We start from the raw sequence: 56,957 nt of genomic DNA, 5'->3' as shown, positions 1-56,957 counted from the left end.
TCTTTTTCTTGTCGGCTTACAAGAATTACCCCGTCATCCCGTGGCTTGACCACGGGAACCATGTATTCCGTTGTGGATCCCGTGGTCAAGCCACGGGATGACGGGGGGTGGCCTTGTGTGATGCGGGGTTCAGGGACAGAGCCTGGGCAATCCTGGATTGCTTCGTTGCTACACTCCTCGCAACGACGTCGTGGCGTGCAGGGCGCAGCCCGACAAAGCAAACCAGGCCCTAGGATACCAAGAACAACGAAGCTTTTTGGGGATTCTTGCATTGACCTTAGGTTAAAGTATTAAAATCAAGTTAAACTGCATAATAATACCCTTTTTAACACAGCGTGCAAGTTATTTGCGCAAAAAATAAATTGCAAAATTAACCTAGAATTAACCCCCCCCCGCATACTAAAACATATAGGACGCAATAAAGCGACTTATAAAGTCGACAAATCCTGTCAGGCAATGTTGATTTAAGGAACAACTTAGTTATATCATAAGGAAAAGGAATAGAAAATGAATTACATAAAAGCAATCTCGGCCGCAATAGTGCTCACCACGGCGACCAGCTGGGCGACGCCAGGGACAGTCAATCTGCAGATCATTCTGTCACCACAGGAGGTCTTGACAAGAGCTATAGGTGCCCAGCCGTTTGATATGATCCTGGGTCCAGTAAATACAACAATGAAGGCCATAGCAGATCCGGCAAACCACCTAATACCAGATAACACCGCAATAATAAGAACTGATCAGTACATAGACCTCGTGATTCGCACAATGATAAAGAAAGGGTTATTAACATGGACAGGACCTAGGGCACCGGACGGAGTTGGACAAGGACTAGGTTATTAACCCTAGCTCGGCCCCATGAGGGCGACATCAAAGTAGCCTTCACTACAGTTTTCCTCCGGTCCTGGATCGAGTCCTAGGACAGACTTTGACCGGGGGATCCATAACACCCGAACACACTGATACTGTTTTCACAACCCCCCCTCAGCCACAGATCCCAAGATCCCGCCACAGCCAATGCACGGCTTCCACAAATTCCTCAATCTGATCAACAGTATGGGCCGGGGTCACCGTAATCCGTAACCGTTCCTGCCCCCTTGGGACTGTTGGGTAATTAATGGGCTGAACGTAAATACCAAATTCAGACAACAATCGTTCCGCCAGGATTTGACACAAAAACGGGTCGCCCACAACAATGGGCACGATATGGCTGTCGGAATCCTTAAAAACCAATGACGTCCCACGCAGCCTGTCCTTTAGCCGTCTGACATTCTGATGCAGTTTATCCCGATACGTTTGGTCAGTTTTAAGGATTTCGATGGATTTTTGGGCCGCCGCCGCAACAGCAGGGGGCAATGATGTTGTGAAAATGAATCCCGATGCATAGCTTCGGACGAAATCAACGATTTCTTTTGATGCCGCAATATATCCCCCAACGACGCCATAAGCCTTTGCAAAGTTTCCCTGGATAATATCAATCGAATCCGCCAACCCCATTTCGGCTGCCACACCATTTCCCATTGGGCCATAGATTCCAACGGCATGAACCTCGTCCAAAAATGTTAGCGCGTTATATTCTTTTGCCAGGTTACAAATTTCCTTGATTGGGGCCCGATCGCCATCCATGGAATATACTGAAACAAACACAATAACCTTGGGTCTTTTTATATCCACACTTGCCAATTTATGACGCAAATCAGCCAAGTCATTGTGATGAAAAACGTATCGTTCTGCCTGGCTATGGCGGATACCCTGAATCATGGATGCGTGATTTTTTTCATCGGAGAAAAAAACGCAGTCGGGCAATCCCTCGCCAAGGGCACATAACGCCCCCTCGTTCGCGGTATATCCCGAACTAAAAATCAGACTGGATTCTTTATGGTGAAGGGATGCCACCGTTTGTTCCAACAGAACATGGGCATGCGACGTTCCGGAAATATTGCGCGTACCACCCGCCCCTGCCCCGTATTTTTGGGCACCCTCGATAAAGGCGTTGGTAACATCGGGATGGTGGCTCATCCCCAGATAGTCATTACTGCACCACACGATAACCTTTTTCGTTTGGTCACCATGATGCAGCAACGCATAGGGGGCCTGCCCCGCTAACCGTTCAAGATCAGCGAAAATTCTGTACCGCCCCTCGTCTTTGAGGGACTGCAGTTTCTTTGAAAAAAATGTTTTATACTCAATCATTGCAAAAATATTTTGCACCAAACCAGTTGCATGGCGCAAGGGTTTTAACAAGCGATTTCAGTACATCTACTGCATGAAATGGGCTCGATTATACTTCCAATCGATAAAGCCTTGTCAGTATTTAAAATTTATGTAACAGTAAGTCATTAAATTCCATCGAAAGATTAAAAATGGTACGTTTGATTTCTCGACTTTCTTTTATTTTGATTTGCTGCTCGTTTCTTGGTTATGCAGCCGACGAACAACAACTTGTTCCCACAATATTTGGGCCTCAGAAAACTGATCACCCTATTGTCTATGCTTTGTTGGATTCAAAACCCATGCAACGAATCAAAAATGTCGATCAATCTGGCGCCCTTTATTATTTTGGGCATGTCCCCGCCTATAGCCGATATGACCATTCCGTTGGGGTTTGGGCCCTATTGAAAATGTTCGAGAGTTCTGTCGGGGAACAGGTTACAGGGGTTTTACACGATGCCTCCCATACTGCTTTCTCTCATACGGGGGATTATTTATTTGGTCACATGAGCAAGACAAATTCATACGCAGAAAATCAACATTCGTATCAGGATAAAATTCATCTAAAATTCCTGGCAGAAGCAGATCTTCTTGAGATTTTAGCATGCGGTGGATTATCCCTTAGGGATGTAGACCCAGACAACGGATCGAATCTTGCTCTGGAACAACCACTGCCCGACATGTGCGCCGACAGGATTGAGTATAATTTGCATACAGGCCTCCTTTTTAATAAAATTACCGCAGAAGAAATTCAAGACGTCATAAAGGATTTACGATTCGATGGAAAGAAATGGTTTTTTATTGACACAAAGTCAGCTTTAAAACTGGCCAATTTATCATTAGACTTTACAAAAGATTTTTGGGGTTCCGATTGGAATATGGTCTTTAACTATTATTTTTCACAGATCCTGGAGAAAGCCATCTCCCTTGGGCTTATCAAAGACAAGTCGGTAAGGTTCGGCACCGATATGAAAATCTTTAACGTGTTGGTTTCATCCAAAGATCCCTATATACAGGCCCGCATGGAGGCATGTCGTGCTATTCGCACCCCTCATACCGCCTTTGAACGTATATCAGGTGACGGGTCGTACGATATGTATTTCAAGCCCAAGTTTCGAGGGATTGACCCGTTGGTAAAAGTTGGCACTCAACTTGTGCGGTTATCGGAACTGGATCCAACCTTTGCGCAATCCTATAGCGACATTAAAGACTATTGCGAAAAAGGATTCAAGGTAACCCTTTCCGTTAAATAGAGAGCTGTAGTCTCGCAGCATGCAAGTTAAACCAATCGCGGATAGGCCCAAGCGCCGGGCACGTGTCAAAGGATCGATCCAAATATCCCCACAATCGGGAAATGTGACATAAATAATTCGAATTACCACCCCGCATAGCAGCACGCGTAAAAATCCCCAGAACCTTTGTATGGCGCCCCGCACCCAGAATGGTGGCCGCCTCCCGATAATTGGCATGGTCATTTTCCGGAACCGTATCCAAAAACAACTGCCACAACCCATTGATTAGCGAGGGTGTCGTATCACACCTGGCATCCTCTATCAGCGATATGAAATCATAAACAACAGATCCCCACAGCGCATCTTGGAAATCCAGCAACCCACATTTTTGGACATCCTCTCCTGATTCAAGCACCATCAAATTATCCACATGATAATCCCGCAGAACCAAACTGGACGGCACAGGAGGCATCGATTCAAAAACCAATTGCCAACGTTCCATAAAATCCTGTTTGATGGCCAGGGGGGCGTCTGATCCAGTCACAAACGGCCAATACCAATCGATAAAAACACCAACCTCGGCCACCAGTTTCTGGACAGAATAAAGCGGTACATCGGGCGGCTGAACGATAGCATTTTGATGAAGATACTTAAGCACATTCACGGCCATTGTCAAAAGCCCCTCCTCGACCTCCGGGGTTTGTTTTAAAACTTTGGTAAACGTTTGATCACCGAAATCCTCCAGCAAGACAAAGCCCACATCCAAATCCTGTCCAATGATTTCCGGGGCCCGAAGACCGACGCCTTTTAGGTAGTGGGCAATCCGAATAAATTGTTCTGGGTTTTCAGGCTTTGGCGCATCCATCAGGATATGACCCGGGGTGCCTGCTTTATTCAGGCGATAATACTGCCGCAATGACATATCACTTGCTAGGAAATTTAGATCCTCAGGACAAAAGGCAAAGCGTCGAATAAATTCATTTCTTATGGGTATTCTTTGCATTTTGGTTTTTCCAATCGATAGGATCGTGTAGTTTCATCAATAAAATCCAGATAAATATCCAGGCGTTTTTTTGGCAAAAATGACCCGGCATTTTCCGGCCACTCGACCAAACAAATGTGCCTTTGAAATGCCTCCAACAAGCCCAATTCGGCTATTTCCTCGGGATCGTTCAGGCGATATAAATCACAATGCCAAAGCTCTCCTTTGTTGGTTTGATAGGTTTGAACCAAGGTAAACGTGGGGCTTGGAACATCTGCATTTTGATCCCCCAAAAGCGCCTGAATGAAAAACTTGGCAAACGTTGTTTTGCCCGCGCCCATCTCCCCCCACAAGGCAATGCAGCACGGCGAATCGATTTCCAAAGCCAGGGTGATGGCTTCTTTTTTCAGGTCATCGATGGTAAAAATGCTATGGGACAATTTGTACAGTGTTTCTCTGGGTGATCAATAGACAAGTGGATGGCTTTACAAAAAAATACACGCCACCCCTTTGAAAAGGGAAATGGCGTGTATGAAAATAACCTATTCCTTTAACAGGAATTTATAGGGAGACTGCTGCTGCCTTAGCCGTTTGTGGGGCAACTGCCGGACGCCTTTTTTCGGCGATACGGGCGCGCTTACCGGTACGGCCACGCAAGTAATACAATTTTGCACGACGAACAGCACCCTGACGGATGACTTCGATTTTAATGTTGGGGGAATAAAGGGAAAATACGCGTTCTACGCCTTCTCCGGATGAAATTTTGCGCATACGAAAGGATGAATTCAGCCCGCGATTTTTGCGTCCAATAACGACGCCTTCAAACAGCTGTGTTCTTTCTCTCTCGCCTTCGACGACTCTGACATGAACTCTGATGGAATCACCTGCACGAAAATCAGGAATTGATTTTCCGGCCAGCAATTTTTGGACTTGTTCTTGTTCAATTTCTTGTAATAAATTCACTTTAGGTTTCCTTTTTTTTATCAAGATACGCATCCCATAAATCTGGGCGACGTTCCTGTGTTATTATTTCTGCTTGTGATAAGCGCCATGCGGCTATTTTCTTGTGGTCACCTGACAGCAGTATTTCAGGCACGACCTTTCCTTGCCAATTTTGAGGTTTAGTATACTGTGGATATTCCAATAAATCCAGCTCAAAACTTTCTGATTCCAAGGATTCTTGCTTGTTGACGATTCCTGGCAATAATCTGACGCAGGCATCCATCAACACCAGGGCCGCCATTTCGCCCCCGGACAAAATATAATCGCCAATGCTGATTTCAATAAGGCTATATTCCTGTTGCCAATGGCGAATCACGCGATCATCAACCCCCTCATACCGACCGCACAATAATACGCACCCGGCTGGATGATCCTTGATTAATCGACGGGTGTCTGCTTGCTGTAATGGCTTTCCCCGGGGGGTTAGGTAAATGATTGCTGGGCGATTATCCTTTGGATAGGCTTCCAATCCGGCTTGCAGCGCCCTGTCCACAACATCTGCCTTTAATACCATCCCAGCACCCCCACCCGCACAGGTATCATCAACGGTACGGTGTTTGTCTGTGGCAAAGTCACGGATGTTGATGGTGTCCAGCTGCCATAGCCCATCCTGCAAGCCCCGTCCCGCCAATGAATGCGCCAAGGGCCCAGGGAACATCTCAGGAAACAACGTTATAACGGTCGAACGCCAAACAGGAAACAATGAATTATACTTTCAAAATTCAGACAAGGATGAATCAGTTTGCAACAATAACTGTTGCTCTGGTTCAATGTTGATACCGGGAATCGTCTGCCATTCTAATGTCCCCATGTGATTGCAGGCCGGACATAAAACCTTCCAATCGTCGGCCTTTGTATGACATGCCTTGCAATACCACCCCTCGGTATGGGGGGCCTTGGATGCCCGTTTCAACCACAAACGACTCGCCTCTGGGGCATCGGGAAATTGTTTTTCTTCGATCTCCGCCATAAGATTACAGATTAATTGACTGTCACCGTATTCCAAAAGGGGGGTTAGGTGACTTTTTGCCTGCCCCCAGAGATGCGCCCGAACTGCGGCCACAGCCATAATCCAAGAACTTTCCGGATGACTAGGGTTCAGCTGGGACAGACTTTCAAGCGATCTGTATTGTTCCACCGGCTTGACATCCAAAAGCATCCCAGACCAGGCATCCCCCAAAAGACGATGCGGGCTAATTTTATATGTGACCCCTATGATCTTTTGCGCTTTTTTTGTATCCCCCCGCCTGTGATAGGATTCGGACAACTTAACAGCAAAAATCACATTTCCAGGAACCAAATCGTACGCTTGCTGGCATAAATCATGGAACAAAGCAGGATCGTATTTCTGACGCTCTGCCTTGAGCCACAAAAGCATAGCCTGATGGGCGTTTGCCTTTTCCTTTGGTAAAAACCGATACAGATTCTTTGTTTGAATTTGCGATTCCTGGCCACTTAGAATCAGATTCAGCTGATTTTTGAGGACTTTTTGCTGAACCCACGGCGAATCAGGGCGCAACGCAACGGCTTTTTGCAAAAGGGTTTCGGCATAAATCCAATCTTTTTGATTCAAAGCCAACAAGATAAGCCCGTGAAGTCCAAAAAATTTTGTCTTGTCGTTCTGCTCCAGTTGCTTGAAATAGATTTCTGCATTCTCGAAATCTTTGGCCATGAAAGCCGCCTGCCCTGCCACGAAAGAAAACAAATTATGATCAGGGATAAGGCTTTCCGCCGATTTGATGGCGCCTTGGGCTTCTTCTGGTTGTTGGGCCACAATAGCTGTCAGGCTTTCCAAAAGGAGATCCTCGCCCCGTAGGTATTTTTTCCGCTGGACGTATTCGTTACGTCTTTTTGGGATATCCAACAACTTCCGCCAGAAATGATGAAGCAGGATCAGGCAGGCCATCGTCGCAAAAAAAACGGCCAGCATAACGGCGATTGGCATTTCCAAAGAAAACCCCAACCATCGGAGAGAGGCATCCCCCGGAAACAAAACAAAGAGGATGCCAATACAACAAACAAGGGATAGTTGTAGAAAAAATCGAGTTCCATACAGCCATCCAGCGGTCATGATGCAACCCTTTTGCTGGCTTCGCTACCCAAAATAGCCTCTAGGCGATCCTTAAGCAAAACAAATGATGATTCGAGAGCTTGACGATCCTTTGCATCCTTTTCCCATTTCTTGATAAGAGAAGAGTATGTTTTGATTTGCGTCTTGATGATCCCGATACAATCCACCAAGCGCCCGGCTTTCAAAGTAGTCACAGCTTTCTCGAGCGCCTGTATTTCATCTTTCTCCAAGGAATTCTCTACAACGCTTCGGACGCGTATAAGGCTCAGGAATTTATTTTTGATAGCCCCCAACCAAGAAACTGGCGCATCACTGGCGGCGTTCTTGTGAGATAAAGATTCACTCGCCAGGGTTTTATGAAGCTCGGTCAGCTCCTCCAAAAGAACAGGCTGAGTTTTTGTGGCATGCTGAGCGTGCGGCAAAATATGCTGAATCAAGCTGGCAGCCGATGAATCAATCTGCAAAACAGTTGGGCTGATTTTCTCAAGGATCTTTGAAAAAGATTCCCCATCCTGGAAATGTGATTTGATTGTATTCCACTTTTCAGTAAGGTCAATCATGTTTGGCCCGGGAGCCACTTGTGCCACCGATTGCGCCGATTGATCCTTTAATTTGTTCTTTACCTGATCGGACAGCTCATTAATATTTTTTGAAAAACCATCCATTTTTTCCTGGATATCGGTTGTTTGGCTACGCAGCTGTTGAATTTCAGCTAACTGTTCCTGTTGCCGCTGAATCTGCTTTTGCAATTCATCGGTTTTAACCATCAAACTATCACTATCATGCATCAGCTTTGCAATGTTCTGGGAGGATGGAAATAGCCACTTTTCTAATGTAGACCCAAAAGCGTATATAAACGACAGGATGACCCCCACCAGAACGAGGCTAGAGAGCAAGTTTACTAAGAAGTTCTGGAAAAGGTACGATGGCAATGCGCTCCACCTTAATACGCTCCATTTCATAAATTCCTCAGCCTTTGCTTTTATTTCATCGGCTTTCTCTTTCACAAAGGCATCGGCTTTTACTTTTGCTTTTGTGGCTTCAGGTGCTTTCTCTTCAGGGATGACATCGTCAGTCGGTAGACTATTTTCTGTTTTCATGATTGTTCGCTATGCCTCAAACTGTTCTTTCAAATTAACAATTAATAACTCGGTCGTTGGTGCTATTATCCCATTTTTCCACCAAGTTTTGTCAAGCTTTTCTTCTATTTTTGGACTTAAAGAAAGCGTCGAAAAACACGAGAGAGAACCGGCCAGATTATAACACAGACAAAGTTTTAAAAATACATCGACGGTGCGCGGAGAATAAAAAGTGACCCATCCACCTTGGTTCGTTCTTAGAAAATCAAGAGCCTTGGGTGACAGTTCCGTTTTTTCGATGCCCTTATAAACAATGGCCGTGCCCACAATGAATCCCTGATTTTTAAGCAGCATCGATATATCCGCCTGAACAAAATCACCACAACAGTAAAGCAGGGGGCCATTCTTTGGCGACAAAACCCCCTCGATATACCGAACAAACGTAGCCGCATTTTCCACAGCGCTAGGGGGCGATACAACATACAAAAACCCAAGATCACGAGCCAGTTGCCGCGATTTCCGCCCGACACACATCAGTAAAAACGCACGCTCAGTCGTCTGCGCAGCCAATGCACGAATCGCCATTCCTGACGTCACAAGAACAGCTTGATAAGACCGTATGTTTTCGCCTAGTATGATTTCACATGTTTGATATTTTATTTGGATAAGCGGCTCTGCTATTGTTTGAAAACCTGCAGCCTCAAAGGCTAGCACCGTTAAACTGTTGGCGGGCTCTGGGCGGGTAATCAAAACCGTTGGCAGCATGAATTATTCAATAAAATGATGACCCTTTGCAAAAAACAATACAACAAGGCTATATCATGTTTCAATCTCTATCGGGACGATTAACAGGCATTCTGGACAAACTCAAGGGGCGTGGGATCCTAACGCCAGAGGATGTAACCGCCGTCCTACGCGAGGTACGCATTGCGCTGCTAGAGGCTGACGTGGCATTGCCCGTGGTCAAGCAATTCATCGACCAGGTGCGTGATCGCGCCATCGGCCAAGAAGTCATCCGAAGTATTGCCCCGGGCAAAATGGTCGTTAAAATCGTCCACGATCATCTGGTTGAAATGCTGGGCACCAAGGAAGAGGGCTTAAACCTGGCAGCCCCTGCCCCGCTTTCCATTTTGATGGTGGGGTTACAAGGGTCGGGCAAGACAACCACGACGGCAAAGCTGGGTAAGTTCCTCAAAGAAAAATTTCATAAAAAAGTTCTGATGGTATCGCTGGATATTTATCGCCCAGCTGCGCAAGAACAATTATCCATCTTGGGACAGCAATTAACCATTTCAACCTTGCCCATTATCGCCCAACAAAAGCCGCTGGATATTGCCAAGCGCGCGTTAGAGGAGGCCAAGAAGCAAGGCATCGATGTTATTTTATTTGATACCGCCGGGCGCCTTCATATTGACCAGGATTTAATGGAGGAGGTGACCGCCCTCAAGCAATTCATCAATCCAATAGAAACGCTGTTGGTGGCCGATGCGATGACGGGCCAGGATGCCGTCACCATTGCTACGGGGTTTCATGATGCCGTTGGGCTTACGGGCCTTGTGCTGACGCGCGTTGATGGCGACAGCCGGGGGGGTGCGGCACTTTCGATGCGCGCAGTTACGGGATGCCCCATTAAATTCATGGGGACAGGAGAAAAAACAGACCAATTGGAACCCTTCCAACCGGAACGTATTGCCAGCCGAATTTTGGATATGGGCGACATTGTCAGCCTTGTGGAGCGTGCCACAGAAGTTATTAGCCAAGAAGATGCTGAAAAACTTGCAAAAAAAATGCAAAAAGGGCATTTTGATTTAGATGATATGGCCAAGCATCTGGAACAGATGTTGAAAATGGGTGGACTGACAAGTTTATTGGGATTATTGCCGGGTGCCAGCAAGATGAAAGATAAGCTCAAGGAATCCGGAGTTGACGACAAAATGATTCGCCAGCAAGTTGGTATTGTTCGATCCATGACGCGTTTGGAAAAGAAAGATTTTCGAATCCTTAACGCATCACGGAAACGAAGAGTGGCAGCGGGATGCGGGCAAACAGTGGCGGACGTGAATCGTCTCCTCAAGCAGTTTCAGCAGATGCAAACCATGATGAAACAAATGGGGAAACTTGGTCAAAAAGGAATGATGCGCCAAGGGCTAAAAGGGCTTTTTGGGCGTTAGGTTGGTTTTCGTTAAGTTAGTTTTAATGAGTTATTATTTTTTAACAGGAGAGTATTTGTTATGTCTTTAAAAATTCGTCTAGCACGTGGTGGCGCAAAAAAGCGTCCATTTTATCGGATCATTGTCGCAGAAGCAGCCAGCCCACGGGACGGAAAATTTGTGGAACGCGTTGGTTCCTACAACCCATTATTGCCACAAGGCCATGCCGATAGGTTGGTTCTGAATGCAGAGCGCGTTAAATACTGGCTGTCCGTTGGCGCACAACCAACAGAACGCGTACAAAAATTTATGGGCTACACGGGGATCACACCACCGGTTGCTTATGTAGAAAACCCAAAGCAGTCTGCGCCAAAGAAAAAGGCCCAAGAAAGACTTAAAGCTGCCGCACAAGCCAGCGCGTAGTTGATTTTGGAAAATGATATAATGATTTGCCTGGGGGAAATTGTTGCCCCCCATGGAATCAAGGGGTGGGTAAAGATTAAAACCCACACCGAATCCCCAGATGGAATTGTGGCCTATGGCCCCCTGGTTAATGATCAGGGGGTTGTGGTCAAGATTGATATAAAGCAGATTAAATCCTGGAACAGCATTCTAGTGTCTGTGCCAGGGTGTACGACGCGCACCCAATCCGAAGCCTTGGTCAAGACAAAGCTATTTGTCAATAAAGACCAGCTCCCCCAATTAGAAGATGACCCATCAGGTGGCGGTGAATATTATTATGACGATCTGGTTGGGATGAGCGTTCTTGATTTAGCGGGAAATCTGGTTGGAACAATCGCATCTGTTCACAATTATGGTGCGGGTGATTTTCTGGAAATCAAGGCTGCCGAGGAATCAAAATTCTTCACGCTTTCCTTTCAAAAAGATAGCGTCCTTGATGTTGATCGTGTCCAGCGCACAATCAAAATCGACGAGAGTTTTTTACTGTCTTAAGCGCCAAAAACCAGACAGGTCATTAGGAGGGATCGGGAATGGGCATATGTCGCAAAATATTTATATTTCCGCGCCTTGTCATTTGGATATTTTTTTGCCACACTTAACCTACAAGCAAATCTTACTAAAGTTTCCCCTCATGAGACGTTTTCGCCAAGCCAAAATCGTAGCAACCCTAGGGCCAGCCAGCACCACCCCCGAAGCCATCGAATCTTTGTTCATGGCGGGTGCGGACGTTTTTAGGTTGAATTTTTCACATGGCACCCACCCCGAACATCGTCAAAGCGTTGATCATATTCGAAATTTAGAAAAAAAACTGGGGCGGCCCATTGCCATTGTTGCAGACTTACAGGGGCCAAAGCTTCGCGTTAGCACATTCGAGACGGGAAAAATCACCCTAAAACCTCATCAACACTTTACATTGGATCTTGACCCAACTCCGGGCAACAATGATCGGGTTTGTCTGCCCCATCCTGAGCTTTTTCCTGCCCTGACAAAGGGTGCCGACTTATTGCTTGATGACGGAAAATTGGCATTAAGGGTGATTGAAAATGGAAAAACATCAGTCATGACAGAGGTCATCACCGGCGGGGAATTGTCGAACCGAAAGGGGTTGAATGTCCCTGGGGTTATGCTTCCTATTTCTGCGTTAACAACAAAAGATCGTGCGGATTTGGAATTTAGCTTGTCCTTGGGCGTGGATTGGATTGCATTGTCTTTTGTGCAAAAACCAGAGGACGTGATCGAGGCCAAAGGGTTAATCAAGGATCGTGCCAAGCTTATCTCTAAGCTAGAAAAGCCCATGGCGATTGTCCATCTGACCGAGATTGTTCAGCTTTCAGATGCCATTATGGTAGCCCGCGGGGACTTGGGCGTGGAAATGCTGCCGGAGGAAGTTCCCTGTATTCAAAAAGAAATTATCAAAGCCTGTCGAAGTGCCGGAAAACCCGTTATTGTCGCAACGCAAATGTTAGATTCCATGGTGAGCTGCCCATCGCCCACACGCGCAGAAGCATCAGATGTTGCCACAGCAATTTACGATGGTGTTGATGCGGTGATGTTGTCGGCGGAATCGGCTTCGGGGCAATATCCGGTCGAAGCTGTCGCTATGATGAACCGAATCATCACAAAAGTTGAACACGATCCAATCTACCGTCAAATGTTGGAAGATAGCCGTCCAAAAGCGATGGACACCGTTGCGGGCGCCATTACAGCAGCCGCGCGACAGGCCGCCCATATCATACGGGTGTCTGTAACCGTGACGTTCTCAGAAACTGGATCCACCACCCTAAGGGCTGCACGCGAACGACCAGAATCACCCATCTTGGCATTAACACCCAATGTTGGCACTGCCAGATTTTTGGCGCTTGTTTGGGGCGTTCATGCAATCCCAACCGAAGAAGTTTACAGTTTCGCCCATATGGTTGAAACCGCTTGCAAATCGGCGCATAATGCCGGCTTTGCAGAGGTTAACGACAAGATCATCGTGATTGCCGGCGTTCCCTTTGGGACGTCTGGGGGGACGAATATTCTGCGAATTGCAACCATAGAAGCGCCGTAATATAGTATTTTCCTGCAAAGTCAATAGACAACAGGATGGCTTTCTGGATGGCCACGTCGGGCTTCGCCCTCCTCGCCATGACGTCATGGCGAACGAACGAAGAGAGTGTGGCCATCCAAAAAGCTATTTCTCTATTGATCACGTAGAAAAACACTATAGATTCTTACCCGGGGCTCTGGAGCTCCGGGATCTTTCATGTGTGGACATGAACCAGCCTGTGCTTGTGATAAATTTAGTTAATTTTGTGGCGAAGTTTTCCTTGTCATGGTAGTCTTTCATAGACTTTGTGTTGAGACAAGAAAAGAAAAAAGCCGCAGAAAACTGAAAAACCACGAAATCCCTCAGTCAAAAAGAATATTGTTCTGGGGATGCAAATCCAATCTATTTTGCGACGAACGCTGTTTTCTCTGGGTATATAGTCCGTGGCTAAAATTTTAAAAACCGCGTTATAAAAATAAGGGAATTGACGTATGCCAGAAATTATCTTTAGTGGGCCAGCCGGTAGAATAGAAGGGCGTTATCACCCTAGCAAAGAAAAAGATGCGCCCATTGCCCTGATTTTGCACCCTCATCCCAAGCATGGCGGGACGATGAACAATAAAATCGTCTATGCTTTATATCGGTGTTTTGCCGAACACGGATTTAGTGCATTACGATTCAATTTTAGGGGCGTCGGCCGATCAGAGGGCAGCTATGATAATGGAGAAGGGGAGCTTAGCGATGCCGCGGCGGCCCTGGATTGGCTTCAGGCAACACATCCAAATGCACGATCTTTTTGGGTTGCGGGATTTTCTTTCGGAGCCTGGATCGCGATGCAGCTTTTGATGCGACGTCCCGAATTAGAGGGATTTATTTCCGTCAGCCCACCGGTAAATCTGTATGATTTCAGTTTTTTGGCACCATGCCCTGTTTCGGGTCAAATCATCCAGGGGGGAAATGATCCCATCGTTTCCCATGCCGCGGTCGAGGGATTGGTTACAAAACTTAGAAATCAAAAAGGCATTGATATTGATTATGCTTTTGTTAAGGATGCGGACCATTTCTTTGTGGATCATATGCACGATCTATGTGCTGCTACCGAGGGGTATTTAACAAAACGTCTGGAAAAATTTAACAGATCAATTGCTGTGTAATATCAAAATAGTCACATGAAAAAACAAAGCACCCATTATAAAAAACTTCCCAGAGTCTTGCCTTTGTTGCCTTTGCATGGGGCAGTATTGTTGCCCCGGGCGCAATTGCCGATTCCCATATTTGAATTTGATTACCTGTCTATGGTGGCAGAAACTGTCAAAGAAAATAACATCATTGGTATTGTCCAGCCGATCCTAAAAGATGATTCTGCTCATGATGGTTCTTACGATGGGACCCTTCCGCTTTTTAAGTCGGGATGCGCTGGAAAAATAATCGATATAACGGAAATTGATGATAATCATTTGATGGTTACATTAAAGGGGCTGTGTCGTTTTGAAATCATCCAGGAATTGGATGCTGAGCATGGATATAGACGCGCTGTTGTAAATTATGATCGGTATAATTTGGACATGGTAGAGGAAGCTGATTTTTCCTTTGATCGTCCACGGTTGTTAAAGGCCCTGGGGCGGTATTTTAAGATTTTGGATATAACCCCCAACTGGCTAGAGATTGACAAGACATCCAATGAGAAACTGATCACGGCCCTTGCCATGGTTTGCCCATTCGAGGCCAGGGAAAAACAAGCCTTGTTGGAAACGCCCACGTTAACAGAACAATCCAGAATGATTACGACGATGATTGAGATAGCGGCCCTTGAAAATCCCCATCAATCACCGACTTGTCATTAATCAAGAATCGTATAAAAGGAAGTCACATGACAGCAATTGACCCCCGTCTTCTTGAGATTCTTGTTTGCCCCATCACGAAAACCCGGCTAATTTATGATGAAGAGGCCCAGGAGCTTATCAGTGATGTGGCGGGGCTGGCCTTTCCCATTCGTAATGGTATCCCCATTATGTTGATTGACGAGGCGCGCCCCCTTGAGGATAGTGAACAGAGGTGATATGCTCCACCATTTCTCAAACCTAATCTCTCCTTTAATCAAGCTTTTGATACAAAGGCGGCTTTCCAAGGGCCTAGAAGAAGCAGATCGCCTTTCGGAACGCTATGGCCAATCATCGTTTCAGCGACCGCCCGGAAAAGTCGTTTGGATCCATGCCGCAAGCGTGGGGGAGGTCATGTCAATCGTTCCCTTTGTCGAACGCTATACCCAGGAATTTCCGGATCACTCCATTTTATTAACCACAACAACGGTGACCGGGCGGATGATCGCCCAGCAACGGTTGGCGGGCGCCTGTATCCATCAATATGCTCCCTTTGATGTGGGGGCATGGGTTACGTGTTTCTTGAATCATTGGACGCCCTGTTTGTGCGTTTTGGTGGAATCCGAACTGTGGCCGAACATCATTCAACAGGTCCATCATCGTCAAATCCCCTTGGTTTTGCTGAATGCACGCCTTTCTGATCGAAGCTATCGGCGATGGAAAAAAGTTAAATTTGCGGTGCGCTTTATGCTTTCCCGGTTTTCTGTTTGTCTAGCACAATCCCCGTCGGTTGCCGAACGGTTGATTGTTTTGGGGGCAAAAAATGTCCAAACGATACCGAATCTAAAATTTTCGACCCAACAATTGCCGGTGGTGGAAAAAGAACACCAAGAATGGGTTGCGAAATTAGGGGGGCGCCCCTTATGGGTTGCGGCTAGTACTCATGAGGGCGAGGATGCCATGGTCCTGTTGGCTCATGCTCGGCTGAAACAGGAATTTCCAAATCTTTTGACAATTATCATCCCGCGACATCCTGCACGGGCGGAGGGGGTCAAAAAGCTTTGCTTGAACAATGGATATGGCGCTATGTGCAAAAGCGAGAATTCTATTGGGCTCCCTTGTGAGATTTTGATTGTTGATAGCATTGGCGAGCTCGGTCTTTTCTTTTCCCTGGCAAAAATTGTCCTGATGGGGGGAAGTTTTGTACCTGTTGGGGGTCATAATCCGATTGAGCCCGCCCTGTTAGGGTGTGCGGTTATTTGGGGGCCACATATGCATAATTTCAAGGATGTTTGCTGTGTTCTGGGCGAATCCTGTATCGCGGTAACTGACCAAGACGCCATTGTGCCGATTGTCACGGATCTGCTGCAGAATCCAGAAAAGGTTCATTTGCTGGGGGATTCAGCCCAAAATGCTGTCCTTGCGCAAGCTAAGGGATTGGGGGATATTGTCAGAACAGTTGGCGGATACGCCGATGGGATCTAAAGACATTTCACGTGCGATGCGCGTTGGGACTGACTTGGTATCGGGAATAATGGTTGGGACGCTGTTGGGGCGCTTGTCTGATGACTATGCCGGGACCCATCCATGGGGGTTGGTTATCTTTATTATTTTTGGTACACTAGCAGGGTGCCTGAATGTTTACCGGCTTGTCTGTAAAAAGGAACCTATGGGTGATTGATCCGCTTCATCAATTTGAAATTCACAAGCTGATCCCCTTTGAAATCGGGGGGATTGATTTGTCGTTCACAAATGCATCCTTGTTTATGGTTTTGACAACGTGCGTTATTTGCCTTGTCGCGCATTTTGCCACACAATCGGCCATTGCGACAAATACCCTTGTTCCTGCAAGGACCGCATCTGGTCGGACCCAAATCGGTCTGGAGATGCTTTTTTGTTTCGTTGGATCCATGGTTAAATCGCATGTCGGCAAGGAGGGGCGAGCCTATTTCCCCTATATCTTTTCCTTGTTTCTTTTTGTTCTGGGTGGGAATTTGATTGGTCTTTTGCCTTATTCCTTTACGTTCACCAGTCACATTATTGTTACATTTACGTTGGCCATGATTGTGTTTGTTGGGGCAACAATCGCGGGCATTGTAAAGCATGGATGGGGCTTTTTTAAAATCTTTCTGCCGGATGGGATCCCCCTTTATGTGGCCCCATTGCTTGTTCCGGTTGAAATTATTTCTTATTTATCAAGACCCGTTAGCCTATCCGTTCGATTGTTTGCTAACATGGTGGCAGGGCACGTCATGTTAAAGATATTTGCCGGGTTCGCCATTTTGCTGGCCAGTGGTTTGTTTTTACCGGTAGCCATTTTGCCCATTGTTGTTAACACAGCAGTGACAGCGTTTGAATTGTTGATCGCTGTTCTGCAAGCGTACGTTTTTACGATATTAGCGTGCATTTATTTAAACGATGCATTAAATTTACATTAACTGTTAAAAAAAGAAGGAGTGTTTTATGGATATCGGAGCTGCAAAAATGATTGGTGCGGGCCTGGCAACGTTTGCTTTGTTAGGCGTGGGCTTGGCCCTGGGGAATATATTTTCAACGTTAATTTCATCCATCGCGCGTAATCCATCGGCTAAAAGCGACCTGTTGCCCGTGGGATTGTTGGGTTTTGCTTTAACGGAATCAATTGCCCTTTTGGCCTTTATCGTGGCCATGTTAATTTTGTTTTCAAAATAATCAAGTAACAAAAGAATAGAGTAAGAATTATGCCACAATTTGATCCGACGACATTTGCATCGCAAGTGTTTTGGTTGCTTTTATGTTTTGGGGTCCTTGTGACTGCCTTTGTATTTGTTTTTATTCCGCGTATTGGGGTTATTTTCGAGGCGCGAGCACAAAAACTCCGTCAAGATTTGGATTCTGTTCAAGAATCACTCAGGAAATTTGAAATTCTTGATGCCCAAAGGGAGGCCCGCATAGGGGAAGCCGAAGAAAAAGCATCACAGATCGTGAATGCTGTCCTTGTGGAATTAGAGGAAAAAAGAAAAAAGCAATTACAATTTGCAACAGAAGAAATGCATCAAACTGTTTCCCAAATGGAAGAATCGTTGGAACGTCAAAAAGAATCGATACAGGCAACTGTCAGACAGATTGTGGAGGAGTCGCTTAAAGACCTGATCCCAAAGATCCTGGGTGCCCCAAAGGTAAAAAAGACTCCCGCGCCCAAAAGTGCCCCCAAGAAAAGCCCGGTTAAAAAGGACTAGTATATGTGGCAGGATCCCAATGTTTATGTTTTCATAAGTTTCGGGGGGTTTTTGATCCTGTTTTATATTTATGGAAAACAGCCGTTCATTGGTATTTTGGATGGGCAAATAAAGAAAATTGAAGATGAATTAACAAAGGCAGCCCAGGAAAAAGAAAAAGCAACTCAACGGCTGAAGGGTCAAAAGAAAGAATTGGCCGCATTGGATGCGAAAATCGATTCTTTGTTGATGAAAGCCAAGACCCAAGCCGACACGCTTTCCGCAACAGGACGCGAAGAAATCGCACAGTTGATCGCGCAAAAACACAAAGAAGCCGATCAACAGATCAGAAAAATCAAGGTACAGTTCGACGCCCAAATTCGCGATCTTATATCACAACGGGTTGGAAATGCCCTGATAGAATGGATACGCACGCATGGGAATGCAGAAATGCATCAACGAATGCATGCCCAAGGAATGCTTTTACTTGAACAATCAGTCACGACCAATGTCTAACGAAACAAGCATTCGCGAACAAATCGAATCCCGCTTGCAGGCAGGGTTATCCCTTATCGCCCTTGATGTTATTGATGAATCACACAAGCATGCTGGTCATTTGGGCGCGGATCAACCCCCGGAAACGCATTTTCATGTTCGGATTGTGTCGGCAGATTTTCGGTCGTTATCCCGTCTTGATCGGCAACGACTCGTTTATTCACTATTGGATGACTTGCTGAAAACGAAAATACATGCGCTTTCCTTGTCGCTTTCCGACACATAAGATGGCGCCGATCGACAAACCCTTACCCAATGGACATATTCTCTGGTGGCTTTTGGGAACCTTGTTCCTGGTCTGGTGCATGGTGATGCTGGGCGGGGCAACGCGGTTGACTCATGCGGGGCTGTCGATTGTTGAATGGCGCCCTATTACAGGGATCATTCCGCCATTGACTGATGGGGCCTGGGGCAAGGCCTTTGCCGATTATCAAAATTACCCCGAATACAAACTGGTTCATTATAATATGAGCCTGTCCGAATTTAAGTTTATTTTTTTTATGGAATATTTTCATCGGTTGCTGGGGCGATTGATGGGGATTTTCTTTATCATCCCCCTGGTAATTTTTTGGCGTCGCGGATGGCTGACCCCTGTGTTGAAGCGGCGATCCTTTTGGATCCTGGGATTGGGTCTGGCACAGGGCGCGATGGGGTGGTACATGGTCAAAAGTGGATTGGTAAAAGACCCTGCGGTTAGTCATTATCGCTTGACGGCCCACCTGGGCATCGCCTTTTTGATCGCGGGAGTTTTATTGTGGACGCTTTTTGATTGCCTTTCGGTGCCCAAAGCAAAACAATTGAATGCCCGACTTTATATCGGATTCACCCTTATCCTCCAGCTTATCACCATGCTTTACGGTGGGTTTGTGGCGGGGCTAAAGGCCGGCCTTATTTACAATACCTTTCCGTTGATGGAGGGGGATTGGCTACCCGGGGAATGGAATTTTCTGCACCCCCTTTGGGTGAATTTTTTTGAAAACGCTGCCATGGTTCAGTGGATTCATCGTGTGCTGGGAACTTTATCGTTTCTGTTCGTTTGGTTGGTTGTTATCAAATCCACCCCCCTGGAAAAACAAATCAAAAGATGCTGTCTGTGGTGGGCGGCAGCAACGACCATTCAGCTTGGCCTTGGGATTCTGACGCTTTTGTACCATGTTCCAGCGACCCTTGGAACCATTCATCAAGGCTGGGCAATGGTGATCCTTGCCCTTGGATTATTATGCTTATATACACAAAGGAAAGAATTTATAAAATGACGAACGAAATTCACACAAAGGTTTTAATCATTGGTGGTGGCCCAGCTGGCTATACAGCCGCAATCTACACAGCGCGGGCGAATTTGAATCCCATTCAGGTTTTAGGATTGCAACCTGGTGGGCAGCTGATGATCACAACAGACGTTGAAAATTATCCTGGTTTTGCTCAGGCGGTTGATGGCCCCTGGTTGATGGAACAAATGCGCCAGCAGGCCATTCATGTGGGGACGGAAATGGTGAATGATGTTGTGACATCTGTTGATTTCAGTCAGCGTCCGTTTCGATGCCAAACAGATAACGGGACGCAATTCATCGCCGAATCCGTCATTATTGCGACCGGTGCCCAGGCCCGGTGGCTTGGTTTGCCAAGCGAGGAAGACTATCGTGGGTACGGCGTTTCTGCCTGCGCGACCTGTGATGGATTCTTTTTCAAGGGCAAAAATGTCGCTGTTATTGGCGGTGGTAATTCGGCGGTCGAGGAAGCGTTATACTTAACCAATCATGCCAATCACGTTACGTTAATTCATCGTCGGGATCAGTTGAGGGCAGAGAAAATCGCACAGGAACGTCTTTTCAAAAACCCAAAAATCTCAATCATTTGGAATTCAAGCGTGGCAGAGATTACTGGCCTTCCCCAACCAAAAACGGTCACGGGGTTGAGGTTATTGAACCACAAAACAAATGAAACCAGTGTGATTGATATTGATGGTGTTTTTGTGGCGATTGGCCACACCCCCATGAGTACGGTTTTTAAAGGGCAGCTTGCATTGGATGCCGAGGGGTACATCATCGTCAAGGCTGGCGGAACCCAAACATCTGTACCCGGAGTCTTTGCTGCCGGTGATGTCCAGGACAACGTCTATCGCCAAGCCGTCACCGCAGCAGGACAGGGGTGTATGGCCGCAATAGAGGCTGAGAAATTCCTCAATCATTAGGCCTGGGTTTTGTTTTTATGATTAAATAAAAATTATTGAACGGGTTCTGATATTAATGTAATCTTTGCATTCTCAATGATTTTCTGCGGAACAACCCTCCCGTTACCCTGTGGCTTGACCAGGAAACCTATAGGTTTCCCCATGTGGAATCCCGTGGTCAAGTCGTGGGACGACGTGTGGGGAGATGATCGAGAATGGGTATAGTATTACCCTGGGAAAAGACAAAATTCTTTGAAGATTCTTACATCAGACCAAGCCACATTATATCCATTCATTAAAAGGTTCAATGACATGATTTTAAAAACACAAAACCACCCACGTTCCCCATCCAAAAATTTGGCCAGGGCGTTAAAATTAACGACATCCTTGGTGCTTTTAAGCGCCACTTTTCCTGATTGTGCATATTCGTCGACGGACGAGATTCAGGACAAACAAGAACTTAACGGTTCATTGCCGCAGGCGCCCCTTAGCACAACGGAGGAAGTTATTGCAAGATTGACGCAGGGGATGAGTAAAAGTCAAGAAAGCTGGGCCGGCAATGCCCTTAGACAAGTGCCGTTAAGCTGGTTGGAAATGATTGAGACCGCAGTCAATCACCTGACAGCGGAGATGAATCTTGATGATAAATCATGGACTATTTATGCCCTTAGTCAGGCTCCATCTCAGGAGCTCCTGAAACTTGGAGGAGCCAACCCCCCGGCGATCAATCCCCCGGCGATCAATGAACATGAGAAATCAGAAGTTATCGCGAAGATCTCTCAGCTTTCGCAAACCAAATTGATGCAAATCAAAAATTCAATTAATAGCCTTACGATGGGAATGAGCGAGGATGATCAATTATCCGCCATTGATTGGCTTGGTAGCGTTCCTCGAGAGTGTCTGGAGAAATTCGAGGAGGTGGTCAATCACCTGACACAGGAGATGAATAGTCATGATAAATCAGAGGCTATTTGCGCTCTTTGTAATGGCAAAGTTCCACAAAGTCAGATTCCGGAAGCTGAAAATAATGCCAAGTCTTTTGTGGAGATGGTGACGAAAAAACGGATTACTGATGCCTTGAACAGCGTTCCAGCAGAGTGGTTGGTAGAATTTGAAGCTGCAGCCAATCGCCTGACAGATGGGAGTGGTGAATATGAAAAATCATGGGCTATTCATTTCCTTAGTAAGGTGCCAGCAGAGCAGTTTCCCGAACTTGAAGCAATAGTCAATCGCCTGACAGCGGGGATAAATGGAGAGAACAAAATGTTGGTTATTTATGCCCTTAGCAGGGTTTCAGCAGAGCGGTTCCCCGAACTTGAAGCAATAGTCAATCGCCTGACAGTGGGGATGGATGAAGAGCCTAAAGCATATGCCATTAAGGACATTAGTAAAGTTCCAACAGGGCGGTTGACAGAATTTGAATCCGCAATCAATCGCCTAACAGTGGGGATGGATGGAGGTGTAAAACAATCGGCTATTGGTATCTTTAGTAGAGTTCCATCGGGACAGTTGGCAGATTTTGAAGCTGCAGCCAATCGCCTGACGGCGGGGATAGACGGAGATAGTAAATCAATAGTTTTTTCTGCCCTTGCTAGAGTTCCATCGGGACAGTTGGCAGCTTTTGAAGCTGCAGCCAATCGCCTGACAATGGGTATGACTCCGCATAATCGTTTGTCCATTCTTAGTCGCAGCCTCTCAGATCAAGCCCTGGGAATAATAACGGTCAACAACAACATCACTGATCAGAATTTGCAGCATCTTAGGCAATATGTTCCCCAGGACCAAATCCGGTCTCTCATGGAGAGTTTATTCCAAACTGATCCCGCCAATTATCAACGCTTGATTAAGCAAGCGATTGAGAAATCTCCCACCAGGGGTAAGGATGATGCCAGAGGTATCTATATAAACCTGCCCTAAAAACCTCATCTTTTCCTGGACAATCCTGGATTGCTTCGTCGCTATGCTCCTCGCAATGACGTCTTTGCGCGGAGGGCGCAGCCCGATAAAGCAATTCAGGCCTTCAAACACCAGTCCCGATAAGGCTTTTTGGGGTTTTTACGTCGAACTCAGGTTACACAAGTATAAGATGCACTAAGGGAAATTACATGCCGACAGTAATCTCATGCTTGTGTAGATACCTATGTGATGCGCAGGGCCTGGGGAATTAAAGCCCGCCAACCCGCCTAACACACCCTGTGCAGGGGGGGGCCGCGGACGGGGATTGGGCTAGAAGACCCGCCTGCTTTCCTGAAAGACCCCTTGATTTTTAACAAAAACAAGCTCTTTTCAGGGGGTGGCCGTTGATTTACATGATACCGCGCTTGACGAATTGTTATAAGAGAACTAACTTTAAACATGAAGAAACAAAACCTGGCTTAAGGGGAAAATACCATGCCAATTAATATCACAGGAAAAAACATCGAAGTCGGCGAAAGTTTAAAAGTATTCGTTAATGACGAACTTCGCACCCTGATTACCCATTATATGAAAGATATAATGGAGGCACATGTTGTTCTGAGTAAAGATCACCACTTATTTAAAACAGATATTTCTGTTCATATCAGTCATAACTTTGTTGTTAATTGCCATGGCGTGGATGACGATGCTTACAAAAGTGTCCGAAATGCTTTAGAAAAATTAGAGACCCGTATTAAAAAATACAAAACACGTCTGCGGGATCGTAAGCGTCATCACCACGCACTTGATAAAGAAAACATGGCTGGGCAATACTTTGTTATCAAGCCAAGCGACGAAGACACAGCCGAGGAGAATCCGCTGATCATCGCTGAAATGGCCAAGGAAATCAGCAGCCTAAGTGTCGGCGATGCCGTCATGAGAATGGATGTGTCCGATAAGCCTGTGTTAATGTTCCGTAATGCCGTGAATGGTGAATTGAACGTTGTGTACCGTCGTGCTGATGGGCATATCGGCTGGATTGATCCAACACGCAAGCCTGCTTAGAATTTCTAGAGTTTACATGATTTGATTTTGAGGTAATATACCCATTGTTAATGATTTTCACCTCCCTCCCGTGGCTTGACCACGGGACCCATGTATTCCATTGTGGATCCCGTGGTCAAGCCACGGGATGACGGGGGGGTTGTTTTGTGTGTGGTGCAGAGCTTAGGGCAGAGCCCAGGTTCTGTCTTCCTGTCTGCTCGGGGATGACATAATATAGATAGTTTTGCAGAAAAGAACCTGAAACGAATACACGTTTAATCCAAACAAAAACAATGGCTCTAGAATTAAAATTAGGCTTTCACCTCTCATTCGATGACCTATACACTCTTGATGGGCTGATGAAGGTGGATGGTTATTTTCAGGCGTTTTTAAACACAGAATTTCCCATCCTTGGTGAATTTTATCACAATGCCCGCCAAGGATTACTGAACGACCAACAAAAAAGCGCACTTATTCTCGACCTTGCTGCGCCGATAGAGGATTTCGTCGCAAGTCTGTTTAATAATCGCGCCCAAATTCTTTGGCTTCAGGCTCAACATCAAAAGTTAGCCCCCTTGATCACCGTCAAGCGGCAATTTGTCCAGCGGTATGCGGTTAAAAAATATCCAAAGCCAAACCCATGCGATGGCGCAGGCATCCCCCCTGTTGAGGACGAACTGCAATTCGCCCAAACAATCGCGGGGTGGCTTGATAACGAAACGCACTATCAGTCAGAATTGGACGCAGCCGCCCGGTATGCCGCATGGGCCACATTAACATCCGACGGTCAAGATCGTCATGGGGATGGGGTTCTTTTTAAGCTTCCCAAGAAAAACACAGACGTGCAGGAAACAAACCCCCATTATCGTGAAGGGTTTAAATTGACCGACAGAGGCCTCCGCCTGGACCAGGCCATCGATCAGACGAATTATTGTATTTGGTGCCATCACCGGGAAAAGGATTCTTGTTCCAAGGGCCTTGGGCAAAAATCGGGGTGCCCATTGGATCAAAAAATATCCGAAATGAACGAATTGAAGTCGCAGGGATATTCAATCGCCGCACTGGCAACGGCAATCATCGACAACCCCATGATTGCGGCCACGGGGCATCGTATTTGCAATGACTGCACGAAAGCCTGCATCTATCAAAAGCAAGATCCTGTTGACATTCCGGGAGTTGAAACACAAATCTTGCGTGATGTTTTGAATCTTCCCTGGGGGTTTGAAATTTACAGCTTGCTGACGCGCTGGAACCCTTTCAATTTCAAACGTCCGCTTCCGTTGCCTGGTACTGGAAAAAAAATCCTTGTGGCCGGAATGGGGCCAGCTGGGTTTACGTTGGCCCATTATTTGTTGAATGACGGCCATACCGTTGTTGGAATTGATGGTTTGAAAATCGAACCCTTGTCAGTACCATTTGCCCCAATTCACACCATTCAATCCATCCAGGAAGATTTGGACGACCGCATTGTTGGTGGATTCGGTGGCGTAGCCGAATATGGCATTACAGTGCGTTGGGACAAAAATTTCCTCAAGATTATTCGTTTGTTACTAGAACGTCGATCCCGGTTTAGTGTGATTGGTGGGGTTCGCCTGGATGGAACAGTGACCATTGATCAGGCCATTGAATTGGGATTTGATCATGTTGCGTTATGCCTTGGCGCTGGTAGTCCAAAGCTGATTCCGATGGAAAATTCCCTGGCACCCGGTGTGCGGCAGGCCAGCGATTTTTTGATGGCTTTGCAATTGACGGGCGCTGCAAAAATGGATTCGTTTGCCAATCTTCAAATTCGTTTGCCCATTGTTGTTATTGGGGGCGGTCTAACAGCGATTGATACCGCAACCGAAGCGTTGGCGTATTACCCGGTTCAGGTTGAAAAATTTCTGATGCGATACGAATCCCTGGTCAATGAATTTGGTGATGAAACCGTTCGCTTTGGATGGACAGTGGCCGAACAGTCCCTGGCCAATGAAATGATGGCGCATGCGATGTCTTTGCGTCAGGCGCAAACGCCCGCGGACAAGCATCGTTTGTTGACGGAATGGGGTGGTTCTACGATTGTGTATCGAGGGGATTTTAAACAATCTCCTGGGTCGATTCTAAACCCAGAGGAGGTTAAAAAAGCCCTGGAGGAAGGGATTCAAATTGTGGATCATGCCACGCCCATAAAAGTTGTGATCGATGCTGATGGTCATGCAAATGGGTTACTTGTCGATCATGAAGGGATGCAAAAAATTGTTCCAGCCCGAACGATTTTGATTGCAGCAGGGACGGGTCAGAACGCCACTGCACCAGGTGCGGGCAAAGCTGTCAGTTTTTTTGGTGACTGTGATCCATCCTTTGCTGGCAGTGTGGTTAAAGCGATGGCTAGCGCAAAACGGGGATATCCCGCGCTGAGTCGTGCCCTGAAAGACTGCGCTGGCAATGGGGAAAGTTCATCCCAATTTTTGATGCGGATCAACATTTTACTGCGCGCTCACGTTCATGAAATCAAGCGCCTAACCCCCACAATTGTCGAGGTTGTTATAAAGGCCCCCATGGCCGCCAGGAATTTCAAGCCAGGGCAATTTTACAGGCTTCAAAACTTTGAAACGATCGCATTGGGTGGTTTGGTGATGGAGGGGATTGCCTTAACCGGGGCCATGGTTGATGCGGACCGGGGGCTTTTGTCCCTGATCGTGCTAGAGATGGGGGGATCATCGAACCTGTGTGCCCACCTTAAAGTTGGCGAACCCGTCACGTTGATGGGCCCAACCGGGACGCCGACCGAAATACCAACCAATGAAACGGTTTTGTTGATTGGTGGTGGATTGGGCAATGCTGTTTTGTTTTCCATTGGCCAGGCGATGAAGGCAGCAGGGTGCCGCGTTCTGTATTTTGCGGGTTATAAAAAACCACAAGATCTTTTTATGGAAAATCAGATTGAGCAGGCAGCCGATCAAATCGTTTGGTGTTGCGATGCGCTGCCGGGTTTGTTGCCCAATCGCCCGCAGGATCTAAGTTTTATTGGAAATATTGTGGATGCATTAAAATGTTTTGGTAATGGGACGTTGGGTCGAACAGAAATACCGCTGAACGAAGTTGACCGAATCCTGGTCATTGGATCAGATCAAATGATGGCCGCCGTGACCAGGGCCCGTCATACAATTCTGAAACCCTTTCTAAGGCCCAACCATCTAGCCATTGGTAGCATCAATTCCCCCATGCAATGCATGATGAAGGGGATCTGTGGGCAATGTCTGCAGCATCACGTTGACCCCCATACGGGCGAGGAAAAAATTGTTTTTTCCTGCATTAACCAAGATCAGGGTTTGGATTGTGTTAGTTTCGATACATTAAAAGATCGCCTGGGACAAAATTCAGTTCAGGAGAAATTAACAAGGTTGTGGATTGCATCCAGGCTTAATCAGTTAATTCAAACGTAATGGGAACAAAGCGACGAACGATGGCATCATCCCCTGGCGTTCCATCTTTATAAATAAATTTCCATGCACGAACGGCCGCAAGGGCAGCCTTTTGTAAGAGGGGGTCAACTGCAAAGCCTGATTCTAATTTGGCGTCGATAACGTTCCCGTGGTTGTTGATGGATAGGGCGATGATCATCTGCCCGGTGATTCCCTTTTGGCGAACTTCTTCTGGATATTCCGGGGGTAGGTTGTTCGGGGATGGGGTCAGGGTCAGTGGCGACGAGGGAGATGCTGAGGGTTCATGTTTGTCGGAGATGAAGGCGCTGGTTTGCTGTGCTCTCTTTGTCAGCCCTCCATAACGTCTTTGCGAGGAGGGCAAAGCCTGACGAAGCAATCCAGAATCAACAGCTGGCGCCACCAACAAAGCCGGCCTCTCTTGCCAAATAACAGAAACAGTTGGAACATCATTTTCTGCTCTCCCCAGACTCCTTTTTTTCATGGGTCCTTGAAAAACATCCAAAAGATCAGGCAAAGCTATCCCACCCGCAAAAGCAAGACCATGTGCCAAAACCGAAATAACAAGTGTGTGTTTATACCTCACAAATTCACCCTGATTCCACCATAAACAGCAAACCCCGGTTGTTGATACCCCGCTGGTTGCGTGTAACGACGATCCAATAAATTCTCCACCCGCCCGAAAAGCTGACACTGTTGATGGATGGCATAGGATGACATAGCACGCACAACAGTAATGCCCCCCTTGTAAACCCGATCATAGGGAGGAAAACGCGTTATATCTGCCTGTTTGCCCGTGTGGATAAGGCCGGCCCCAATGCTCCAATTTTCTGTCATAGCATAATCCATGGTCAACGACAGTTTATGCAGGGGGCGTTGCTTTAATTGTAAATTGGTTCGCAAATCTTTTGCATGAAGGTATGTGTGTTCTGCCCGAACATGGCAGGCGTCTGATAGGGTAATTTTCATAAACGATTCAAGTCCACGCGTTTCGGCCTTTCCAATGTTGAGATAACTTCTAACCCAATCGATCATATCAGAATACCGATTCCGAAAAAACGTACTACCAACCACAAAATTTTTCCCCTGCAAAGGGTGTTCAAATCCCAGTTCCCAACCGTACCCTTTTTCCGGCTGTAGCTGGGCATTACCAAAACGGCTGTCAAACAACTGAAAAAGGCTGGGTGATTTTATCAACGTACCATAAGATGTCAGGATTTTTGTTTTTGTTTCTGGGTGGATATAAGAAATGGCCCCTCGATATGTTTGGTGATTTTTGTGGATGCTGTGTTTATGGAGCCGACCCCAAATCTCAACCTGCAATCGTGTGTGTGGGCGGAATTTATTGCCAATAAAAATACTATCTTCTTGGGCGCTGGCTTGCTTTGCGTACCCATCTGAATCGTTGGATTTATACTGTTGTTTTTCTGTTTCCATCCCAAGGTTCAGCGTATAAAAGCTGCTGACCTTTATGGTGTTATGCCAGTTCAATTGGGTGGTTTTTCCGTAATTGGCACGCCAAGATTGACTAGGTAGAAATTCGTTGGCATCGCGTCGATCCTGGTCCATGTATCCAATCGAAAGTGTTGGCTTCCACCTGCCATTGAACAGGTGGCCATCGCCCTGAATCTTGTTCAGTGTTTGTTTGGATAACCCTTGAAAAGCAGGGTCGGCATAGAAAATATCGCTGTATCGGGTCCGTGCTTTTTGTATGCGGTTGAACAGGCTGACATGCCACGCATCGCTGATCTGCGCACCCGTTCGGGCATTTAGGGCATAATTCTGATAAGGATCGGGCTGTCCCTGTCGTGGAACCGTTCGATCAATGGCGGGTGTCGACGGAATGCCATTGGCGCCAAAATGACTGGCACCCAGATTAAAATCGATGGAATTTTTTTGACCCTGGATGGCAGCATCCTGACGATTCATCCCGAATGATCCACCTTCGATTGTGGATGATGCTGTCGTTTTTCCGCTTCCCCTGGCCGTTTTGATGTGCACAACCCCAGCAGACGCGCCAGATCCCCAAGGTGCCGTATTAGGCCCCGGAATGATATCGATTTCCGCCATTCCGCCTGTTCCCAAATATCCAAAATCAAACGCGCCGAGCGTTGGGTCATTGGCCCGCATTCCATCAATCAGAACCAGGGTTTGATCAGAATTCCCCCCTCGTAGGAACAGGGATGTTTTTCCCCCATTTCCCGATTGCACGATGTGGGTGCTGGCATGATCTGCGATGGCATCTTTGACAAAAGAATGTTGTTTTTGTTCCGCATCCTTGGCATCGATCTGAACGGTTATGCCAGGGTCGGATTCTGGAGCCTTTTGCGCAACCACAACAACGGGGGCCAGAAAATCAGAGGCTGCCGTTGCCGAAAGAGTGGGGATAATTAGAAAGACCATGAAAAATTTTAACAAACACGAGGCTTTAAACTGGATGGCCACGCTCGCTTCGCTCACTCGCCATGACGTCATGGCGAGGAGGGTGAAACCCGACGTGGCCATCCACCGGGATAATCTAGTAAATCCGAACATTCTTTGTCTTTTTTATATCAAATCTAGGATTAATTTCTTGATTCCACATTACGGTTGGCGGGGTCAATAATAGGTTTGCCCAGCTTATCAAAATTGGTCGGATAGGACAAAGGGCTTCCCTTTTCAAATGGAACGCTTTGGCGTAATTCCCCGGTCGAATAAAATGTGTCCTGATTTTTTGTCAGCAGACCATTTTCAAATTGGGCGACCTCACAAACGCCACCGCCCTGTGCCTTTGGAAAATAGGTTGTTCGGGGGCCATGTAAAACCCCATTTTTGTAAAAGGATCGCTGGCACACATCGCCGTATTCATCGTAAAAAACGAACTCACCCTCAAGCTTGCCTTTGGCGTACATCGATTCGAACCGTTTCGCACCATCCGGATAGTAACTGGTTGCCGGGCCATGCATCATATTATCCACATATTCCGTTACAATTTCGGGTGTGCCATCGGGGTAAAAATGCGTGCCTTGCCCATGAAGCTTATCATCGACGTACATCAGACAGCTGGTTCGTGCGCCAGTCTGATCAAAGAAATGTGCAACCCCATCCTTTAGTTTATTCTTGTACGGAATTTGCATTAAACCATCATTATGACGAATTTCGTAAAGGCCATCATCTGGGGGCAAGTTTTTTGGTGCTTCTGCTTCATCTGGTTTGTTTTTGGGTTCATCCGGGATTTCGCTATCCAATTCTTTTTTTTCAAACTCGACTTTTTCTTGTTGTCGCACCAAACCAGCAATTGAATGCAGATCTTTGATGTTCCAAATATCCAATTGATCCATGTTACACCTTAATTGATTTTTGTCATGGCCCCGTTAATAATACACATGGCCCCACCTTTTACCGTTGTATTGACGCCACCTTCTATTTTAACCTCCAGATCTGATTTGAGCTTGATGCTTAGTTTCGCACTATCCTGAATCATTAATTTGGCCTGTCGGTTGATCATATTGGCCCCTTGCGTGATCTCATTGACGGCTGTTTGTTCAATGGCAAAAAGCGCATCCGTCTTGACATTCATCGCCTTTAACGAAATATCCCCAAGCGATTCAAACGAAATATTTCCCGTTGATTTAAAATTAATTTCCCCATTGACGGTCACATTAATATTACCATTGGTCAGGGTAATTGTTTGGTTGCCCATGACAATCGTTACGGTTTGATCACCCTTGCCGATCAGTGTTGAATCATCCCCTGTGCCAATATCCAAAACATGGTCGCCATAAACGATTTTTGTTTTTTTCTTTCCTTTTAGGATGTTTGTCATATCGGTGCCGCTTGCGATATTCAGCATATTCAACGTAAAAGGCCCGCTCAGGATAGTGGATTTCAGTCCTACCTCAACGATCAAAGAATCATCTTCAGATATTGTTTCTTCGCGGTTTCCATCGACCTTTACGGTCATATCGTTTGACACATCCAGGGTTAGGTCATTTTCTACTTCTGCTGTGAAATCTTTTTGGGCATGGATATAAACCTCTTCGTTATCGGATTCATCATCAAGGCGAATTTCGTTATATCCATCTGATTCTTCGGTGCTGTTTGTTTTGAATGTGCTGGCCGTTGGGCGATCGCTGGCATAATCAGGGGCATCATTGTCGCCATTATAAACGCATCCCATAACCAAGGGGCGATCTGGATCCCCATCAATAAAGGAAACGACAACCTCCATCCCAACGCGCGGTATAACAAGTGATCCCCAGCCGGCGCCGGCCCAACTTTGGGCAACTCGAACCCAACAAGAGCTGCCGCTATCATCGTCATCATCATCGTCATTATCGTCATTATCGGAATCATCATCAGCGTCGTCGCCATTTCTGGTGTCCCATGGAAACTGAATCTTTATTCGCCCCTGGTCATCACAATGAATTTCTTCCCCTTCTGGCCCTGTGACGATGGCCGTTTGATTGCCATAGATACGTTTCTTTGGTGTGATCCGTGGGGGGCGAAATTCTGTATCGGATGGAAAGGCTGAAAATTCATTTTCATAAATTTTTTCTAAAACTTGATCGTCATCCTGGCCCTCATCAAATGGTGGAATATTTTGACGAATAGAATGCTGAACCTTGTAAATAAGGTATTCTTGGTTGATATCATCCCTTGGGTGATTATCCAGATCAAATGTCATCCCAGGCGCGAACCCGGGAACCGTACCCTTGCCCAGAATCAACGTCTTTGGCCATTCTAGTTCTGCAATGCGCCTGTCTGTTATGGATTCCCCTTCGTCAGTATCGCTAAACAGGGCTGGGTAATCATAGATAACGCCACCGGTGCCGGACCCTTCTATTGCTTGATAAAGGCGGGTGGACGGCGTGTCATAATTGTAATCGATGGCGCTGTATCCCATGGGGACAATTTGTTCCTGGAATTTAATCTCGGTCACGATATTAAACGGATCATATGTTGTCATGTTAGCCGCAAAAAGAATGGCATCCCCGCTTGCAGAATCGGCATCATCCGCGGTATCTGCCAGGACAAGGGTATGGCCATCTTCTGCATGTTGAAAGAAATAAAAGATGCCTTCCTCCTCCATCAGGCGACAGACAAAATCAAAGTCGCTTTCATCGTATTGAACGCAATAATCCCGGACGGTTTGACCGGCATCCGAAACCTGGTCATCGTCAAACGTAACGTCATTTTCATCCAGAATCTGACCGATAATTTCGGACGCACTCAGGTTCTGAAAAATGCGATAATTCTTTGTAAACTTTAAAAGCCAAAAGGCAGGATGAATAACAAATTGGTAATAGGCATAGGGGTTCCCATCGCCATCCGTATAAGTTTGGTCTTGGGTAATTTTACCAACAATTCCGGAAAAATAACGAACAGGATCTGGCTTTTCATCATCGTCGTCGTCATCGTCCTCGTCCTCACCTTCACCCTCTTCGCCTTCGTCGTCTTCATCCTCTTGATCGTCGTCCCCCTCGTCATCTTCTGTGATATCTTCTTGTTTGAAATTAAAGGAAACAGTAATTTCATTGCCTATTAATTCAGAAAAATCGATATCGAGGGATTCGCTCGACACACGTACTTGAAATTCGAATGGGATGGATAGACCTTCAAACCCGTCTAGGCTATAAACAACAAACTGCACATCCTCAAGGGGGGTTTCGATGGTGAGTCTGTTTTGACTGTCATTGGGTTGATCGTCTTCTGGCTGATCATCGTTTGACAGATCGTCTTCGTCTTCGTTTTTCACGGTTTACTGTTTTTTAACGATTTATAATTTATACTAAGGATATTCTGGGATTTTCCTGGAACAATGTCGAGCAGAAAGATTAAATATGGCTACAACCTTATGTGTTTATTGCGGCGGATCCGATCAAACGGATGATATTTACCGGCAAGCAGCCGTGAATCTTGGGACCCTTATGGCTCAAAACAAGCTGGGTCTTGTTTTTGGCGGAGGAAAAAAAGGCCTGATGGGTCGTGTTGCAGACGCCGTTGTTAAAAACGGTGGATTAGCCACGGGTATTATCACGCACCTTTTGGTTGACAAAGAAGGGATAAGCCCAGACCTGAACCATGTTGAAATCGTGGATACAATGCACGAACGAAAATTAAAAATGTCAGAACTTGCTGACGTTTTTATTATTTTACCCGGTGGATTTGGAACGTTGGACGAATTGTTCGAAATTGTGACATGGCGCCAACTTAATATTCATACAAAACCAATCATTATTTTAAATATTAACAATTATTGGACGCCTTTGGTTGCCTTGATGCAGCAGGTATTTGACCATAAATTTGCACCAGCGGCGCATTTGGAGCTTGTCACCGTTGTGGATAATCCGCAGCAGGCCATTGATTTGGTGATCAAAAGTATGGGATGTTGAGGAATAATACGCACAATAATGGATATACATGATCTTAAAAACGTATCCCCCTAATCAGGTTGAATGGCAGGGGCAGTTTTTTCCCTGTTGCCGGGGCACCCCCTTTACAATCAACCCATCAAGATTCCTTTTCCTGCATCCCACGAGAAATTATGGCGCGATGATCATCGATATGATTTGCTGATCACAACAAGTCACAATCAAAATCCAACCATCCCTTATAAGGGGAGCGCCATTTTTATTCACGTTGGTGAATCGGTGGGTAGCAAGGGATTCGAGCCAACATCCGGGTGCCTTGCGCTGGGCCTGGCTGATTTACAGACGATTGTTCAGAATGCCAACACGAACACGATTTGGATGGTCGCATGAAAGGCGAATATTCGGTTTCCGGGCATCCCATTATCGTTCAACCCAACAGTCGGGCAAAGAATTTAAGATTGCGTTACGATACGCGAAAGAATTTCTTTTCGTTAACGGTGCCACCCCGTGCCCGGTTAAAGGATATTCAGGCGTTTTTAGAACGGTCACAGCAATGGGTCGAACAAAGGTTTAAAAGACAGCCTGATGTTATTAAATTGGATCATGGCGCCACAGTAAGTATTTTTGGGCAGCCCCATCTGATTCATTTTCAAAAAGATATCCGGGATAAAGTGTTTATTGAGCAGGACAGAATTTTTGTTTGTCACAAACAACGATCCCCGGCAGAGGAATTGGAAAAGTTTATTAAGCAGCAATCCCTGGATGGATTATCTGAAAGGGCACATGGTTATGTTGGGCAACTGACGGCTTATGGGGCCCCAAAGATCAATAAAGTTTCTGTCCGTGAAACGCATTCACGGTGGGGAAGCTGTTCCTTTTCAAAGAATCTATCGTTTTCGTGGCGGCTTGTTTTGGCCCCCGTTGATGTCGCCGACTATGTTTGCGCCCACGAGGTCGCCCACCTGGTCCATATGGATCACAGCAAGGCCTTTTGGGGTGTTGTTAATCATCTTTGCCCGGATCACAAAAATTGTCGGCAATGGTTAAAAGAAAATGGAAAACACCTTTTTCGATATACGTTTTAAGAAAGAAAGGTGCCCTTAATGAAGCTTGCACTTTACCAACCGGAAATCCCCCAAAATGTGGGGACAATGATACGCCTCGGGTCCTGTTTGGGGGTGGGAATTGATATTATCGACCCTTGCGGCTTTGTATGGGATGACACCCGCTTAAAAAGGGCTGGGATGGATTATATAGATCTGGCGACAGTGACGCGCCATTCGTGCTGGGATGAATTTAGGCACCAAGCAAGCTCTCCGCCCAATCCATCACGTATTATTCTTTTGGATACGAAAGCAACGCTTGACTATTGGGATTTTTCTTTTCACTGTAGTGATATTCTGCTGGTTGGGCAGGAAAGCTGTGGTGTTTCGGACGTTGTGTTTGATCAGTGTCAGTATCAAGTTAAGATTCCCATGGTTTCGAACAGACGATCATTGAATGTGGCGGTTGCTGCATCAGTTGTGTTGGGAGAGGCGATTCGGCAAACAAGATTCAATAATAATTGAGGCGTAGAAAGTGATAACAACACCGGAACAAAAGATGATTTTATCCACCTGGTTTACAAACCTCCAGAAAAGGATTTGCCAGGCGTTAGAGGAAATTGAAAATGACTATAAGCATCCGAATTTATTGCCGGGTCGGTTTCAATTTAAGCCTTGGATACGCCCGGAATCTGGCCAGCCCGAAACCGAAGGGGGCGAAGATGGAGGTGGAGGCACGATGGCCATTTTGCAGGGGGCTGTCTTTGAAAAGGCTGGCGTAAACGTATCGACCGTGTTTGGGGAATTTTCCCCTGAGTTTCGAAGGGAAATCCCCGGTGCCGCAGAGGATCCCCGATTTTGGGCCAGCGGGTTGTCGCTGGTCATTCATCCCCTAAATCCGTTTGTGCCGGCCGTTCACATGAATACGCGCCATATAATCACATCAAAATGCTGGTTTGGGGGTGGGGCGGATTTAACGCCTACTTTTGAATTTAAGGAAGACACCGATGATTTTCATAAAGCGATGAAGGCCGCCTGTGACAAGCATCATCCGGATGATTATGATCGGTTTAAAAAATGGTGTGATGACTATTTTTATTTGCCCCACAGAAAAGAACCACGGGGGGTCGGTGGGATCTTTTATGATTATATCAACAGCGGTAGTTTCGATAATGATCTTACATTCACAAAGAACGTCGGGGAGAATTTCCTTCGGTCATATTGTCAGCTGGTGCGACGTCGCATGAACAAAACCTGGTCACCAGAGGATAAATATCATCAATTAATCAAGCGTGGAAAATATACGGAATTTAATCTTTTGTATGATCGGGGAACACGCTTTGGATTGAAAACTAGCGGGAATACAGAAGCCATCCTGATGTCCCTGCCGCCTGTTGCCAGTTGGTCATAGGGAGGCTTCGCGGCTTCTGCATAAAAAGGTGAGAGCCGCGAAGAGAAAAAGTCGAGGTTACGCTAATGATGCAACAGCGTCCTTGAATTCTTTTCCGGCCTTGAATACAGGGCGGCATGACGCTGCAATCTGTAGCTTTTCGCCGGTTCTTGGGTTTCTGCCTTCTCTGGCGGCACTGTGTTGGACAGCAAAACTGCCGAAACCAAGGAACCGCGCCTCATTTCCTTGACGCAAAGTTTCTGTTATGCCCTCGAATACGGCATCGACGGCCTTTTGGGCATCGGGCTTTGACAGGCTTGTTGCTTCTGCAACGTATAAAACTAATTCTGATCTATTCATAAATAATCTCCATTTGGTTTGTAAACCTTACTCTAACTGAAGTCATAACCATAAACCGAGCCCACATGCAAGGAAAAAAGTTTCGGCGGATAAAAAAAATGAGAGATACGATACATTCTCTCATTTTTTTGTCTATGGCACATAATACCATTTTCAGTAAATCGTCATGAGTTCGGCGCTATTTTTGGATTGCTTTGTCGGGCTACGCCCTGAACGCCGCGACGTCGTTGCGATGATGCGTAAGAGACGAAGCAGGATTACCCAGGAAAAAGATAGGTTTCTAGGGATTCTTATATCGAGCTGGGGTTATACCCAATCTAAATGAAAATGTTGACTTTTATGTTTGCTAGTTTCTCCATAAACATCGACAAAAAAATCCTTACATAGAATAGCTATGCTCGGTTTTTTTGTCTTGTTTCTGAAAAAACTATCTGCCATAAAATTTCAACATTTCCATTCATTTTGGGTATAGCTAATTTTTCACAAAGCATTTATGGTTCCATGTTGATTGGCAATGGTTTCGGCGAATCAGACTGCTGACGCAAATAGGCCACAAGGTCAGCCCGTTCCTGATCGTTGCTAATTCCAATAAATGTCATCTTTGTTTTGGGGGCAAATTCCCGTGGCTTTGCCAGAAAATGATTCAGGTTTTCATAACTCCAGTCACCCTTTTTGCTCCTCAGGGCATCCGAATACGCATAATCCGCCGATCGGGTAATCGGGCTTAGGGCAATATCCCACAGATTGGGGCCGGCTTTATGAGGTGCGCCTTTTTTGATTGTGTGACAAGAAATACATTTCTTAAAAACTTTTTCACCATCAGCGGGATTCGCCTTGGCTAACAAGGGTCCGATGGGCCGCAGGATATTTTCTATCTGCAAAGGGCCGGATGCAGAAATACCGTTGGGTATAGCAACACCAAAGCTGTTCGTTTTTAGGGGTTCGGGATGCACAAATGCCTCCCCCACCAGGCTTGAAATCATAGCAAGCAACAGGGCTATTAAAACTGCAGCAACGATCTTGTTTAATTCAAAGCCATCCACACGCTAAAACTCAATAAAATTGGTTACTGTATTCATCATAGCAAATTATCACAAAAAAACCCGCCACAGTTTTGCCGAGGCGGGTTTTTCAAAAGAACGTGTAAAGCTATTAGTTTATAACTGTAACAGCTGTACGATTTTGTGCGTGTTCTTCTTCTGTTTTTGCACTTGGAGCAACCGGTTGGTCTTTACCAAATGAAACTGTCGTCAAACGAGCAGCATCAACGCCTAGGCCAGCCAATGTTGATTTAGCAGCTTCAGCACGACGTGCACCTAAAGCCAAGTTGTAGTCACGTGTTCCGCGTTCGTCGGTGCGACCTTCTACTTTTGCAGATGTAGCTGGGTATGTCTTCAACCAAGCTGCTTGTGCTTCCAATGTTTTCTTTGCATCAGCAGAAACATCGGCTTTGTTGAAATTAAAGAATACGCGATCTTTAATGTTTGCTTTGAAGTCACCTGATGTTCCGGGGGCAGCTACGCTACCAACGCTAACATTTTGGTCTTGATTTGTTGCTGTTTCGCAAGCGGACATTAGCAAGCCTGCTGCCAAAACTGTCAAAAGTTGTGTTTTCATTTCTATATCCTATCGGTTAGTATATGAGTGTTGTTAATATAAACCATATAAAACCTAACAAATAAACCATTTTTAGTAAAACAAAAAATGCCCTGGCTGTGCGAATCTTCTCTGCCAGGTGTAGACAAAATACAACAGGTTCCCCGCCCTAGAATCCAACAATGGAATCGATGATAGCCTTGGCAGCCAGACAAGCGGCCTTTATATCAAGAGTTGATGTGTCAATGACATGGGCATCCGAGGCCGGAATAAGGGGGGCAACAGGCCGACATTGATCGCGCACGTCCCGTTCCTTGATTCCTTTTAGATAGGAAACTTTGCTCGTTTCTGTGGAATAAGACAATTCCTTTTGGCGCCTTTGGGCACGAATATCCGAATCGGCCGTGATAAAAAGCTTCACAGCGGCATCAGGACAAACGACAGTGCCAATATCGCGACCATCAATAACGGCACCGCGAAAACCTGGCTCGATAGAGTGACAAAAAAGCCGGATGATCCGTGTTATGTTCGCCCTGACCTCTGGCACAACAGCGATTTTGGATGCTTGATTAGCGATTTCTTCGGAACGCAAAGCAGATTTGTCAAAATTGTCCAACTCATCAATCGTGAGGGCTGATGCTAGTTCTGAAAGCCCCAAAAGATCATCGGGCGATATATTTTTTTGCAAAGATTTCATGGCAATCGCCCTATACAATAACCCGGTATCCAGATGCCTTAGGGTATATGTGGTGGCAATATAGCGTCCAATTGTGCCTTTTCCGGCGCCCGCAGGCCCATCAACTGCAATAATAATAGTATCAATATTTGACATGTTAAAAAAAACTGCAAGCATGTTGAGGTTGACAAGATTTATACCGTAGTTTCTAATTAAAGTCTAATACTATGACAGCAACCCGCAGGAATAAATTATGATGATTATTTTATCCATTTTAGGTGGTTATCTGGCCGGCTCCATTCCATTTGGTCTTTTGCTAACAAAAAACAGCGGTCTTGGTGATATTCGCCACATCGGATCCGGTAACATTGGCGCCACAAATGTCTTGCGTACGGGAAACAAAAAAATCGCAGCCCTGACGTTGTTTCTGGATACCATCAAGGCTGGAATCCCTGTGTTCATTGTCAATTCATATTTCCATAATTACCCCCTCGCCTGCTTGGTTGGGGCGGCCGCCGTTATTGGACACGTTTTCCCTGTGTGGCTTCATTTTAAGGGCGGAAAAGGGGTCGCGACCTCCCTTGGGGTTTATTTTGCCTTAAGCGGGTTGTTCGGCTTCTCTGTTGCGGCTGTCTGGATCCTTGTGGTAAAGTTATGTCGTACATCCTCCTTGTCAGCCTTGATTGCCTTGGGATCTGCCCCATTTTTAGCGGGCGTATTCGTGTGGAGCGGTTGGGGTGGACGGGACCTTGTTTGTCTTTCAGTCTTTTTAGGGGGGCTGAGTTTTTATACGCATCGACAGAATATACAACGCTTATGGAATGGAGAAGAACATGTCTTTAAAAAATAACACCGAACACGACGAAAAATCGCACCACCACACCGTTTATCAATACGTTCGTAATATGCGACAACTTTACATGAATCTGGTCATTTATGGATCGGTATTCCTGGTGAGCGTTATTGTATGGTTAAGCTTGGGCATGGGAACGTTTTGGCCAATATGGGTATTGTTCGCCTTTGTTATGGCAGCAATCGCGCAAGGGGCAAGCCTGGCCCAACTACCCCCACTAGAGGAATTCCTCCCCTTTTTGAAAAAAGAATGGGAAGCCGAACAAATCAAAAAATTGTCACCCAGCAATGAACCAGCGATCAGTGGTTTTGAATCAGAAACCAAAGAATAAAAATGGGCGCCTTAAAGCTTTTGAGTCTGGGAATAATCCCGTGCATTGTTGTGTTGGATCAGGTGACTAAAACCCTTGTTTTATCAACCGTCTCCCTTTCTCAATCGCTGCCCATAACGTCTTTTTTTAACATCACCCTCCTTTTTAATCGGGGAATTAGCTTCGGCTTTTTTCAGGCGAACGACTATTGGGGGCGGATGATTCTGATCGGTATTGTGGTCGGCTTGACAATCCTATTGTTGTTCCTGTGGGGTCGCAGCTTGTTGATTGGGGAATGGTTTGGGTATTCCCTTGTCATTGGCGGTGCCATTGGAAATGTCATTGACCGTTATTCCTATGGTGGCGTTGTCGATTTTCTTGATTTCCATGTTTTTGGGTATCATTGGCCCGCGTTTAATATAGCTGATAGCGCCATTGTTGTTGGCGTTGGCTTGGTTGCCCTGTCACAATTCATTAATTCTTATGATCATTTCGACCAAAAAGATTAAAAAACTGAAACTCGATGGCTTTTCCCTGCTAGAGGTTGCCATTGTTTTATGCATTATCGGGGTTATTTCGGGCGTTGGGTTACCAGCCCTAACGACCGCAATCAAACAAAAACGCATCCATGAAACCGAATCCAATATGGAACAAATCACGGCTTCGCTGGCGGCCTATGTCATGCAAAACGCAAAACTACCCCTTGCAGCAACCCCCGGCGCATCCGCTGAGGAGGCTGGCAAAAGCGGTGATTTAGCCCACGGTATTGTGCCCTATCGGACCATCGGCCTTTCCGAAAGAACAGCAAAAGATGGATACAATCGATGGATTTCTTATGGGGTGGATGTACATTTAACCCGAACTATTAAAATTTCGGATGATGACGAACAATTGCAAAAGAATGCAGACCCCATTTTTGCCCCCAATAGAGATCCATTCTCATCGGACAGATACTTTTGTGGTATCAAGGGCGGAACCCATGAAAGTTTAAGCGTCAAAAATGCGCATGGTCATGATGTTATAGATGCCGATAGTCACGACCTTATTGCCTTTGTGTTAATCAGCCATGGCGCAAGTGGGGCCGGCAGCTATGACAAAAATGGTGCTGTCCAGCCAACGTCAGCACCGGACAAGGCAACAAATGCTGACCGCAACAATAATTTCATCGACCATTCCCCATCCTTTGATTTCGATGATCGCGTACAATGGATCACCCGCAATAACTTGCTTGCTATTTATGCAAAAAAAGTTTGCCGTCAGGCAATTGAAGAAAATGAATAATAGTATTTCTTCTACGCCCCCCATCCTTTCTTTTGGTTAAAAAATTATTTTTCCCTCATTAAGCACTTGTTAACAATTTACCCCCTAAAATAACAAGTAGGATTGAATAAGATTTAAGGTTTGGAGAAAGCAATGCCAAGAATAATGTCGCTAACGTTTCTATGGGTTTTGGGAACAATTTGTCAAAGCGAGGCTGGTTTTTTTGATGACCTGTCTAGCATGGCCAGCAGCGCACATGAAACAGCCACAAAGCATTACAGTACAGCAAAAAGTATGTATGATAGCGCCTCTGGTGCGGCCAATTCGGCCAAGAGCATGGCTGATAGTTCACATAATGAGGTAGTCAATGCCTATGCCGGCAAAGCTACAGGCACCGCCCCAAAGGCGACCACTAGCGTAAAGGTAGTTACCCCAAAGGCGACCACAGCCCCCACTGCTGCAAAGGTTAAAGCTGATGCTGCTGCAAAGGTTAAAGCTGATGCTGCTGCAAAGGTTAAAGCTGATGCTGCCGCAAAGGTTAAAGCTGATGCTGCTGCAAAGGTTAAAGCTGCAAAAATAAAAGCTGCCAAAGCTAAGGCTGCAGCAGAAGCTAAGGCTGCCGCAGAAGCTAAGGCTGCCGCAGAGGCAGAAGCACAAGCCGCAGCAGAAGCACAAGCCGCAGCAGAAGCACAAGCCGCAGCAGAAGCTAAGGCTGTCGCAGAGGCAGAAGCACAAGCCGCAGCAGAAGCTACCCCGGCTGAAGAGACTGCTCCAGCTGAGGAACCTGCTACGGAGGAAGCCGCCCCGGCTGAGGAAGCTCCGGCTGAAGAGGTCATCACAGAAGAGGCTACCCCGGAGGAACCCGCCGCAGAAGAGACTGCTCCGGCTGAGGAAGCTCCAGCTGAAGAATGATCATCTAGATGAACCTGAGTTCGACGTAAGAAAGACCGGAAATGTCCAAATTACCCAGGACAATCCTAGGTTGCCCAAAGCTCCGCTCATCACAATGACGTCTTGTGATGAGGGCAAAGCCAAATGAGCAATCCAGACCTTAAAACATCAGGCCCAATAAGGCTTTTTGGGGATTGTTACGTCAAGCTGGAGGTTATTCACCTAAGGTTTTCCGTAAATAACAGAACACTCATAACGATCCATTTATCGATAAATTTTATCAGCTCGTCTAAACTATTATCGTAAAAGAAAGCTTCCCATCCCTGCTGTTTTGCCCCATCGATGTTTGCCTGGGTATCATCGACCAACAGAATTTCTGATGCAGGGACATTCAAAACTTTTTGTATGTGATGAAAAAACAATGCATCCGGTTTGTTTGCACCGATGCTGCTGGATGAAAAAATAAAATCGAATGGCTGATGGCCAATAAGACTTTTAATCCACTGCGTACGATATGGGTCTTGATTTGTCCCAATGCCAACAGGGATTTCGAGCGTCTCAATAAACCTTACAAGCGGCTGGTTAATTTTATAAGTGGTGGATCCATTATTGCTATCCCTTAGCCAGTAATCGATAAAATCATTAGGAGAGATCTGAATATCATCAAAGACAGGATCATGAAAGACACGCGCCAGATAGTCTTTGGTGTCTATTTTTCCTGTGGTGACGCAATCTTCCCAATCAACATTAAATATTTTTTGAAAATGCTGGGTCCTAAAACCAAGCTTTTCTTTAGCATCGAGCGACCAAAGATATCGACCCCTTGCATCGGTTACAGTTAACAAAACACCATCGACATCAAATATGATTATTTTGCATGGCACTAGGCTAGGCCCCATACCCAATCCAAACTCAACTGTTGATTCTTATATTTTCTAGCCACTTGGTTTATAATTTGATCACAACCATCGACAAAGAATCTATCAACCGAAAGGGTGTCCACAATAAATTCAGCATTTTCATTCATCTTGGATATATATCGGGCATTAGGCCCTGGCTTAAAAAGAAGTTCCATAATGGCTCAGCCATCGTTCATCGGAATCATATAATTCCCGAATATCTTTGATGCCGTATTTCAGCATAGTCAACCGTTCTATACCTGCGCCAAAGGCGAATCCCTGATGGGTATCCGGATCAACGCCACAATTCCGCAAAACTTGTGGGTGTAGCATGCCGCAGCCCAAAACCTCTAACCATTTGGTTGCTTTGTTGCTTCCCTTATTCAGGAAGCTTGCATCGATATCAAGCTCTGCTGATGGTTCTGTAAATGGAAAAAAGCTTGGACGAAACCGTGTCGTCAGGGTTTCCACGCCAAAAAAGTGACGGCAAAAATCGGACAAACAACCCTTTAGGTGCCCCATATGAATTGTGGGTTCGATCACAAACCCTTCTAGCTGGTGGAACATCGGTGTATGCGTCGCATCCAATGCATCGCTTCGATAAACGCGGCCGATCGTAATCAGACGCGCTGGAGGTTTCTTGTTCACCAATGTGCGGATTTCGACATTGGTTGTGTGTGTGCGCAACAACCGCGTGGGGTGATTCTTGATGTAAAATGTATCATGAGATTGACGTGCCGGATGATGTGCCGGGATATTCAACGCATCGAAATTGTGATAGTCATCATCCAATTCCGGGCCATCAACAAAATCGAAACCAAGGTCACGGAAATAATTTTTGATATCCTGGGTCACTTGCGTTAACAAATGAAGCGTACCCTGCTTTTCCGGCCGAACCGGCAACGTCACATCCAGGGTTTCATTTCGTAAACGCTGCTCAAGGGCATGTCGTTCGAGGATTTCTTTTTGGCCCCCCAACAATGCTGACAGCGCGTCACGCAATGCGTTAATTGCAGCACCTTGTGTGCGGCGTTCATCGGGTGGTAACTGCCCCAGTGCTTTAAGCTGTTGCGTTACCAACCCGGACTTTCCCAAAAGGGTCACACGCATCTCCTCTAACAAAGATACATCTGAACACCCCTTGATTTTCTTAGACCATTCCTCCTGAATAGGGCACGCTGTAAGCATACGCTTAAGCGGCTACGCCATCAGAGGTAAGAGCCTTTTGTGCTTCATAGACCAAACTCTTGAACGAATCAGGTTGGTTCATCGCCAAATCAGCCATGACTTTCCGATCCACAATAATCCCTGCTTTTGAAAGACCGTTGATAAACGTGGAATAGGTCATTCCCATTTCACGAGTTGCGGCATTGATACGTTGAATCCACAAAGCCCGGAAATTACGCTTTTTAACGCGACGATCTCTGTAAGCATAAAGCAAAGCCTTCTCAACTCTCTGCAGAGCAAGACGGTAACAATTGTTTGAACGACCCCGGTATCCCTTGGCCATCTTGACGATTTTTTTATGGCGAGCATGCGTTGTGACGCCTCTTTTAACACGTGACACTTCGGTTTCTCCCTAAACGTGTAAATAAAAACTTTTGACTTTTTTAGCATCGCCGGAAAACATCACTGTCGTCCCACGGGCATTCCTCAGCATTTTATTGCTGCGTTTGCGCATGCCATGCCGTTTTCCGGCCTGTCCCATTTTGACTTTTCCCGTTCCGGTCAGTCGAAAGCGCTTCTTCACGCTGCTCTTCGTTTTTAACTTGGGCATTTCAAACTCTTTTCTAAAGGTTACTAAATAAATTGCAGATAGGCATGCCCGGAACAAAAGTCCCCCGCCATGCTGCATGTACCAAAGAAGTCTAGGTCAGAATCCACCCATTAGTCAATGATTTATCTTTAAATGCTGAGCAAGATCACACGAGCTTACCGCCTTGCTCTTTAGGCGTTCCTTGTAAACCATGAAATTCTCCAACACTCTTTGGACATAATTTCGCGTTACATGATATGGGATCAGCTCGACCCAATCGACGGCATCGATTTTGCCATCACGCGGATCACCAAAAACGGAAATCCATTCATTAACCGCCTTGGGCCCCGCGTTATAGGCCGCAATGGCCAAAATCAGGTTATTCCCAAAATCATCCAAAAGATCCTTAATGTACGTCGTTCCCAGAGTCACATTTTTTTCAACGGAATAAAGCGACCCCTTTATAGGCACCTTGCGTTCAAGCTCGATCGCTGTTTGGGGCATAAGCTGCATCAATCCTTTGGCCCCAAGTGAATCTTGGGCGTTTGCGTTAAATTCGCTTTCCTGACGAATAATGGCATGCGCCAAATAAAGAAGATTGGAATTGCCCCTTGCTATCTTTGGGATAATCGTTTGCGAAACAAGTTTTGGTAACACAGGGAACGCATAGGGGGTTGTTATTCTTTGATCATTCCTGATATTCCTGTAAAAACAAACGGCCAAATGCCCCAATCCAGACTGGCTGGCAAGTTCGCCCAACAAAACCTGTTCCTCCGGGTCTTGAATTTCCTTTGAAAGCTTTGTGTATAGTGGAACGACAAATTGCTGATTTTCATTTTTTGGCAGCAGCCTGATAACCTTCACCAATTCATAGGATTCAAACCGAGCTTTACTTTCTTTTGAAAAAATGGGTTTACTCATGATGGATGGACACTTTTTACCACCAGCGGCATTGAGTCGGCTCAGGGCCAATTGTCCATAATAGGTCGCTGGGCGTTCGCCTGACTTTTGGTACCACTGCGTCGCCTGGTCGATTAACCCAAGGACCTTAGACGCCTCCCCCGCCCAAAAGGCTGCCCGTGCTTTGCTCATCTGGCTTTTAACAGTATTGTGCATGCTTTGAAAACGCTCTAACGCCTTCTGGGGCTGTTTTAAGAATCGCAGTTGCAACCAACCAATCATCCATTCTGCATTGATATAGTTTTCCCCCTGACGCAGGCAATGTTTTTGAATCACGCTTAGCGCGTCGGAAAAGCGTTTTTCTTCTATGAATCGCCTTGCCAACATATTCCGTTCTGTCCACCATTCTTCAGGGAAGTCGTTTTCCTGGGGCGATCCCTTAAGAAGAAGGGTTTTTGCCACATCATTATTTTTTTGTCGGCGATTCCATTTAATTTGGTCATACAACAGCCCGGCGTGATCCTTGGCAAACACAAGTGTTTCCGTCAACCGCTTGGATGCTGTTGGTTTTTCCTGAATCAGCTCAATACGCGTTTTGGCGATATCTTGTTCGGATTGATTGACCCACCGAAACATACTTTGGGCGGCAGCAATTTTTTCTGTGCACAGCAAGCGGTTAAGGCGATCCTGATCCTCTTTTTCCGTGATAAGGTCGGAAAATTTTTCCCTAAATGTACTAGCGTTCGATGACAAATCTTGCGAAACCCACGTTTTTCGAACGAATTCAGTAGCTTTTGTCAATTGATTGGTGGTTAACAAAGCTTCTGCGTATAAAAAAGCGCCCTCTGCCGTGACGGGGGGATTTTGATCAAACCATGAAAGTCGGGCTTGCGCAGTGTCCATTTTCGTAAAGGTTTCCTCGATTTTCTTGAGGAGCGTATCTTGTAAAGGCCAGCTGGGATTTTTCTGAACAAAAGACACAAGCTCAGCCCGCGATACATTTTGTTCCGTTGTCAATTTTTTCCAAGTCGTATATTTCTGTAACAGGGGCGAGCTACCATGACAGGGCATCGCCAGGCCCAAAAAAATAAAACTTTGCAAAGACCACCGCAGCCAAATCATTTTCATGTCGTTAAAGTGTAATTCTGTTGGATTTTTTTCGATCCTAGCACTATTCTGAATTGAAATCTTTTAAATATAGTGAGACTTGGCAATGTTTTCTGGTTCCATAGTGGCCCTAGTGACTCCGTTTAAAAACGGCAAGGTCGATGAAAAAGCTTTATCTGATCTTGTATCGTGGCATTGCACAGCAGGGACCCAAGGTGTCGTTGCCTGTGGCTCTACCGGCGAAGCGGCCCTGCTTACACACGATGAACGGAATTGCATCATTTCCATTGTTATCGAGGGCGCAGGCAACCGCATCCCCGTCATTGTTGGTTGTGGCGCACCATCCACGCACGAATCCATCAGCATGGCTGTTGATGCAAAACGATTAAAAGCGGATGCGATTTTGGTTGTTGCCCCCTATTATGTCAAACCCACACAAGACGGTCTCTATCAACATTTCAAAGCGATTCACGACAGCGTTGATCTGCCATTGATTCTGTATAATAATCCAGGGCGCTGCGCTATTGATATGTCTATTGATCTTGTTTTAAGGTTGGCAGAATTACCCAATGTTATTGCATTAAAAGATTCAACCAATGATCTAAGCCGCCCCACATTGTTGCGATCACGATTGACCCGAAAGTTTAGCTTGCTGGCCGGCGACGATGGCATAACACCCGGGTATTTAGCCCATGGGGGGAACGGATGCATTTCAGTAACAGCAAACGTGGCGCCATCGTTATGTCAACAATTGATTGCAGCATGGCAGGATGTGAACATACCTGAATTCACGCGTCTAACGCAGGTTTTAATGCCACTGCACCAGGCGATGTTTATAGAATCAAATCCAACACCCGTAAAATACGCGTTGTCGGCGATGGGCAAGATTCAAAACGAATTTAAGCCTCCCTTGCTTCCTGTTTTGCCCGCAACAGGGGAAAAAGTATCAGCCGTCCTTAAACAGATGGGTTTGGTATAATCATGGCAGCGCCAAAACATTCTCATGAAAAAGTCATCGCGCAAAATCGTCGTGCCCGCTTTGATTACGCAATCCTAGAAACCATCGAGGTTGGGATTATGCTAACGGGAACCGAAGTCAAATCCCTGCGCGTGGGCAAAGCAAGCATCAACGAATCGTTCGCTGGCGAGATGGCAGGGACCCCCGAAACCGCGGGTGGATTATATCTGTTCAATGCCAACATATCGGAATATCCCCAAGCCAATAAATTCAACCACGAACCCAAGCGCCCGCGCAAATTGCTTTTGCATAAACGCCAGCTCAATAAATATTTGGGGGCCGTGCGCCGCAAGGGGATGACGATTGTTCCGCTATCGCTTTATTTCAATGCACGGGGAATGGCTAAAGTTGAAATCGCCTTGGCCAAAGGTAAAAATACAGTTGATAAACGACAAACAATCAAAGAACGCGATTGGGCCAGAGACAAGGCAAGAATTTTAAAGGAACAATAACATCGAAGCAAAAATCAGGAACTGCCCAGACCCTTAATCATCTTGCATCGTTGGTCTTTTCCCGCACCAACTGCGAAAAATTGCCGCCAAAGGATTTAAAATCATATCCATGATGTATCCATTGATCACACAAAAGTTCTGTGTATAACCCTGGTGATGACCCTGGTGATGGTCTTTATCCAGAATGATTTTGCTGTCCGTGAGCAATTTTATAAGGGGATTACCTTTATATTTACCGTGAGCAATGGCATGAAAAACCTCGTGGTTGGCCAGAAAAACCCCTGTGACACCAAGCACATAACCAGCTCCACCACCTAATGCGCTTGCCCCCATCAGCACAGGGATCAAACAAAGGTTGGCTCCTCGAGTAGCCTCCCAATAAGACATTTCAGCCAGTCGATAGGGAAAGGAATGATGCAAATAGGCCCCACGAGATAGAGCTTTAATGACGTCAGTTGCGGTCGAGGGTTCGTTATCCTCCCCACTAAATGTATCGCCGGCACAATGCAAAATCCCGGACAGGGCATCTGCCATAAAAAACCCTGCTATAAACCCCTGCCCCATCTGGATTGGATCCAAAACTTGCGCAGTGTTCAACAAAAGATTGGTAGCCATTGCTACAGATGGCGTCAAAACAGCAACCTTATCAAGTGTTGATTCATACATGAATGGCTCCAAACTTGTGGGATCTTCCTCTTTGATAGTTTCTAATCTTTTGTGAGATGTCGGTTTCGGAATCTGCTCTGCTAGTTCCGCGTCAAACGAATTAGCAGATTGAAAACACAAACAATGAAAACAAATCAGCAGAAATGATCGAGCGGTAAAGCGATCTAAAAAACAAAATGACATTGTAAATCTCCATATACATCAAGAATGAATAGTATCTATTACATTATAGTAGTATGGGTTTATTAAAATTTGGTTAATATCTCCTCTGATAGACAAGTGTTTGCTTTCTATGGGGATCAAATGCTACACTTGTTCAAACACCTATAATACCTGTTGATCATGCTTATTCTTCCGTCAGAATCCGACTCATCGACCGACCTGCCCATCCCCCCGAAAAAACAGGGGTGGCTACACAGACTTTATGGCAAGGCTATCGATATGGCCGACACCCCAAAGGCGTTTTGGATTTTCTGCGCCATGTCATTTGCGGAAAGTTCATTTTTCCCCCTGCCCCCCGATTTATTGATGATCCCAATGGTTTTGGCGAATCGATCCCTTGCATGGCGATTGGCGATTTGGGGAACAATTACATCGGTCTTGGGCGGATTTTTGGGCTATGCGATTGGGTATTATTTGTACGCCTCCTTGGGATCCTGGATTATCGATACCTATAATATGTCAGCAGGCTTTGAGAAATTTCACCAAGAATTCGCAAAATGGGGATTTTGGATCATTGCCCTAAAAGGGTTGACCCCCGTTCCATTTAAATTGGTCACTATTGCCAGCGGCGTTGCGCATTACGATCTTGTTTATTTCACCGCCGCCTCTGTTATTGCACGTGGAATCCGTTTTTTCTATGTTGCTGCATTTTTATGGTGGTGCGGCCCAAAGGCAAAATATTATATCGAAAAATATCTAAGCTGGTTCTTTTACGCATTAATTGGTGCGCTTGTTGGTGGATTTTTTATTTTAAATTTTATCGGATAAGCGCATGATTCAAAAAATATTATGCCTGCTGAACCCGAGAACTTACAGCCTGGGCGTTAGCATTTTTTGCATGGCTTCTTTGTTGGTTGCATACATGGCCGAACATAAATATGGCATTAAACCGTGCGCCTTATGTGTGTACATGCAGTATCTGTTTTGTGGCCTTGGGTTTGTATCCCTTGTGAATTTTCTTTGGACGCGATCCCCGATTACGGGCTTACAGGGAATTATTATTGCCGGGATGTTGGCTTTAAGTTTTTATCATGTCGGCGTTGAAAATCATTGGTGGAGGGGGCCAGCATCCTGCACGGGCAACGTTCTGGACAGCGCCAAAATGGATCAACTAAGCAACCAAGAAAAGCTTACCTATATGCGTCAGAATATCCAGCGCGCCCCCATTGTTCGATGCGATCAGGTTAATTGGCGTATTTTCGGTATTTCCGCAACAATTTGGAATACACTCGCTTTATTGGGTCTTTTTTTGGGTATGGGAATCATATGCCGCCGAAAACCATAATCGATCGCATGCTCAGGGTGAATCAAGCCGGGGAATATGGCGCAACGCGAATTTATGCGGGGCAATTGGCCGTCTTTGGACGCGATCCCAAAATAACCCATATGGCTGAACAGGAACAACATCATTTGCGCCTATTTAATCAATTGCTTATCGAACACAAGGTGCGCCCCACCCTCCTCCAGCCCATTTGGCACATAGGTGGCTTTGCCCTTGGGATGACAACCGCGCTGTTAGGCAAAAAAGCAGCACATGCGTGCACGATTGCCGTGGAAACCGTTATTGATCGCCATTATGGAAAACAGCTTGATCAACTCAAAGACTATGATCACGCAACAGAAATCAAAACCATCATTTCCCAGTGCCAGCAAGAGGAATTAGAACACAAAGACATGGCCATCCAACAAGGCGGAGAAGACACCCCACTTTATCCCTATTTAAACGTCGCCATTCAAACCATATCCAAAGCCGCCATCTGGCTATCGTCAAGGATTTAACGGTGATACGTCAATTTGAACTTGTGGACCGGCTAAAACGATATGATCCGTCAATGGACGAGGATATGGTCAATCGTGCCTATGTTTTCTCATTAAAGGCACATGGAACACAAGTGCGTGCAAACGGCGACCCTTATTTTTCGCACCCGCTTGAGGTGGCCGGTATTTTGACGGAACTCAAGCTGGATTCCTGTTCCATTGTAACGGCCCTGCTTCATGATACGGTCGAGGACACAGTCGCAACGCTTGATGAAATACAAAAATTATTCGGCACAGAAATTGCCAAATTAGTGGATGGTGTTACCAAACTATCCCGGTTAGAATTGCAATCAGAGGCCACGCAACAGGCCGAAAACTTTCGAAAACTGGTTTTGGCCATGTCCAGCGACATCCGCGTATTACTGGTAAAGCTTGCTGACCGCCTACATAACATGCGCACGATTCAGTATATCAATGACCCCATAAAACGCCGTCGCATTGCCCGCGAGACAATGGATATTTATGTGCCCCTGGCTGAACGAATGGGGATGCAACGCATCAAGGACGAGCTTGAGGACCTAGCCTTTAGTGTACTCAACCCCGAAATGTACGAATCCATCAAAAGCCGCCTGAGCTTTCTTTATCAATCATCTGAAAATGCAATTGAATCCATCATTGATCATCTAAAACAATGCGCCAATAACTTGGGGCTTCCCTGTTCCGTAAATGGGCGACTTAAAACACCCTATTCTGTTTGGCGTAAAATGCAGCAGAAAAATGTTGCCTTTGAACAATTGGCTGACATTATGGCGTTTCGGTTGACCGTGAATACGATCCCGGAATGCTATCAGGCGCTGGGCATTATCCACAGCCATTACCTGGTTGTTCCAGGAAGATTTAAAGATTATATCAGCACGCCAAAGGCCAATAATTACCAATCCCTTCACACGGGGTTAATTGGCCCCCTCAATCAACGCATTGAAATGCAAATCCGAACCACTGAAATGAATCAGGTCTGTGAATTGGGGGTTGCGGCACATTGGCAATACAAGAAAGAGGGTGATGGTGATCTTCACGATGGAAAGCAGTATGCCTGGTTACGCGGACTTTTGGAAATTTTGGAGCAAGCCTCAAATCCAGAGGAATTTTTAGAACATACAAAGCTCGAGATGTTTCAGGATCAGGTTTTTTGCTTTACCCCAAAAGGGGAATTGTTTTCCTTGCCCAAGGGGGCCACAACGATCGATTTTGCCTATGCCATTCATTCTGCCATTGGCGATCGGACCATTGGCGCAAAAATCAATGGACGACAAGCCCCACTTAGAACCATTCTTGAAAACGGTGATCAGGTCGAAATTATCACAGCGAACAATCACAGCCCATCCCCCACATGGGAACGGTTTGTTGTTACCGGCAAGGCAAGGGCACGAATACGTCGTTTTGTCCGAACACAACAAAGGCAACAATTTAGCGATCTTGGAAAATCCCTCCTCCATAAAGCTTGCATCCGGGAACACGTCCAGTTTTCAGAAAAGACTTTTTCAGCAGTCCTTAAAAGTTTTCAGTATCCATTGTTAGAAGATTTATATGCTGCCATTGGCGAGGGAATTCAAACAGCCAAAGAAGTCATCGCCACGGCCTATGTCAGCGAAAAAAAGGTAGACCCATCAAAACAGGGGGCTCTTGATGCTGAAAACAAAATCATGCTCCATAAAAAAGCAAACTCCGTGGATCATTCACCCGTTTGCATTAACGGCCTCATCCCTGGGATGGCTGTCCACTATGCAGGGTGCTGCCACCCCCTGCCCGGGGATATGATTGTCGGCGTTGTTATTTCCGGAAAGGGTGTCACCATCCACACCCATGATTGCGAGGTTTTGTCAACAATCGACCCAGATCGCCTTTTGGATTTATCCTGGCATGAAAGGGTGGATGAAAATATGCGCCTTGTTGGCCGCCTGAAAGTGACGTTTCATAACAAGCCTGGTAGCCTTGCGGCAACAACAACCGCCATCAGCAAACAAAACAGCAACATCATCAATTTAAAGATCACAAACAGAACGGAAGATTTTTGGGAATTGCTTGTTGATATAGAAGTTAAGGACGTCGACCATTTAAACAACATCAAAGGAACGCTACGTTCACTTTCCATCACAAATCATGTAGAGCGCATATAAAAATTGATCCAAAAATTTATAATATACATTGCGATAACCATCGTTATAATATACACTGCAAAACTGACAATAAAGTCGAATCCTGGCATTATCATGATAAAAACACCTAAATTTTGGGATCATACTTACGGGCTAAGCCAAGCGCTGAGGCCCCTTTCGTGGATTTACACGCGCATTGCAGCATGGCGGGAATCACGCGTTACGCCAGTGAAAGTATCTATACCTGTCATTTGCGTTGGCAACCTTGTCATGGGGGGTGCCGGAAAAACCCCAACGGTCATGGCTATTGTCGAAATCCTTAAGGAACTTGGGCACACCCCCCATATTTTATGCAGGGGGTACGGGGCCTATATCAAGGGAACCATTAACGTCGATCCAAAAGTCCACGGCTATCTACAGGTTGGGGATGAACCCCTAATGCTGGCCGAAATCGCCCCGACATGGGTTAGTGCTGATCGCATCGAGTCAGCAAAGGCAGCCATACAACAAGGCGCATCCATTCTTGTTATGGATGATGGGCTGCAAAATGCCAGCATTCACAAGGATTTTAGTTTTATTGTTATTGATGTCCTCCAGGGCTTTGGAAATAGTTTTGTGTTTCCTGCCGGCCCCTTACGAGAACCCATTCATACTGGCCTTAAAAGAGGACAAGCCATCATATTAATAGGCGATCCACATTTGGCGAAACAAACAATCAAGGGGCATTTTGGTGCAAAAATAGTCCACGTGGGGCCAATTCCAACGCATCCTGTTGTTGCCTTTGCGGGGATTGGATACCCCCTTAAATTTCGCCATACACTCCATGAACATCAATATACTATTCGGGAATTTGTTACGTTTGCGGATCATTATCCTTATACAATTATGGATATGCGCCGGCTCCGTCGCATTGCTAACAATTATAAAGCGGACCTAATCACAACGAAAAAGGATCATTTACGTCTGCCAAGCGGCTTTCGTGATCGTGTTTTAGTGCTGCCAATACGGTTGAAGTTTGACAATCCAGGGGCCATCAAAAAACTCCTCCACGAGAAATTTCCAATTACTTGATCCGATGAAAGATGTCTTCTTTCCCCTCGTGTAACAAATTAATCGCGCATACGATGGCCTTCTTTTCGCGAACCCCAAATTCAATATAACCAGTATCGTAATCACAGTAAGCAAGACTAAGCTGGTTACTGTTAAAAGAAAATTCGTCATTATTCCAATGGGTTAGGGGAATTACTTTATCCCGATAAATCAGGGCTAATTTTCCATCCTTCTCAGTAACTTTCAGGGACCCGTAAAGTTCATTTTCGTAATCCCCAACGTAAACATCAAGGGGCTGCGGGATTCTAAGTGCGTTTAGTTTTTGCATTTGCCTTGCGCGTTTATTTTTATCCCGAATCGTCTGCATTTTTTCCAGATTATCCCGACTCCAGTCATTATCAGGCAAGTCCATATACAAATCCAAGAATTTATTTCTTAATGCCTCTGGCAGCATGCTGACCCTAAGGGCCCCAAAATTCGACAGAATGACGATCCCAACATTTTCCCCCGGGACCAGGGTCATCAAGCTTCGCACACCAGCATATCCGCCCATATGGCCTATGGCTTGTACTTTGCGCACATCGGTGCCGTATTCATACAAAAACCATCCCATCCCATAAGATACATTGCGAATTCGGGTAGCTGGAAATTGCATATCATCCGGCCGCAGATGATTGGCCAACACTTGCGGGGATCGCATTTCCTTTTGTGACGGCAGGGAAATAATTTGTTTATCCCCGACCTTTCCATTGTTCAAATGAAAAATCATCCACTTTGCTAAATCGGAAATTGATGTGTTAACACCGGTGCTTCCCGGGAATATATACATCCAGGACCCCGGCTGAAGGGAATGCACCTGCCCATCAATAATATGGTGCGGAAGGGCCACATTCTTTTTATCCTCAACCGGAGGCGTTTTTTTGAACAGGCTTTTGAACCATCCAAAAATCCCCTTATTTTTGGGAAAATCCTGAATAGACTGCAAATTATCACTTGAATCGGTCATACCAATCGGGGAAAAAATCCGATCTTGAAACAGCTCAGAAATGGGCTTCCCCATCACTTTTTCCACCACAAGGCCGGCAACACCAAAAAGATGATTTTGATATCCGTATTCCAGTCTGACGGGATTCTGCAGGGGGATCTTGGCTAAAGCGTGCTTGATTTCATCCTGACCACACCCCAAATCCCACAGTGTATCCCCTGAGAATGGAGGCAGGCCGCTTCGATGTGAAATAAGATCCCTGATTTTGAAATCTTCCGTTGTTTTTTGATCAGCAATAAAAAAATTGGGTAAATATTTTATAACAGGGTCATCCCAACACAGCTTTTTTTCATCAACAAGCTGTCCTATCAGGGTTACCAAAAATGTTTTTGTGAGGGATGCAATTTGAAAAACTGTGTGGTCATCAACGGGCTCGGCTTTGCCCGCCTCCTTTACGCCGAACGCCTTTTGATAAACAACTTTTCCATCTTTAACAATGGCCACCGCCACGGCTGGCGCTTTCCAATCCTGCATTGATTGTTGAATATAGGATTCAAAAGCGGGAATAATCGCTTCAATTTTTGAGGTTGCATGACCTGTCGATACCGAGAAAACAAAAGTGCAGGCTAAAAAGATGAAAAATTTATTCACAAGATGACTCTTCTTCACTAAATATTAAGAATTTCAGGAGTATATATAGAATAAGACTAAACTTAAAAGGGACTATTGGGCAATCCCCAAAAAGGGCAATTTTAAAAAAGGCCCAGTCCCCATTTTAAAAGGAGATAATCATGGGAGTCAAATCAACATTAATCATATCCGTCACCGTTCTGCTGTCAATAAGCGCGGTAATCACCTACAAAAGCAATAACCAGGATCGCTATGCATTATTCTCGCAGGACAAAGCTTTGTTTGTCTTTGATCAAAAGAATGCTTCCCTCAATTACTGTACGGCCGATAATTGTCAATTCATTCCAACGCGCCCTGGCACAATTGATTCGGCATCAATGCTGGCTGGACTTCCGTCACAAATGGGCATCATCAATGGACAACCGGTCATGCAATATGGTCAGCAATCCACGGCGGCGACAACCCCGCAATATGTCATGATGCCACAGCCTGCTGGGACACAGCAACAAATGGTCATGATGCCACAGGCGCAGTTTCAAAACTTTGCGCAAGCCCCCATCCAGGCTTCCCTTCCGATGTCGACTGCACCATCCTTGATGATGAATTCCCAACCCCTTTATATGGTGGCGGCGACTTCTGTCAATGCAGGGAAAAGTGGCGACACCCCAAAGGCTATAGCAGCAAAGGGTAAAAAAACAGATACCAAGCCACCCGTAGCTGCCGCTGCCGAAGAAGAAGCAACAAGTGATGATACCAACACCCCGGCGGATTCCGGGGATGCATCCTCCGATGATAAGGGTGGCGACACAGCAGAAGAAAGCTAAAGCTTAGCCGCCTTTAGATAAAGCGCAATCGTCTGCTCTGCCATCCTTGTTAGGGAAAAATTTCGAACAATATGTGTACGGGCTTCGTGCCGAATGGTATCTACCTGTTCGGGCGAAAGCCCCCTCACCTCCTGGATCATCAAAGCCAGGGCCTGACTGTCCGATGGCGGAACAAGAAACCCCGTCTGATCCTGAAAGCAAAGCTCTGGTGTTGCTCCATGGTTCGTCCCGATAACCAGACGCCCCATCGATAACGCCTCTGCCGTGACACGACCAAAGGCTTCTGGGTCCGTTGAACACGACACCACAATATCCGCCATCGCATAGGCGACCGGCATATCGTCATGATTTGACATAAATTTAACATCCAGCCCAGCAGGCAGATGCCTGGCCAATTCTTGTAATTCTTGGCGGTATGAATGCCGACCTTGATCTGCACCCAACAAAACCACAGACAGCGCTGTTGGATCCATAAAT

General features: G+C 46.0%; 65 protein-coding genes (1 of these 65 running past the window's edge). 39 read left to right on the top strand and 26 right to left on the bottom strand.

Translation table 11 applies throughout. The features are described from left to right. A protein-coding gene (locus NTX76_05225; protein ID MCX7338663.1) for a palindromic element RPE4 domain-containing protein crosses the window boundary here: on the bottom strand, positions 1–272 show its 5' portion. It extends 40 nt beyond the left edge of the window; the window shows 272 of its 312 coding nt (coding positions 1–272); it begins with the start codon at positions 270–272; the stop codon falls past the left edge of the window. 235 nt (positions 273–507) lie between these two features. Between NTX76_05225 and NTX76_05220 the strand changes: the two genes are divergently transcribed. Continuing rightward, on the top strand, positions 508–843 hold the full coding sequence (locus NTX76_05220) for a hypothetical protein (protein MCX7338662.1): 336 nt from the start codon (positions 508–510) through the stop codon (positions 841–843). Positions 844–984: 141 nt separating this feature from the next. Here NTX76_05220 and hemA read toward each other — a convergent pair whose 3' ends face one another. Then, positions 985–2,193 (bottom strand): 5-aminolevulinate synthase, encoded by a 1,209-nt coding sequence (hemA, locus tag NTX76_05215; protein MCX7338661.1) that lies wholly within the window; start codon positions 2,191–2,193, stop codon positions 985–987. Positions 2,194–2,363: 170 nt separating this feature from the next. Here hemA and NTX76_05210 point away from each other — a divergent pair, with 170 nt between their 5' ends. Continuing rightward, positions 2,364–3,464, top strand: coding sequence for a phosphohydrolase (locus tag NTX76_05210; protein MCX7338660.1), 1,101 nt, complete (start codon positions 2,364–2,366; stop codon positions 3,462–3,464). On the opposite strand, the gene NTX76_05205 is transcribed toward NTX76_05210, so the two are convergent. From NTX76_05205 to NTX76_05175, 7 genes are all read right to left on the bottom strand, one after another. Beyond that, positions 3,457–4,446, bottom strand: coding sequence for a phosphotransferase (locus NTX76_05205; protein ID MCX7338659.1), 990 nt, complete (start codon positions 4,444–4,446; stop codon positions 3,457–3,459). The two genes, NTX76_05210 and NTX76_05205, sit on opposite strands and share 8 nt — an antisense overlap. Next, entirely contained in the window at positions 4,428–4,865 is a 438-nt protein-coding gene (tsaE, locus tag NTX76_05200; protein MCX7338658.1) for a tRNA (adenosine(37)-N6)-threonylcarbamoyltransferase complex ATPase subunit type 1 TsaE, read from the bottom strand. The genes NTX76_05205 and tsaE overlap by 19 nt, the downstream gene beginning before the upstream one ends. A 121-nt stretch (positions 4,866–4,986) precedes the next feature. Next, a complete protein-coding gene (rplS, locus tag NTX76_05195) occupies positions 4,987–5,388 on the bottom strand; it encodes a 50S ribosomal protein L19 (GenBank protein ID MCX7338657.1) in 402 nt (133 codons plus the stop codon). Position 5,389: 1 nt separating this feature from the next. Next, on the bottom strand, positions 5,390–6,130 hold the full coding sequence (gene trmD / locus NTX76_05190; protein ID MCX7338656.1) for a tRNA (guanosine(37)-N1)-methyltransferase TrmD: 741 nt from the start codon (positions 6,128–6,130) through the stop codon (positions 5,390–5,392). Between the two features lie 12 nt (positions 6,131–6,142). Next, positions 6,143–7,498 (bottom strand): hypothetical protein, encoded by a 1,356-nt coding sequence (locus tag NTX76_05185; GenBank protein ID MCX7338655.1) that lies wholly within the window; start codon positions 7,496–7,498, stop codon positions 6,143–6,145. Further along, positions 7,495–8,598: a hypothetical protein gene (locus NTX76_05180; protein MCX7338654.1), complete on the bottom strand. Its 1,104-nt coding sequence runs from the start codon at positions 8,596–8,598 to the stop codon at positions 7,495–7,497. Before NTX76_05180 ends, NTX76_05185 begins: the two co-directional genes overlap by 4 nt. A gap of 9 nt (positions 8,599–8,607) precedes the next feature. Further along, complete coding sequence (locus NTX76_05175) at positions 8,608–9,342, bottom strand: uroporphyrinogen-III synthase (protein ID MCX7338653.1); 735 nt, start codon at positions 9,340–9,342, stop codon at positions 8,608–8,610. Between the two features lie 56 nt (positions 9,343–9,398). Here NTX76_05175 and ffh point away from each other — a divergent pair, with 56 nt between their 5' ends. The 19 genes from ffh to NTX76_05080 all read left to right on the top strand — a co-directional run bounded on the left by ffh (position 9,399) and on the right by NTX76_05080 (position 27,328). Then, entirely contained in the window at positions 9,399–10,748 is a 1,350-nt protein-coding gene (ffh, locus tag NTX76_05170) for a signal recognition particle protein (GenBank protein MCX7338652.1), read from the top strand. Between the two features lie 60 nt (positions 10,749–10,808). Next, positions 10,809–11,150 carry a 30S ribosomal protein S16 gene (gene rpsP, locus NTX76_05165; GenBank protein ID MCX7338651.1) on the top strand — a complete coding sequence of 114 codons (342 nt, stop codon included), beginning with the start codon at positions 10,809–10,811 and terminating at the stop codon, positions 11,148–11,150. A 21-nt stretch (positions 11,151–11,171) separates the two neighbouring features. Next, positions 11,172–11,681: a ribosome maturation factor RimM gene (gene rimM / locus NTX76_05160; GenBank protein ID MCX7338650.1), complete on the top strand. Its 510-nt coding sequence runs from the start codon at positions 11,172–11,174 to the stop codon at positions 11,679–11,681. A 139-nt stretch (positions 11,682–11,820) separates the two neighbouring features. Next, positions 11,821–13,242 (top strand): pyruvate kinase, encoded by a 1,422-nt coding sequence (gene pyk, locus NTX76_05155; GenBank protein ID MCX7338649.1) that lies wholly within the window; start codon positions 11,821–11,823, stop codon positions 13,240–13,242. Positions 13,243–13,712: 470 nt separating this feature from the next. Continuing rightward, a complete protein-coding gene (locus NTX76_05150) occupies positions 13,713–14,375 on the top strand; it encodes an alpha/beta hydrolase (GenBank protein ID MCX7338648.1) in 663 nt (220 codons plus the stop codon). Positions 14,376–14,390: 15 nt separating this feature from the next. Then, positions 14,391–15,065, top strand: a complete 675-nt coding sequence (locus NTX76_05145) for an LON peptidase substrate-binding domain-containing protein (GenBank protein ID MCX7338647.1) — start codon at positions 14,391–14,393, stop codon at positions 15,063–15,065. A gap of 26 nt (positions 15,066–15,091) precedes the next feature. After that, entirely contained in the window at positions 15,092–15,280 is a 189-nt protein-coding gene (locus NTX76_05140) for a Trm112 family protein (protein ID MCX7338646.1), read from the top strand. 1 nt (position 15,281) lies between these two features. After that, positions 15,282–16,526: a 3-deoxy-D-manno-octulosonic acid transferase gene (locus NTX76_05135; protein MCX7338645.1), complete on the top strand. Its 1,245-nt coding sequence runs from the start codon at positions 15,282–15,284 to the stop codon at positions 16,524–16,526. Then, the gene (locus tag NTX76_05130) at positions 16,516–16,722 is read left to right on the top strand and encodes an AtpZ/AtpI family protein (GenBank protein MCX7338644.1); all 207 of its coding nucleotides are present in this window, start codon (positions 16,516–16,518) and stop codon (positions 16,720–16,722) included. Before NTX76_05135 ends, NTX76_05130 begins: the two co-directional genes overlap by 11 nt. Continuing rightward, on the top strand, positions 16,715–17,479 hold the full coding sequence (locus NTX76_05125; GenBank protein ID MCX7338643.1) for a F0F1 ATP synthase subunit A: 765 nt from the start codon (positions 16,715–16,717) through the stop codon (positions 17,477–17,479). The genes NTX76_05130 and NTX76_05125 overlap by 8 nt, the downstream gene beginning before the upstream one ends. A gap of 25 nt (positions 17,480–17,504) precedes the next feature. Continuing rightward, entirely contained in the window at positions 17,505–17,732 is a 228-nt protein-coding gene (locus NTX76_05120) for an ATP synthase subunit C family protein (protein MCX7338642.1), read from the top strand. A 29-nt stretch (positions 17,733–17,761) separates the two neighbouring features. Next, positions 17,762–18,259, top strand: coding sequence for a hypothetical protein (locus tag NTX76_05115; GenBank protein ID MCX7338641.1), 498 nt, complete (start codon positions 17,762–17,764; stop codon positions 18,257–18,259). A 3-nt stretch (positions 18,260–18,262) separates the two neighbouring features. Then, positions 18,263–18,754, top strand: coding sequence for an ATP synthase F0 subunit B (locus NTX76_05110; protein MCX7338640.1), 492 nt, complete (start codon positions 18,263–18,265; stop codon positions 18,752–18,754). Continuing rightward, positions 18,747–19,019, top strand: a complete 273-nt coding sequence (locus NTX76_05105) for a BolA family transcriptional regulator (GenBank protein ID MCX7338639.1) — start codon at positions 18,747–18,749, stop codon at positions 19,017–19,019. Before NTX76_05110 ends, NTX76_05105 begins: the two co-directional genes overlap by 8 nt. Further along, entirely contained in the window at positions 18,988–20,049 is a 1,062-nt protein-coding gene (locus NTX76_05100) for a COX15/CtaA family protein (protein MCX7338638.1), read from the top strand. The genes NTX76_05105 and NTX76_05100 overlap by 32 nt, the downstream gene beginning before the upstream one ends. Beyond that, entirely contained in the window at positions 20,046–20,984 is a 939-nt protein-coding gene (trxB, locus tag NTX76_05095; protein ID MCX7338637.1) for a thioredoxin-disulfide reductase, read from the top strand. Before NTX76_05100 ends, trxB begins: the two co-directional genes overlap by 4 nt. Before the next feature lie 291 nt (positions 20,985–21,275). Then, a complete protein-coding gene (locus tag NTX76_05090; GenBank protein ID MCX7338636.1) occupies positions 21,276–22,880 on the top strand; it encodes a hypothetical protein in 1,605 nt (534 codons plus the stop codon). 474 nt (positions 22,881–23,354) lie between these two features. Further along, positions 23,355–23,924 (top strand): ribosome-associated translation inhibitor RaiA, encoded by a 570-nt coding sequence (gene raiA, locus NTX76_05085; protein MCX7338635.1) that lies wholly within the window; start codon positions 23,355–23,357, stop codon positions 23,922–23,924. 272 nt (positions 23,925–24,196) lie between these two features. Further along, on the top strand, positions 24,197–27,328 hold the full coding sequence (locus NTX76_05080; protein ID MCX7338634.1) for an FAD-dependent oxidoreductase: 3,132 nt from the start codon (positions 24,197–24,199) through the stop codon (positions 27,326–27,328). Here the strand turns inward: NTX76_05080 and NTX76_05075 are convergent. The 4 genes from NTX76_05075 to tssI form a co-directional block, all read right to left on the bottom strand. After that, positions 27,306–27,911 (bottom strand): energy transducer TonB, encoded by a 606-nt coding sequence (locus tag NTX76_05075; protein MCX7338633.1) that lies wholly within the window; start codon positions 27,909–27,911, stop codon positions 27,306–27,308. The two genes, NTX76_05080 and NTX76_05075, sit on opposite strands and share 23 nt — an antisense overlap. After that, complete coding sequence (locus NTX76_05070) at positions 27,908–29,728, bottom strand: TonB-dependent receptor (protein MCX7338632.1); 1,821 nt, start codon at positions 29,726–29,728, stop codon at positions 27,908–27,910. Before NTX76_05070 ends, NTX76_05075 begins: the two co-directional genes overlap by 4 nt. A gap of 161 nt (positions 29,729–29,889) precedes the next feature. Then, complete coding sequence (locus NTX76_05065; protein MCX7338631.1) at positions 29,890–30,645, bottom strand: hypothetical protein; 756 nt, start codon at positions 30,643–30,645, stop codon at positions 29,890–29,892. A gap of 8 nt (positions 30,646–30,653) precedes the next feature. Then, positions 30,654–33,062, bottom strand: coding sequence for a type VI secretion system tip protein TssI/VgrG (gene tssI, locus NTX76_05060; protein MCX7338630.1), 2,409 nt, complete (start codon positions 33,060–33,062; stop codon positions 30,654–30,656). Positions 33,063–33,147: 85 nt separating this feature from the next. Here tssI and NTX76_05055 point away from each other — a divergent pair, with 85 nt between their 5' ends. From NTX76_05055 to hemF, 5 genes are all read left to right on the top strand, one after another. Beyond that, on the top strand, positions 33,148–33,699 hold the full coding sequence (locus tag NTX76_05055) for a TIGR00730 family Rossman fold protein (GenBank protein MCX7338629.1): 552 nt from the start codon (positions 33,148–33,150) through the stop codon (positions 33,697–33,699). A gap of 63 nt (positions 33,700–33,762) precedes the next feature. After that, positions 33,763–34,068: a hypothetical protein gene (locus NTX76_05050; protein MCX7338628.1), complete on the top strand. Its 306-nt coding sequence runs from the start codon at positions 33,763–33,765 to the stop codon at positions 34,066–34,068. Further along, positions 34,065–34,763, top strand: coding sequence for a SprT family zinc-dependent metalloprotease (locus NTX76_05045; GenBank protein MCX7338627.1), 699 nt, complete (start codon positions 34,065–34,067; stop codon positions 34,761–34,763). The genes NTX76_05050 and NTX76_05045 overlap by 4 nt, the downstream gene beginning before the upstream one ends. 18 nt (positions 34,764–34,781) lie before the next feature. Continuing rightward, the gene (locus NTX76_05040; GenBank protein MCX7338626.1) at positions 34,782–35,246 is read left to right on the top strand and encodes a tRNA (cytidine(34)-2'-O)-methyltransferase; all 465 of its coding nucleotides are present in this window, start codon (positions 34,782–34,784) and stop codon (positions 35,244–35,246) included. Positions 35,247–35,280: 34 nt separating this feature from the next. Beyond that, complete coding sequence (gene hemF / locus NTX76_05035) at positions 35,281–36,132, top strand: oxygen-dependent coproporphyrinogen oxidase (protein ID MCX7338625.1); 852 nt, start codon at positions 35,281–35,283, stop codon at positions 36,130–36,132. Between the two features lie 57 nt (positions 36,133–36,189). On the opposite strand, the gene NTX76_05030 is transcribed toward hemF, so the two are convergent. From NTX76_05030 to cmk, 4 genes are all read right to left on the bottom strand, one after another. After that, positions 36,190–36,471 carry an HU family DNA-binding protein gene (locus NTX76_05030; protein ID MCX7338624.1) on the bottom strand — a complete coding sequence of 94 codons (282 nt, stop codon included), beginning with the start codon at positions 36,469–36,471 and terminating at the stop codon, positions 36,190–36,192. 491 nt (positions 36,472–36,962) lie between these two features. Beyond that, positions 36,963–37,514 carry a cytochrome c family protein gene (locus tag NTX76_05025; GenBank protein ID MCX7338623.1) on the bottom strand — a complete coding sequence of 184 codons (552 nt, stop codon included), beginning with the start codon at positions 37,512–37,514 and terminating at the stop codon, positions 36,963–36,965. 109 nt (positions 37,515–37,623) lie between these two features. Then, complete coding sequence (locus NTX76_05020; GenBank protein MCX7338622.1) at positions 37,624–38,088, bottom strand: OmpA family protein; 465 nt, start codon at positions 38,086–38,088, stop codon at positions 37,624–37,626. 148 nt (positions 38,089–38,236) lie between these two features. Beyond that, a complete protein-coding gene (gene cmk, locus NTX76_05015) occupies positions 38,237–38,899 on the bottom strand; it encodes a (d)CMP kinase (GenBank protein ID MCX7338621.1) in 663 nt (220 codons plus the stop codon). Between the two features lie 97 nt (positions 38,900–38,996). Here cmk and plsY point away from each other — a divergent pair, with 97 nt between their 5' ends. The 5 genes from plsY (at position 38,997) to NTX76_04990 (ending at position 42,078) form a co-directional block, all read left to right on the top strand. Continuing rightward, on the top strand, positions 38,997–39,593 hold the full coding sequence (gene plsY, locus NTX76_05010; GenBank protein MCX7338620.1) for a glycerol-3-phosphate 1-O-acyltransferase PlsY: 597 nt from the start codon (positions 38,997–38,999) through the stop codon (positions 39,591–39,593). Further along, positions 39,577–39,927, top strand: a complete 351-nt coding sequence (locus NTX76_05005; protein MCX7338619.1) for a 2TM domain-containing protein — start codon at positions 39,577–39,579, stop codon at positions 39,925–39,927. Before plsY ends, NTX76_05005 begins: the two co-directional genes overlap by 17 nt. 2 nt (positions 39,928–39,929) lie before the next feature. After that, positions 39,930–40,415 (top strand): signal peptidase II, encoded by a 486-nt coding sequence (lspA, locus tag NTX76_05000; GenBank protein ID MCX7338618.1) that lies wholly within the window; start codon positions 39,930–39,932, stop codon positions 40,413–40,415. Beyond that, a complete protein-coding gene (locus NTX76_04995) occupies positions 40,390–41,187 on the top strand; it encodes a type II secretion system protein (protein ID MCX7338617.1) in 798 nt (265 codons plus the stop codon). Before lspA ends, NTX76_04995 begins: the two co-directional genes overlap by 26 nt. Positions 41,188–41,319: 132 nt before the next feature. Continuing rightward, a complete protein-coding gene (locus tag NTX76_04990; GenBank protein MCX7338616.1) occupies positions 41,320–42,078 on the top strand; it encodes a hypothetical protein in 759 nt (252 codons plus the stop codon). A 197-nt stretch (positions 42,079–42,275) separates the two neighbouring features. Here NTX76_04990 and NTX76_04985 read toward each other — a convergent pair whose 3' ends face one another. The 6 genes from NTX76_04985 to NTX76_04960 form a co-directional block, all read right to left on the bottom strand. Continuing rightward, positions 42,276–42,956, bottom strand: a complete 681-nt coding sequence (locus NTX76_04985) for an HAD-IA family hydrolase (GenBank protein ID MCX7338615.1) — start codon at positions 42,954–42,956, stop codon at positions 42,276–42,278. Then, on the bottom strand, positions 42,941–43,132 hold the full coding sequence (locus NTX76_04980; protein MCX7338614.1) for a hypothetical protein: 192 nt from the start codon (positions 43,130–43,132) through the stop codon (positions 42,941–42,943). Before NTX76_04980 ends, NTX76_04985 begins: the two co-directional genes overlap by 16 nt. Then, the gene (gene pheS / locus NTX76_04975; protein ID MCX7338613.1) at positions 43,116–44,144 is read right to left on the bottom strand and encodes a phenylalanine--tRNA ligase subunit alpha; all 1,029 of its coding nucleotides are present in this window, start codon (positions 44,142–44,144) and stop codon (positions 43,116–43,118) included. Before pheS ends, NTX76_04980 begins: the two co-directional genes overlap by 17 nt. A 4-nt stretch (positions 44,145–44,148) precedes the next feature. After that, on the bottom strand, positions 44,149–44,523 hold the full coding sequence (gene rplT, locus NTX76_04970; GenBank protein ID MCX7338612.1) for a 50S ribosomal protein L20: 375 nt from the start codon (positions 44,521–44,523) through the stop codon (positions 44,149–44,151). Between the two features lie 12 nt (positions 44,524–44,535). Then, positions 44,536–44,733 carry a 50S ribosomal protein L35 gene (rpmI, locus tag NTX76_04965; protein ID MCX7338611.1) on the bottom strand — a complete coding sequence of 66 codons (198 nt, stop codon included), beginning with the start codon at positions 44,731–44,733 and terminating at the stop codon, positions 44,536–44,538. Between the two features lie 114 nt (positions 44,734–44,847). Then, on the bottom strand, positions 44,848–46,740 hold the full coding sequence (locus tag NTX76_04960; GenBank protein ID MCX7338610.1) for a lytic transglycosylase domain-containing protein: 1,893 nt from the start codon (positions 46,738–46,740) through the stop codon (positions 44,848–44,850). Between the two features lie 85 nt (positions 46,741–46,825). On the opposite strand from NTX76_04960, the gene dapA reads away from it, so the two are divergent. After that, positions 46,826–47,698, top strand: coding sequence for a 4-hydroxy-tetrahydrodipicolinate synthase (dapA, locus tag NTX76_04955; protein ID MCX7338609.1), 873 nt, complete (start codon positions 46,826–46,828; stop codon positions 47,696–47,698). 2 nt (positions 47,699–47,700) lie between these two features. After that, the gene (gene smpB, locus NTX76_04950) at positions 47,701–48,189 is read left to right on the top strand and encodes an SsrA-binding protein SmpB (protein ID MCX7338608.1); all 489 of its coding nucleotides are present in this window, start codon (positions 47,701–47,703) and stop codon (positions 48,187–48,189) included. Between the two features lie 33 nt (positions 48,190–48,222). Here the strand turns inward: smpB and NTX76_04945 are convergent, their stop codons facing one another. After that, the gene (locus NTX76_04945; protein MCX7338607.1) at positions 48,223–49,038 is read right to left on the bottom strand and encodes a hypothetical protein; all 816 of its coding nucleotides are present in this window, start codon (positions 49,036–49,038) and stop codon (positions 48,223–48,225) included. 159 nt (positions 49,039–49,197) lie between these two features. Between NTX76_04945 and NTX76_04940 the strand changes: the two genes are divergently transcribed. The 5 genes from NTX76_04940 (at position 49,198) to lpxK (ending at position 54,062) form a co-directional block, all read left to right on the top strand. Next, a complete protein-coding gene (locus NTX76_04940) occupies positions 49,198–49,845 on the top strand; it encodes a VTT domain-containing protein (protein MCX7338606.1) in 648 nt (215 codons plus the stop codon). Between the two features lie 4 nt (positions 49,846–49,849). Then, positions 49,850–50,362, top strand: coding sequence for a disulfide bond formation protein B (locus NTX76_04935; protein ID MCX7338605.1), 513 nt, complete (start codon positions 49,850–49,852; stop codon positions 50,360–50,362). Beyond that, positions 50,344–50,856: a demethoxyubiquinone hydroxylase family protein gene (locus NTX76_04930; protein MCX7338604.1), complete on the top strand. Its 513-nt coding sequence runs from the start codon at positions 50,344–50,346 to the stop codon at positions 50,854–50,856. Before NTX76_04935 ends, NTX76_04930 begins: the two co-directional genes overlap by 19 nt. A 2-nt stretch (positions 50,857–50,858) precedes the next feature. Continuing rightward, a complete protein-coding gene (locus NTX76_04925; protein MCX7338603.1) occupies positions 50,859–53,012 on the top strand; it encodes a bifunctional (p)ppGpp synthetase/guanosine-3',5'-bis(diphosphate) 3'-pyrophosphohydrolase in 2,154 nt (717 codons plus the stop codon). Positions 53,013–53,105: 93 nt separating this feature from the next. Next, the gene (lpxK, locus tag NTX76_04920; GenBank protein ID MCX7338602.1) at positions 53,106–54,062 is read left to right on the top strand and encodes a tetraacyldisaccharide 4'-kinase; all 957 of its coding nucleotides are present in this window, start codon (positions 53,106–53,108) and stop codon (positions 54,060–54,062) included. Here lpxK and NTX76_04915 read toward each other — a convergent pair. Beyond that, a complete protein-coding gene (locus NTX76_04915; GenBank protein MCX7338601.1) occupies positions 54,055–55,677 on the bottom strand; it encodes a serine hydrolase in 1,623 nt (540 codons plus the stop codon). The two genes, lpxK and NTX76_04915, sit on opposite strands and share 8 nt — an antisense overlap. A 140-nt stretch (positions 55,678–55,817) precedes the next feature. Here NTX76_04915 and NTX76_04910 point away from each other — a divergent pair, with 140 nt between their 5' ends. Further along, positions 55,818–56,480 carry a hypothetical protein gene (locus tag NTX76_04910; protein ID MCX7338600.1) on the top strand — a complete coding sequence of 221 codons (663 nt, stop codon included), beginning with the start codon at positions 55,818–55,820 and terminating at the stop codon, positions 56,478–56,480. Here NTX76_04910 and NTX76_04905 read toward each other — a convergent pair. Then, positions 56,477–56,957: glycosyltransferase (locus NTX76_04905; protein ID MCX7338599.1), on the bottom strand; the 481-nt coding region annotated here is incomplete at its 5' end. The two genes, NTX76_04910 and NTX76_04905, sit on opposite strands and share 4 nt — an antisense overlap.

It is taken from the genome of Alphaproteobacteria bacterium (genome assembly GCA_026400645.1).
Lineage (GTDB): Bacteria > Pseudomonadota > Alphaproteobacteria > Paracaedibacterales > CAIULA01 > JAPLOP01.
Note: the sequence above shows the minus strand (reverse complement) of the source record. Positions and strands in the feature narration are given on the sequence as shown.

Bases quoted from the DNA above. Each gene is read 5' to 3' on its own strand.
- NTX76_04985 (MCX7338615.1), bottom strand. From the start codon at position 42,956: ATGGGGCCTAGCCTAGTGCCATGCAAAATAATCATATTTGATGTCGAT.
- NTX76_05130 (MCX7338644.1), top strand. From the start codon at position 16,516: ATGGGATCTAAAGACATTTCACGTGCGATGCGCGTTGGGACTGACTTG.
- NTX76_04945 (MCX7338607.1), bottom strand. From the start codon at position 49,038: ATGTCATTTTGTTTTTTAGATCGCTTTACCGCTCGATCATTTCTGCTG.
- NTX76_04910 (MCX7338600.1), top strand. From the start codon at position 55,818: ATGGGAGTCAAATCAACATTAATCATATCCGTCACCGTTCTGCTGTCA.
- rimM (MCX7338650.1), top strand. From the start codon at position 11,172: ATGATTTGCCTGGGGGAAATTGTTGCCCCCCATGGAATCAAGGGGTGG.
- cmk (MCX7338621.1), bottom strand. From the start codon at position 38,899: ATGTCAAATATTGATACTATTATTATTGCAGTTGATGGGCCTGCGGGC.
- NTX76_05100 (MCX7338638.1), top strand. From the start codon at position 18,988: ATGCGCTTTCCTTGTCGCTTTCCGACACATAAGATGGCGCCGATCGAC.
- NTX76_04935 (MCX7338605.1), top strand. From the start codon at position 49,850: ATGATTCAAAAAATATTATGCCTGCTGAACCCGAGAACTTACAGCCTG.
- NTX76_04990 (MCX7338616.1), top strand. From the start codon at position 41,320: ATGCCAAGAATAATGTCGCTAACGTTTCTATGGGTTTTGGGAACAATT.
- NTX76_05120 (MCX7338642.1), top strand. From the start codon at position 17,505: ATGGATATCGGAGCTGCAAAAATGATTGGTGCGGGCCTGGCAACGTTT.
- rpmI (MCX7338611.1), bottom strand. From the start codon at position 44,733: ATGCCCAAGTTAAAAACGAAGAGCAGCGTGAAGAAGCGCTTTCGACTG.
- dapA (MCX7338609.1), top strand. From the start codon at position 46,826: ATGTTTTCTGGTTCCATAGTGGCCCTAGTGACTCCGTTTAAAAACGGC.
- pyk (MCX7338649.1), top strand. From the start codon at position 11,821: ATGAGACGTTTTCGCCAAGCCAAAATCGTAGCAACCCTAGGGCCAGCC.
- NTX76_04980 (MCX7338614.1), bottom strand. From the start codon at position 43,132: ATGGAACTTCTTTTTAAGCCAGGGCCTAATGCCCGATATATATCCAAG.
- NTX76_05050 (MCX7338628.1), top strand. From the start codon at position 33,763: ATGGCAGGGGCAGTTTTTTCCCTGTTGCCGGGGCACCCCCTTTACAAT.
- hemF (MCX7338625.1), top strand. From the start codon at position 35,281: ATGATTTTATCCACCTGGTTTACAAACCTCCAGAAAAGGATTTGCCAG.
- NTX76_05145 (MCX7338647.1), top strand. From the start codon at position 14,391: ATGAAAAAACAAAGCACCCATTATAAAAAACTTCCCAGAGTCTTGCCT.
- NTX76_04940 (MCX7338606.1), top strand. From the start codon at position 49,198: ATGCTTATTCTTCCGTCAGAATCCGACTCATCGACCGACCTGCCCATC.
- trxB (MCX7338637.1), top strand. From the start codon at position 20,046: ATGACGAACGAAATTCACACAAAGGTTTTAATCATTGGTGGTGGCCCA.
- smpB (MCX7338608.1), top strand. From the start codon at position 47,701: ATGGCAGCGCCAAAACATTCTCATGAAAAAGTCATCGCGCAAAATCGT.
- NTX76_04930 (MCX7338604.1), top strand. From the start codon at position 50,344: ATGCCGCCGAAAACCATAATCGATCGCATGCTCAGGGTGAATCAAGCC.
- NTX76_05080 (MCX7338634.1), top strand. From the start codon at position 24,197: ATGGCTCTAGAATTAAAATTAGGCTTTCACCTCTCATTCGATGACCTA.
- NTX76_05150 (MCX7338648.1), top strand. From the start codon at position 13,713: ATGCCAGAAATTATCTTTAGTGGGCCAGCCGGTAGAATAGAAGGGCGT.
- NTX76_05210 (MCX7338660.1), top strand. From the start codon at position 2,364: ATGGTACGTTTGATTTCTCGACTTTCTTTTATTTTGATTTGCTGCTCG.
- NTX76_05065 (MCX7338631.1), bottom strand. From the start codon at position 30,645: ATGGATCAATTGGATATTTGGAACATCAAAGATCTGCATTCAATTGCT.
- raiA (MCX7338635.1), top strand. From the start codon at position 23,355: ATGCCAATTAATATCACAGGAAAAAACATCGAAGTCGGCGAAAGTTTA.
- hemA (MCX7338661.1), bottom strand. From the start codon at position 2,193: ATGATTGAGTATAAAACATTTTTTTCAAAGAAACTGCAGTCCCTCAAA.
- NTX76_04960 (MCX7338610.1), bottom strand. From the start codon at position 46,740: ATGAAAATGATTTGGCTGCGGTGGTCTTTGCAAAGTTTTATTTTTTTG.
- NTX76_05140 (MCX7338646.1), top strand. From the start codon at position 15,092: ATGACAGCAATTGACCCCCGTCTTCTTGAGATTCTTGTTTGCCCCATC.
- NTX76_05205 (MCX7338659.1), bottom strand. From the start codon at position 4,446: ATGCAAAGAATACCCATAAGAAATGAATTTATTCGACGCTTTGCCTTT.
- rpsP (MCX7338651.1), top strand. From the start codon at position 10,809: ATGTCTTTAAAAATTCGTCTAGCACGTGGTGGCGCAAAAAAGCGTCCA.
- plsY (MCX7338620.1), top strand. From the start codon at position 38,997: ATGATGATTATTTTATCCATTTTAGGTGGTTATCTGGCCGGCTCCATT.
- NTX76_05090 (MCX7338636.1), top strand. From the start codon at position 21,276: ATGATTTTAAAAACACAAAACCACCCACGTTCCCCATCCAAAAATTTG.
- pheS (MCX7338613.1), bottom strand. From the start codon at position 44,144: ATGCTTACAGCGTGCCCTATTCAGGAGGAATGGTCTAAGAAAATCAAG.
- NTX76_05110 (MCX7338640.1), top strand. From the start codon at position 18,263: ATGTGGCAGGATCCCAATGTTTATGTTTTCATAAGTTTCGGGGGGTTT.
- ffh (MCX7338652.1), top strand. From the start codon at position 9,399: ATGTTTCAATCTCTATCGGGACGATTAACAGGCATTCTGGACAAACTC.
- NTX76_05045 (MCX7338627.1), top strand. From the start codon at position 34,065: ATGAAAGGCGAATATTCGGTTTCCGGGCATCCCATTATCGTTCAACCC.
- NTX76_05055 (MCX7338629.1), top strand. From the start codon at position 33,148: ATGGCTACAACCTTATGTGTTTATTGCGGCGGATCCGATCAAACGGAT.
- NTX76_05135 (MCX7338645.1), top strand. From the start codon at position 15,282: ATGCTCCACCATTTCTCAAACCTAATCTCTCCTTTAATCAAGCTTTTG.
- lspA (MCX7338618.1), top strand. From the start codon at position 39,930: ATGGGCGCCTTAAAGCTTTTGAGTCTGGGAATAATCCCGTGCATTGTT.
- NTX76_05020 (MCX7338622.1), bottom strand. From the start codon at position 38,088: ATGAAAACACAACTTTTGACAGTTTTGGCAGCAGGCTTGCTAATGTCC.
- NTX76_05175 (MCX7338653.1), bottom strand. From the start codon at position 9,342: ATGCTGCCAACGGTTTTGATTACCCGCCCAGAGCCCGCCAACAGTTTA.
- NTX76_04995 (MCX7338617.1), top strand. From the start codon at position 40,390: ATGATCATTTCGACCAAAAAGATTAAAAAACTGAAACTCGATGGCTTT.
- NTX76_05030 (MCX7338624.1), bottom strand. From the start codon at position 36,471: ATGAATAGATCAGAATTAGTTTTATACGTTGCAGAAGCAACAAGCCTG.
- NTX76_05105 (MCX7338639.1), top strand. From the start codon at position 18,747: ATGTCTAACGAAACAAGCATTCGCGAACAAATCGAATCCCGCTTGCAG.
- NTX76_05040 (MCX7338626.1), top strand. From the start codon at position 34,782: ATGAAGCTTGCACTTTACCAACCGGAAATCCCCCAAAATGTGGGGACA.
- NTX76_05220 (MCX7338662.1), top strand. From the start codon at position 508: ATGAATTACATAAAAGCAATCTCGGCCGCAATAGTGCTCACCACGGCG.
- lpxK (MCX7338602.1), top strand. From the start codon at position 53,106: ATGATAAAAACACCTAAATTTTGGGATCATACTTACGGGCTAAGCCAA.
- NTX76_05180 (MCX7338654.1), bottom strand. From the start codon at position 8,598: ATGAAAACAGAAAATAGTCTACCGACTGACGATGTCATCCCTGAAGAG.
- NTX76_05115 (MCX7338641.1), top strand. From the start codon at position 17,762: ATGCCACAATTTGATCCGACGACATTTGCATCGCAAGTGTTTTGGTTG.
- NTX76_05070 (MCX7338632.1), bottom strand. From the start codon at position 29,728: ATGGTCTTTCTAATTATCCCCACTCTTTCGGCAACGGCAGCCTCTGAT.
- NTX76_05005 (MCX7338619.1), top strand. From the start codon at position 39,577: ATGTCTTTAAAAAATAACACCGAACACGACGAAAAATCGCACCACCAC.
- NTX76_05185 (MCX7338655.1), bottom strand. From the start codon at position 7,498: ATGACCGCTGGATGGCTGTATGGAACTCGATTTTTTCTACAACTATCC.